The sequence below is a fragment of the Stenotrophomonas sp. 8(2023) genome (genome assembly GCF_030345295.1).
GTDB lineage: Bacteria > Pseudomonadota > Gammaproteobacteria > Xanthomonadales > Xanthomonadaceae > Stenotrophomonas > Stenotrophomonas muris.
The window spans coordinates 2921965-2978489 of sequence record NZ_CP128404.1 but is presented as its reverse complement, the minus strand read 5'-3'; the positions used below and the strand labels follow the sequence as shown (position 1 = coordinate 2978489).

At 66.8% G+C, this 56525-nt stretch carries 51 protein-coding genes (2 of these 51 only partly in view); 31 read left to right on the top strand and 20 right to left on the bottom strand.

Annotated elements, in window-relative coordinates:
- From QP609_RS13970 to QP609_RS13940, 7 genes are all read left to right on the top strand, one after another.
- Positions 1–2246, top strand: partial view of a TonB-dependent receptor gene (locus QP609_RS13970; RefSeq protein ID WP_197621054.1) — the 3' portion only. The gene continues 811 nt to the left of window position 1, outside the view; 2246 of the gene's 3057 nt are visible here — the last part of the coding sequence; its start codon lies off the left edge, out of view; the stop codon is at positions 2244–2246.
- Between the two features lie 244 nt (positions 2247–2490).
- Complete coding sequence (locus QP609_RS13965) at positions 2491–4095, top strand: glucoamylase family protein (RefSeq protein WP_014647750.1); 1605 nt, start codon at positions 2491–2493, stop codon at positions 4093–4095.
- Between the two features lie 4 nt (positions 4096–4099).
- Positions 4100–5440, top strand: coding sequence for a sugar ABC transporter substrate-binding protein (locus QP609_RS13960; RefSeq protein WP_014647749.1), 1341 nt, complete (start codon positions 4100–4102; stop codon positions 5438–5440).
- On the top strand, positions 5437–6318 hold the full coding sequence (locus QP609_RS13955) for a sugar ABC transporter permease (RefSeq protein WP_005410323.1): 882 nt from the start codon (positions 5437–5439) through the stop codon (positions 6316–6318). The genes QP609_RS13960 and QP609_RS13955 overlap by 4 nt, the downstream gene beginning before the upstream one ends.
- Positions 6315–7151, top strand: coding sequence for a carbohydrate ABC transporter permease (locus QP609_RS13950; RefSeq protein ID WP_006456347.1), 837 nt, complete (start codon positions 6315–6317; stop codon positions 7149–7151). The genes QP609_RS13955 and QP609_RS13950 overlap by 4 nt, the downstream gene beginning before the upstream one ends.
- Entirely contained in the window at positions 7148–10315 is a 3168-nt protein-coding gene (locus QP609_RS13945) for a discoidin domain-containing protein (RefSeq protein WP_053496314.1), read from the top strand. The genes QP609_RS13950 and QP609_RS13945 overlap by 4 nt, the downstream gene beginning before the upstream one ends.
- A 2-nt stretch (positions 10316–10317) precedes the next feature.
- Positions 10318–11205 carry an endonuclease/exonuclease/phosphatase family protein gene (locus QP609_RS13940; protein WP_032960121.1) on the top strand — a complete coding sequence of 296 codons (888 nt, stop codon included), beginning with the start codon at positions 10318–10320 and terminating at the stop codon, positions 11203–11205.
- A 169-nt stretch (positions 11206–11374) separates the two neighbouring features.
- On the opposite strand, the gene rne is transcribed toward QP609_RS13940, so the two are convergent.
- Positions 11375–14626, bottom strand: coding sequence for a ribonuclease E (gene rne, locus QP609_RS13935; RefSeq protein ID WP_197621053.1), 3252 nt, complete (start codon positions 14624–14626; stop codon positions 11375–11377).
- A 407-nt stretch (positions 14627–15033) separates the two neighbouring features.
- Here rne and QP609_RS13930 point away from each other — a divergent pair, with 407 nt between their 5' ends.
- Complete coding sequence (locus QP609_RS13930) at positions 15034–16008, top strand: RluA family pseudouridine synthase (RefSeq protein ID WP_049403782.1); 975 nt, start codon at positions 15034–15036, stop codon at positions 16006–16008.
- A gap of 102 nt (positions 16009–16110) precedes the next feature.
- On the opposite strand, the gene zupT is transcribed toward QP609_RS13930, so the two are convergent.
- The 3 genes from zupT to QP609_RS13915 form a co-directional block, all read right to left on the bottom strand.
- Complete coding sequence (gene zupT / locus QP609_RS13925; protein ID WP_014647743.1) at positions 16111–16920, bottom strand: zinc transporter ZupT; 810 nt, start codon at positions 16918–16920, stop codon at positions 16111–16113.
- Between the two features lie 98 nt (positions 16921–17018).
- Positions 17019–17435: an energy transducer TonB gene (locus QP609_RS13920; RefSeq protein WP_014647742.1), complete on the bottom strand. Its 417-nt coding sequence runs from the start codon at positions 17433–17435 to the stop codon at positions 17019–17021.
- Positions 17432–17782, bottom strand: a complete 351-nt coding sequence (locus QP609_RS13915; protein ID WP_197621052.1) for a 4a-hydroxytetrahydrobiopterin dehydratase — start codon at positions 17780–17782, stop codon at positions 17432–17434. Before QP609_RS13915 ends, QP609_RS13920 begins: the two co-directional genes overlap by 4 nt.
- Positions 17783–17872: 90 nt before the next feature.
- Here QP609_RS13915 and QP609_RS13910 point away from each other — a divergent pair, with 90 nt between their 5' ends.
- Positions 17873–18472, top strand: a complete 600-nt coding sequence (locus tag QP609_RS13910) for an NfuA family Fe-S biogenesis protein (protein ID WP_014037813.1) — start codon at positions 17873–17875, stop codon at positions 18470–18472.
- A 10-nt stretch (positions 18473–18482) separates the two neighbouring features.
- The gene (locus tag QP609_RS13905) at positions 18483–20249 is read left to right on the top strand and encodes a hypothetical protein (protein WP_197621051.1); all 1767 of its coding nucleotides are present in this window, start codon (positions 18483–18485) and stop codon (positions 20247–20249) included.
- Between the two features lie 83 nt (positions 20250–20332).
- On the opposite strand, the gene QP609_RS13900 is transcribed toward QP609_RS13905, so the two are convergent.
- A complete protein-coding gene (locus QP609_RS13900; RefSeq protein WP_014647739.1) occupies positions 20333–20746 on the bottom strand; it encodes a barstar family protein in 414 nt (137 codons plus the stop codon).
- Positions 20746–21198, bottom strand: coding sequence for a ribonuclease domain-containing protein (locus QP609_RS13895; protein WP_041863621.1), 453 nt, complete (start codon positions 21196–21198; stop codon positions 20746–20748). Before QP609_RS13895 ends, QP609_RS13900 begins: the two co-directional genes overlap by 1 nt.
- 219 nt (positions 21199–21417) lie before the next feature.
- On the opposite strand from QP609_RS13895, the gene QP609_RS13890 reads away from it, so the two are divergent.
- A complete protein-coding gene (locus QP609_RS13890) occupies positions 21418–22029 on the top strand; it encodes a superoxide dismutase (RefSeq protein ID WP_005410310.1) in 612 nt (203 codons plus the stop codon).
- Positions 22030–22160: 131 nt separating this feature from the next.
- Here the strand turns inward: QP609_RS13890 and QP609_RS13885 are convergent, their stop codons facing one another.
- A complete protein-coding gene (locus QP609_RS13885; RefSeq protein WP_049405898.1) occupies positions 22161–23009 on the bottom strand; it encodes an endonuclease/exonuclease/phosphatase family protein in 849 nt (282 codons plus the stop codon).
- A 162-nt stretch (positions 23010–23171) separates the two neighbouring features.
- Between QP609_RS13885 and QP609_RS13880 the strand changes: the two genes are divergently transcribed.
- On the top strand, positions 23172–24737 hold the full coding sequence (locus QP609_RS13880; RefSeq protein ID WP_134809087.1) for an oligopeptide:H+ symporter: 1566 nt from the start codon (positions 23172–23174) through the stop codon (positions 24735–24737).
- 7 nt (positions 24738–24744) lie between these two features.
- The gene (locus QP609_RS13875) at positions 24745–25371 is read left to right on the top strand and encodes a rhomboid family intramembrane serine protease (protein WP_014647735.1); all 627 of its coding nucleotides are present in this window, start codon (positions 24745–24747) and stop codon (positions 25369–25371) included.
- A gap of 43 nt (positions 25372–25414) precedes the next feature.
- On the opposite strand, the gene QP609_RS13870 is transcribed toward QP609_RS13875, so the two are convergent.
- Positions 25415–25576 carry a hypothetical protein gene (locus tag QP609_RS13870; RefSeq protein ID WP_014037806.1) on the bottom strand — a complete coding sequence of 54 codons (162 nt, stop codon included), beginning with the start codon at positions 25574–25576 and terminating at the stop codon, positions 25415–25417.
- 208 nt (positions 25577–25784) lie between these two features.
- Here QP609_RS13870 and QP609_RS13865 point away from each other — a divergent pair, with 208 nt between their 5' ends.
- The 3 genes from QP609_RS13865 to cfa are packed head-to-tail and all read left to right on the top strand — an operon-like array spanning position 25785 to position 28141.
- Positions 25785–26087: a GNAT family N-acetyltransferase gene (locus tag QP609_RS13865; protein WP_006455911.1), complete on the top strand. Its 303-nt coding sequence runs from the start codon at positions 25785–25787 to the stop codon at positions 26085–26087.
- Between the two features lie 37 nt (positions 26088–26124).
- Positions 26125–27006, top strand: coding sequence for a DUF3298 and DUF4163 domain-containing protein (locus QP609_RS13860; RefSeq protein WP_197621050.1), 882 nt, complete (start codon positions 26125–26127; stop codon positions 27004–27006).
- Positions 27007–27025: 19 nt separating this feature from the next.
- Positions 27026–28141, top strand: a complete 1116-nt coding sequence (cfa, locus tag QP609_RS13855; protein ID WP_126411165.1) for a cyclopropane fatty acyl phospholipid synthase — start codon at positions 27026–27028, stop codon at positions 28139–28141.
- A 151-nt stretch (positions 28142–28292) separates the two neighbouring features.
- Here cfa and QP609_RS13850 read toward each other — a convergent pair whose 3' ends face one another.
- Positions 28293–30461, bottom strand: coding sequence for a M3 family metallopeptidase (locus QP609_RS13850; RefSeq protein WP_014647732.1), 2169 nt, complete (start codon positions 30459–30461; stop codon positions 28293–28295).
- 130 nt (positions 30462–30591) lie between these two features.
- Between QP609_RS13850 and QP609_RS13845 the strand changes: the two genes are divergently transcribed.
- A complete protein-coding gene (locus QP609_RS13845; RefSeq protein WP_014647731.1) occupies positions 30592–31071 on the top strand; it encodes a glutathione peroxidase in 480 nt (159 codons plus the stop codon).
- Between the two features lie 75 nt (positions 31072–31146).
- On the opposite strand, the gene QP609_RS13840 is transcribed toward QP609_RS13845, so the two are convergent.
- The 4 genes from QP609_RS13840 to QP609_RS13825 all read right to left on the bottom strand — a co-directional run bounded on the left by QP609_RS13840 (position 31147) and on the right by QP609_RS13825 (position 35501).
- Positions 31147–31926, bottom strand: coding sequence for a ferredoxin--NADP reductase (locus tag QP609_RS13840; protein WP_014647730.1), 780 nt, complete (start codon positions 31924–31926; stop codon positions 31147–31149).
- Positions 31927–32005: 79 nt separating this feature from the next.
- Positions 32006–33877 carry an ABC transporter ATP-binding protein gene (locus tag QP609_RS13835; protein WP_075076679.1) on the bottom strand — a complete coding sequence of 624 codons (1872 nt, stop codon included), beginning with the start codon at positions 33875–33877 and terminating at the stop codon, positions 32006–32008.
- A gap of 238 nt (positions 33878–34115) precedes the next feature.
- Entirely contained in the window at positions 34116–34568 is a 453-nt protein-coding gene (locus tag QP609_RS13830; protein WP_046431628.1) for a carboxymuconolactone decarboxylase family protein, read from the bottom strand.
- 36 nt (positions 34569–34604) lie between these two features.
- On the bottom strand, positions 34605–35501 hold the full coding sequence (locus QP609_RS13825; RefSeq protein WP_134809082.1) for an RNA polymerase sigma-70 factor: 897 nt from the start codon (positions 35499–35501) through the stop codon (positions 34605–34607).
- 146 nt (positions 35502–35647) lie between these two features.
- On the opposite strand from QP609_RS13825, the gene QP609_RS13820 reads away from it, so the two are divergent.
- The 3 genes from QP609_RS13820 (at position 35648) to QP609_RS13810 (ending at position 38322) form a co-directional block, all read left to right on the top strand.
- Positions 35648–37165: a fumarate hydratase gene (locus QP609_RS13820; protein ID WP_014647726.1), complete on the top strand. Its 1518-nt coding sequence runs from the start codon at positions 35648–35650 to the stop codon at positions 37163–37165.
- A 125-nt stretch (positions 37166–37290) separates the two neighbouring features.
- Positions 37291–37629, top strand: coding sequence for a hypothetical protein (locus tag QP609_RS13815; protein ID WP_046431623.1), 339 nt, complete (start codon positions 37291–37293; stop codon positions 37627–37629).
- A gap of 57 nt (positions 37630–37686) precedes the next feature.
- A complete protein-coding gene (locus tag QP609_RS13810) occupies positions 37687–38322 on the top strand; it encodes a glutathione S-transferase family protein (protein WP_014647724.1) in 636 nt (211 codons plus the stop codon).
- Positions 38323–38393: 71 nt separating this feature from the next.
- Here the strand turns inward: QP609_RS13810 and arsC are convergent, their stop codons facing one another.
- The 3 genes from arsC to QP609_RS13795 all read right to left on the bottom strand — a co-directional run bounded on the left by arsC (position 38394) and on the right by QP609_RS13795 (position 40493).
- On the bottom strand, positions 38394–38735 hold the full coding sequence (gene arsC / locus QP609_RS13805; protein ID WP_049406119.1) for an arsenate reductase (glutaredoxin): 342 nt from the start codon (positions 38733–38735) through the stop codon (positions 38394–38396).
- Entirely contained in the window at positions 38735–39889 is a 1155-nt protein-coding gene (locus QP609_RS13800; protein WP_197621481.1) for a phospholipase A, read from the bottom strand. The genes arsC and QP609_RS13800 overlap by 1 nt, the downstream gene beginning before the upstream one ends.
- A gap of 118 nt (positions 39890–40007) precedes the next feature.
- Positions 40008–40493: a DUF456 domain-containing protein gene (locus QP609_RS13795; RefSeq protein ID WP_014647721.1), complete on the bottom strand. Its 486-nt coding sequence runs from the start codon at positions 40491–40493 to the stop codon at positions 40008–40010.
- A gap of 235 nt (positions 40494–40728) precedes the next feature.
- On the opposite strand from QP609_RS13795, the gene QP609_RS13790 reads away from it, so the two are divergent.
- On the top strand, positions 40729–40938 hold the full coding sequence (locus QP609_RS13790) for a cold-shock protein (RefSeq protein ID WP_014647720.1): 210 nt from the start codon (positions 40729–40731) through the stop codon (positions 40936–40938).
- A 72-nt stretch (positions 40939–41010) separates the two neighbouring features.
- Here the strand turns inward: QP609_RS13790 and QP609_RS13785 are convergent, their stop codons facing one another.
- Together QP609_RS13785 and QP609_RS13780 are read right to left on the bottom strand one after the other, a co-directional pair.
- Positions 41011–41505 (bottom strand): glycine zipper 2TM domain-containing protein, encoded by a 495-nt coding sequence (locus QP609_RS13785; RefSeq protein ID WP_005417545.1) that lies wholly within the window; start codon positions 41503–41505, stop codon positions 41011–41013.
- A 136-nt stretch (positions 41506–41641) separates the two neighbouring features.
- Positions 41642–42076: a cytochrome c gene (locus tag QP609_RS13780; RefSeq protein ID WP_014647719.1), complete on the bottom strand. Its 435-nt coding sequence runs from the start codon at positions 42074–42076 to the stop codon at positions 41642–41644.
- Between the two features lie 79 nt (positions 42077–42155).
- On the opposite strand from QP609_RS13780, the gene QP609_RS13775 reads away from it, so the two are divergent.
- A complete protein-coding gene (locus tag QP609_RS13775; protein WP_197621482.1) occupies positions 42156–42980 on the top strand; it encodes a tRNA threonylcarbamoyladenosine dehydratase in 825 nt (274 codons plus the stop codon).
- A gap of 34 nt (positions 42981–43014) precedes the next feature.
- Here the strand turns inward: QP609_RS13775 and QP609_RS13770 are convergent, their stop codons facing one another.
- Positions 43015–43788 carry a TatD family hydrolase gene (locus tag QP609_RS13770; RefSeq protein WP_046431615.1) on the bottom strand — a complete coding sequence of 258 codons (774 nt, stop codon included), beginning with the start codon at positions 43786–43788 and terminating at the stop codon, positions 43015–43017.
- The gene (locus tag QP609_RS13765) at positions 43785–44000 is read right to left on the bottom strand and encodes a DUF6116 family protein (RefSeq protein WP_180835891.1); all 216 of its coding nucleotides are present in this window, start codon (positions 43998–44000) and stop codon (positions 43785–43787) included. The genes QP609_RS13770 and QP609_RS13765 overlap by 4 nt, the downstream gene beginning before the upstream one ends.
- A gap of 163 nt (positions 44001–44163) precedes the next feature.
- On the opposite strand from QP609_RS13765, the gene QP609_RS13760 reads away from it, so the two are divergent.
- From QP609_RS13760 to QP609_RS13720, 9 genes are all read left to right on the top strand, one after another.
- Positions 44164–45009 (top strand): glycine zipper 2TM domain-containing protein, encoded by an 846-nt coding sequence (locus QP609_RS13760; RefSeq protein WP_046431690.1) that lies wholly within the window; start codon positions 44164–44166, stop codon positions 45007–45009.
- A 126-nt stretch (positions 45010–45135) separates the two neighbouring features.
- Complete coding sequence (locus QP609_RS13755; RefSeq protein ID WP_053495598.1) at positions 45136–45678, top strand: GNAT family N-acetyltransferase; 543 nt, start codon at positions 45136–45138, stop codon at positions 45676–45678.
- Between the two features lie 176 nt (positions 45679–45854).
- Positions 45855–46511, top strand: coding sequence for a glutathione S-transferase family protein (locus QP609_RS13750; RefSeq protein ID WP_111206015.1), 657 nt, complete (start codon positions 45855–45857; stop codon positions 46509–46511).
- 79 nt (positions 46512–46590) lie between these two features.
- A complete protein-coding gene (locus QP609_RS13745; RefSeq protein WP_075076672.1) occupies positions 46591–48870 on the top strand; it encodes a thiamine pyrophosphate-dependent enzyme in 2280 nt (759 codons plus the stop codon).
- Between the two features lie 3 nt (positions 48871–48873).
- The gene (gene asnB / locus QP609_RS13740) at positions 48874–50817 is read left to right on the top strand and encodes an asparagine synthase (glutamine-hydrolyzing) (protein ID WP_197621483.1); all 1944 of its coding nucleotides are present in this window, start codon (positions 48874–48876) and stop codon (positions 50815–50817) included.
- A gap of 66 nt (positions 50818–50883) precedes the next feature.
- Positions 50884–51444, top strand: a complete 561-nt coding sequence (locus QP609_RS13735; RefSeq protein ID WP_014647710.1) for an NAD(P)H-dependent oxidoreductase — start codon at positions 50884–50886, stop codon at positions 51442–51444.
- 298 nt (positions 51445–51742) lie between these two features.
- Positions 51743–53173 (top strand): replicative DNA helicase, encoded by a 1431-nt coding sequence (locus tag QP609_RS13730; protein WP_014647708.1) that lies wholly within the window; start codon positions 51743–51745, stop codon positions 53171–53173.
- Positions 53174–53346: 173 nt separating this feature from the next.
- A complete protein-coding gene (locus tag QP609_RS13725; protein WP_197621484.1) occupies positions 53347–55590 on the top strand; it encodes a TonB-dependent receptor in 2244 nt (747 codons plus the stop codon).
- A protein-coding gene (locus QP609_RS13720; RefSeq protein WP_197621485.1) for an alkaline phosphatase D family protein crosses the window boundary here: on the top strand, positions 55590–56525 show its 5' portion. It continues 657 nt past the right edge of the window; 936 of the gene's 1593 nt are visible here — the first part of the coding sequence; it begins with the start codon at positions 55590–55592; its stop codon lies beyond the right edge, outside the window. Before QP609_RS13725 ends, QP609_RS13720 begins: the two co-directional genes overlap by 1 nt.

The following is a 56525-nucleotide window of genomic DNA, read 5'->3' as shown; positions in this document are numbered from 1 at the left end:
ACATGCGTGCCAAGACCCCGGCAGAGCGCCAGGGTGGCAAGGAAAAGATGGTCTCGGCCGAGAAGGAATACGGCTTCGCCCTGGGCGGCCCGATCATCCAGGACAAGGCGCACTTCTTCGTGACCTACGAAGCCAAGCGCTTCGACCTGCCGGTCACCATCGCGCCGGATGGCGCGGTCACCGGCGCTGCCGGCCTGCTGCCGCCCGCCGGTGCCGCCGGCCTCGGCCCGGCCAGCCAGCCGTTCCAGCAGGATCTGATCTTCGGCAAGATCGACTTCGAGCCGACCGACAACGACCGCATCGAGCTGACCTTCCAGGACCGCGACGAAACCCAGTCGCAGTTCAGCGGCCAGACCTCGCCGGAAGCCGGCCGTGAAGTGGTCAACACCGACCGTCGTTATGCCCTGCGCTGGAACCACAGCGGTGAGCGCTACTACAACGAGTTGATGGTCACCCACGAAGATTCGTTCAACAATCCGACCCCGCTGACGCTGGCCAACGGCATCACCTACACCGCACCGGACGGCCCGGAAGACCGCACCATCGTGAAGATCGGTGGCGCCTCGGCACTGGATTCGCAGGTGAAGGGCCAGAAGGGCTGGTCGATCGAAGACAACCTGACCCTGGATGGCATCCAGTGGGCGGGCGACCACACCATCAAGATGGGCGTGAAGTACAAGCAGATCGACCTGTACGCGTCCGATGCGGCGCAGATCAACCCGACCTTCACCTACTCGCTGGGTGATCCGGACTTCCCCGATTCCATTCCGTACAAGGCGCAGTTCGTCAAGCCGGTGACCGGCGTGACCGGCGTGTCCGGCGAAGTGCGTTCGAAGTCCAAGCAGTACGGCGTGTTCATCCAGGACGACTGGCAGGTCAATGACCACCTGCAGCTGAACATCGGCCTGCGCTGGGACTACGAAAAGACCCCGTCCTACCTGGACTTCGTGACCCCGCAGCAGGTGGTCGACGCCATCTATTCGCAGGATCCGCGCGCTCCGGCCGGCCAGACCTATGCCGATTCGCTGGCACTGGGCGGCCTGGACATCAGCGACTACATCAGCAACGGTCACAACCGCAAGGCATTCAAGGATGCCTGGCAGCCGCGCCTGGGCTTCTCGTATGACATCAATGCCGACGAGCAGCACGTGATCCACGGTGGTGCCGGCCGTTCCTACGACCGTGACCTGTTCGACAACCTGCAGCTGGAAACCACCAAGCTGGCCCTGCCGCAGCCGACCATCTACTTCCGCAACCCGGCCACCGGCGCCTGCATCAACGGCCAGGCCGCCTGCTATGACTGGAACCCGAACCTGCTCAACGGCATCGGCAACCTGCAGGCACTGGTCGGCGCGACCAGCAATGCCGGCCTGGAAGTGGACCTGCTGAACAACAAGCTGAAGGCGCCGTACTCGGATCAGTTCAGCCTGGGCATGAGCAACCAGATCGGCGACTGGCTGACCGACGCCACCATCGCTCGAACCCTGAGCTACGACGGCTTCGCCTTCACCCTGGGCAACCGCTACCCGACCGGCCAGTTCTTCGATGATCCGCGCCTGTGTGGTGGCACCTCCCCGGGCCTGAGCCAGGCCTGGAGCTGCAACGTGCCGGGCTTCGGCAGCCTGATCATCGGCCAGCAGGGCATCAAGACCCGTGCCACCCAGGTCCTGCTGTCGGCACAGAAGCCGTTCACCAAGGAAAGCGGTTGGGGCACCTCGATCGCCTATACCTGGACCACCGCGCGCCACAACCGTGACATCAACGAGAAGTACGCCTTTGATCGCGGTCTGATCGGTGATTACCCGACCATCCGTTCCAACGGCGCGCCGCGCCACCGCCTGGTGGTGACCGGTTCGTACGCGGGCTTCTGGGGCATCACCTTCGGCGGCAAGATCACCCTGGCCACCCCGACCGCCGTCAACGACTGGTACCCGGTGATGCAGGCCAGCGGCTACACGCTGCCGACTCCGCAGGCGGCCGTGCCCAACGCAACCGGCAAGTTCCTGGTGGGCGGCAAGATCTTCGGCTACCGTTCGGTCGACCTGCAGGCGACGAAGACGTTCAAGATGCCGGGCAACACTGAGCTGTACGCCCGCCTGGACATCATCAACGTGTTCAACTTCGACAACTTCTCCACCTACAACTACGTCAAGACCAACGGCAAGCTGCAGGCCAGCTACAACGAGACCGGCGACATCGTCGGTACGCCGCGCCAGGTCAAGGCCGAAGTGGGCTTCCGCTTCTAAGCCCGGGCGTTGATGCATGACCCGATGCCGCCGGCTCGCTGGCGGCATCGGTGAAAACGGCAATGGCCGGCCCCGTGCCGGTCCATTGCCCACGCCGCTGCCGGCCAGGGGGCAGCGGCGTGGGCAATGATCGCGGTGTCAGGCCACGTTTTTCGTGGTTTTTTTAAGCACACACCTTGTAAACGATTTCAGATCATTGGACGGTATGCTTTCCCATCGATCAGACCACCGGAGGAACCGCGCCATGCAGGCACGCCATCTGTTGTCCGCCGCAGCGCTGAGCCTGGCCGTGGCCGCCTGCCAGCCGGCCCAGCAGGAACCTGCCAAACCGCGCCCGCCGGTGATCCTGATCGAGGCCGATGCACCGCCGCGGCCCATGAAGCCTGAGCTGCCGCCGCTGTTCGATGACATCGAGCGCCGCACCTTCCAGTTCTTCTGGGACACCACCAACGAGGTCAACGGGCTGACCCCGGACCGCTACCCGTCGCGGCCGTTCGCCAGCATCGCCTCGGTCGGCTTCGCGCTGACCGCCTATCCGATCGGCATCGAGAACGGCTGGGTCAGCCGCAACCAGGCGATCGACCGCACGCTGACCACGCTGAAGTTCTTCCGCGACGTGCCGATGGGCCCGCAGCGCACCGGCAAGGCCGGTTACAAGGGCTTCTACTACCACTTCCTGGACATGCAGGAAGGCCGTCGCTACGACAGCTGGGTCGAGCTGTCATCGGTGGATACCGCGCTGCTGATGATGGGCGTGCTGTTCGCGCAGTCGTACTACGACGGTGATGATCCGCGCGAGAAGGAAATCCGCCAGATCGCCGATACGTTGTACAAGAAGGTCGACTGGCCGTGGCTGCAGCAGCGTGCACCGCTGATCTCGATGGGCTGGTTCCCGGAGAGCGGTTTCATCGACCACGACTGGATGGGCTACAACGAGGCGATGATGGTGTACATCCTCGCCCTGGGCTCGCCGACGCACCCGGTCAGCCCGGACGCGTGGACGGTGTGGACGCGTACCTACGACAACGACTGGGGCGTCTACCAGGGCCAGGAATACCTGTCCTTCGGCCCGCTGTTCGGCCACCAGTACAGCCACGTCTGGATCGACTTCCGCGACATCCAGGACGCTTACATGCGCGAGCGCGGCAGCACCTATTTCCTCAACAGCCGGTCGGCCGCGCTGGCCCAGCGCGAATATGCCATCGCCAACCCGATGCAGTGGAAGGAGTATGGCGAGAACGTGTGGGGCCTGACCGCCAGCGATGGTCCGCAGAACACCACGCAGGAGTACCGCGGCGAGCAGCGCCAGTTCCGCCACTACTCCTCGCGCGGCGCCGGCCTGCGCGAGAACTTTGATGATGGCACCATCGCCCCGACCGCTGCGATCGCCTCGGTGGTGTTCGCCCCCGAGCAGGTGATCCCGGCCACGCTGGAGATGCACAAGCGCTTTGGCGACTACATCTATTCCAGCTACGGCTTCCTGGATTCGTTCAACCCCAGCTTCAACTACGACATCCCGATCAAGACCGGTCGTCTGGTTCCCGATCGCGGCTGGGTCGCCAGCGACTACATCGCCATCGACCAGGGCCCGATCCTGACCATGATCGCCAACTACCGCGATGACTTCGTCTGGGAAGTGATGAAGAAGAACCCGTACATCCGCAAGGGCCTGGAGCGGGCCGGGTTCAGTGGCGGCTGGCTGGCGCCGGAAGGGTCGTTCCAGCCGCTGGAACTGCAGAAAGACGAAAAGGCCGCGGCAGCACGCGCGGTGGGTATCGCCGAATCACGCGCGGCTGCCGCGCAGGAACAGAAGAACAATGCCAACCGCACCACAGGCCAGGGCAAGTAGCCCGATGCCGAACTGGATCGACCGCCTGCGCCGCTGGGCGCTGCCTGCCCTGGCCGCGTTGGCCGTGGCCGGCTGCGCCCGTACCGAACCGGGCACCACCACCGTGCGCTTCTGGGCGATGGGCCGCGAAGCCGAGGTGGTCAGCGAGCTGATCCACGAATTCGAGGCCGAAAACCCCGGCATCAAGGTGGATGTGCAGAACATCCCGTGGACCGCCGCGCATGAGAAGCTGCTGACCGCGTTCGCCGCCGACGGCCTGCCGGACGTGTGCCAGCTTGGCAACACCTGGGTGCCGGAGTTCGCCGAACTCGACGCGCTGACCCCGCTGCAGCCGTTCGTGCAGCGCTCCACCGTGGTCGACCCGAAGGACTACTTCCAGGGCATCTGGGATACCAACGTGATCCACGGCGGGCTGGTCGGCGTGCCGTGGTACGTCGATACGCGCCTGATCTACTACCGCAAGGACCTGCTGGCCAAGGCCGGCTACGACCACCCGCCGCGTACGTGGCAGGAATGGGAAGAGCAGATGGCGGCGATCAAGCGCATGCAGGGCCCGAGCCGCTACGCGGTGCTGATGCCGATCAACGAGTTCGAGCAGCAGCTGTCGCTGGCCTTGCAGCAGCCCGACCCGCTGCTGCGTGACGACGACACCCGGGGCAATTTCTCCAGCCCGGGGTTCCGCCGCACGCTGGGCTTCTACGCCAACATGTTCGAGCAGGGCTGGGCGCCGAAGATGTCCGAGACGCAGATCTCCAATGTCTGGGACGAATTCTTCCGCGGCTTCAACGTGTTCTACATCTCCGGCCCCTGGAACATCCGCGAGTTCAAGAAGCTGCAGCCGAAGGAACTGGAAGGGCAGTGGGGCACCGCCGCGCTGCCGGGGCCGGACGGTCCGGGCGCGGGCATCGCCGGTGGTACCAGCCTGGTGATCTTCCGCAAGTCGCAGCAGAAGGAGGCGTCCTGGAAGCTGATCGAATTCCTGTCGCGGCCGGAAATCCAGGCACGCTTCCATTCGATCATTGGCGACCTGCCGCCGCGCCGCAGTGCGTGGAACACGCCGTCGCTGGCCAATGACCCGCTGGCGGCCGCGTTCCGCGATCAGCTGGAGCGGGTCAGGCCGACGCCGAAGGTGCTCGAATGGGAGCGCATCGTGCAGGAAATGCGCATCGTCACCGAGAAGGTGGTGCGCGGTGGCCTGCCGCAGGACAAGGCCGTGGAAGAGCTGGACCAGCGCGTGGACAAGGTGCTGGCCAAGCGCCGCTGGATGCATGAACAACAACGCCTGCAGGAGCGCGCGCCGTCGCCGCAATCGAGCAGCGCCGTGGCCGCCGGGAGCGCGCAATGAAACGTACTTCGCTGGCCGGCTGGATCTTCGCCGGCCCCTCGCTGATCGTGCTGGGCGTGTTCTTCGGCCTGCCGGTCGCCTCGGCGCTTGCACTGAGCGTGACCGACTTCGACCTCTATGCACTGGCCGATAGCAGCAACCTGCGCTTCGTCGGCCTGGGCAACTACATCGACCTGCTGCAGACGCCGATGTTCTGGAAGTCGCTGTGGAACACCACCTACTTCGTGCTGATCGGCGTGCCGTTGTCGATCGGCGTGTCGTTGGGCGCGGCGATGCTGCTCAATGCACCGGCCGCGCGCTTCAAGGCCCTGTTCCGCACGGCACTGTTCGCGCCGGTGGTGACCACGCTGGTGGCGGTGGCGGTGATCTGGCGCTACCTGTTCCATACCAGCTATGGCCTGGTGAACTACGGCCTGGGCCATCTGGGCATCAGCCCGATCGACTGGCTGGGTGATCCCAACTGGGCGATGCCGACCATCATGCTGTTCGCGGTGTGGAAGAACTTCGGCTACAACATGGTGATCTTCCTGGCCGGCCTGCAGGCGATCCCGCATGACCTGTACGAAGCGGCGCGCATCGATGGTGCCTCGCGCTGGAAGCAGTTCCTGCACATCACCCTGCCGATGCTCGGCCCGGTGCTGCTGGTGGTCGGGGTGATTACCGTGTCCGGCTACTTCCAGCTGTTCGCCGAACCCTACGTGATGACCCGCGGCGACCCACTGCAGAGCACCGTCAGCGTGCTGTATTTCATGTTCGAGGAAGGCTTCAAGTGGTGGAACCTGGGACGCGCCTCCGCCGTGGCGTTCCTGCTGTTCCTGATCATCCTGGCGGTGACCACCGTGATGCTGCGTTTCGGCCGCAAGAGGCAGTTGGTATGAGTCGTGAAATCGGCCAGTCGCGCTGGTACCCGTGGATGATCAATGGTGCGTTGCTGGTGCTGGCCCTGGTCAGCCTGGCACCGCTGCTGTGGATGGTCTCGGTCTCGTTCATGCCGCAGGGCGAGGCCAGCCATTTCCCGCCGCCGCTGCTGCCTTCGAGCATCACCACGCACAACTACCATGAACTGTTCGCGCGCACCGGCATGGGCGGCAACTTCGCCAACAGCCTGCTGGTGTCGCTGGGCATCACGATCGGCTCGCTGCTGCTCAACACCATGGCCGGTTACGCTTTCGCCAAGCTCAACTTCGTCGGCCGCGAGCGCCTGTTCCAGGTACTGATGGCGGCGCTGGTGATTCCAGCGCAGGTGGCGATGCTGCCACTGTTCCTGCTGATGAAGCAGCTGGGGCTGGTCAACAGCTTCGGCGGCGTGATCGTGCCGGCGCTGGCCAGCGTGTTCGGCATCTTCCTGGTACGCCAGTACGCACGTTCGATCCCGGACGAACTGCTGGAAGCGGCGCGCATCGACGGGGCAGGGGAGCTGCGCATCTTCTTCCAGATCGTGCTGCCGATGCTCAAGCCGGTGCTGGTGACCCTGGCGATCTTCACCTTCATGGGCGCATGGAACGATTTCATGTGGCCGCTGATCGTGTTGACCGACCAGGAGCACTACACTTTGCCGGTGGCGCTGGCCACCCTCTCGCGCGAACACATCATGGACGTGGAAATGATGATGGCTGGCGCGGTGGTCACCGTGGTTCCGGTGCTGGCGCTGTTCCTGGTGCTGCAGCGGTACTACATCCAAGGTCTGTTGCTGGGGAGCGTCAAGGGATGAAGCGAGCGATCGCCGTTGGACTGGGACTGTTGTGGACCTCCCTGGCGATCGCCGCACCACCGGCACTGCCGGCGCCGAAGGTGCTGGACGACTTCGACGATATCGGCGCCTGGAAACTGGTGCTGTCCGACCAGGTCAGTGGTTCGCTGCGGCCGGTCAGCGGCGCCGGCGGCGGCCGTGCCCTGTGCCTGGACTATGATTTCCACAAGGTCTCCGGCTACGTCGGCATCCGCCGCGCGCTGAACATCGACTACCCGGTCAACTACCGTTTCGGCTTCCAGCTGCGTGGTGATTCGCCGGCCAACGACCTGCAGTTCAAGCTGATCGATGCCAGCGGCGACAACGTCTGGTGGGTCAACCGCCCGGGCTACAGCTTCCCCAAGGCGTGGACACCGGTCGAATACCGGCGTCGCCAGATCGACAAGGCGTGGGGGCCGTCGCCCGAGAAGGAGATGGCGCGCAGCGCCGCGGTCGAGTTCACGATCTACAGCAAGGTCGGTGGCCGCGGCACGGTGTGCTTCGACAAGCTGACCCTGCAGGGCCTGCCACCGCAGGATGATTCGGCACTGGTGCCATCGGTCATCGCCGATACCGCCACCGCGCTGCAGGACCGCATGATCGATGGCAAGGGCGATACGTTCTGGATCAGCGGCGGGGTCAAGCAGCAGACCATCAGCCTGGACCTGCACAAGAGCCGCGAGATCGGCGGTGCGGTGATCGACTGGCTGCCGAACCTGGAAGCCAATCGTTACACCGTGCGGACGTCCGAAGATGGCCGGGACTGGCGCACTGTGCGCGAGGTGACCGGCGGTGCGGGTGGCCGCGACTGGCTGGCGCTGCCGGACACCGACGCACGCTACGTGCGTTTCGATCTGCTCGATGGCCCGAACTGGCGCTATGGCATCCGTGACATCACGCTCAAGCCGCTGGCGTTCGCCGCCACGCCGAACGCCTTCCTGTCCTCGGTGGCGGCCGACCTGCCGCGCGGTTCGCTGCCGCGTGCGTATGTGGGCGAACAGCCGTACTGGACCCTGCTCGGCCTCGATGGCGGCCAGGAACAGGCGCTGATCAGCGAGGACGGTGCGCTGGAGCCGGCCAAGGGCAGCTTCAGCATCGAGCCGTTCATCCGCCTCGACGGCAAGCTGCTGGACTGGTCGAAGGTGGCCACTACCCAGTCGCTGCAGGACCACTATCTTCCGATCGCCAACGTCGACTGGGTGCACGAGAAGGCCGGCCTGGCGGTGACCAGCTTCGTGCAGGGCACGCCGGAGCGCGCGCAGTTGATCGGCCGCTATCGGCTGAGCAATCCGGACAAGGTGGCGCACGAGTACACCCTGGCGCTGGCGATCCGCCCCTGGCAGGTCAACCCGCCGACCCAGTTCCTCAACACCGTCGGCGGCTTCAGCCGCATCGATGCGCTGGACGTGGGCGAACAGCTGGTACGCATCAACGGCGAGCCGCGCATCTATCCACTGCAGGTGCCCGATGCCCGTTTCGCCAGCACGTTCGATGGCAAGCTCGATGCGATGCATCTTGCGTCCGGAAAGTATCCGGCCACTACGGCAGTGAAGGACAGTACCGGCATGGCGTCCGGTGCGCTGCTGTATACGATCAAGCTGGAACCCGGGCAGAGCCGCGAAGTGGCAGTGGTGCTGCCGCAGACCGGGAGCTGGGCGCCGCAGGCGCTGGACGTGGCCAAGGCGCAGGCGCAGGTGGCCGAACAGTGGCGGCACGCGCTGGGCGTGGTCTCGCTGCAGGTGCCGGCGGCAGGCCAGGCCCTGGTCGACACCCTGCGCACCGCCGTGGCGCACATGCTGATCTCCCGGGTCGGCCCGCGCCTGCAGCCGGGCACGCGCTCGTACGCGCGCAGCTGGATCCGCGACGGCGCGATGATTTCCGAAGGCCTGCTGCGCATGGGGCGCAGCGATGCCGTGCGTGACTACATCAACTGGTATGCGCCTTACCAGTTCGAGAACGGCAAGGTGCCGTGCTGTGTCGATGCGCGCGGCAGCGACCCGGTACCGGAGAACGACAGCCACGGTGAGCTGATCTACAGCATCGCCGAATATGGGCGCTATACCGGCGACAGCACCTTCGCCGAGCTGATGTGGCCGCACGTGCAGGGCGCCTACAGCTACATGGAGCAGCTGCGTGCCAGCGAGCGTACCGAAGAGAACCGTGCGCGCAATCCGGCGTTCTACGGGATGATGCCGGCCTCGATCAGCCACGAAGGCTATTCGGCCAAGCCGATGCATTCGTACTGGGATAATTTCTGGGCGTTGCGCGGCTACAAGGACGCAGCATCGCTGGCGGCCCAGCTGGGCAAGGTCGAAGCGATGCAGATCGCCGAGTCGCGTGACCAGTTCCGTGATGACCTGCAGGCGTCACTGCTGTCGGCGATGCAGCAGCACAACATCGACTACCTGCCGGGCTCGGCCGAGCTGGGCGATTTCGACGCGACCTCGACCACCATCGCGCTGGCGCCGGGCGGCGAGCAGGGCCGGCTGCCTCAGCAGGCGTTGGAGGCGACCTTCGAGCGCTACTGGAAGGAATTCGTGGCCCGCCGCGATGGCAAGCGCGAGTGGAAGGACTACACGCCGTACGAATGGCGCAACGTGGCCGCCTTCGTTCGCCTGGGCTGGCGCGATCGCGCCTGGCAGGCGACCGAGTTCTTCTTCAAGGACCGTGCGCCGCAGGCCTGGAACCAGTGGGCCGAAGTGGTCTCGCGCACGCCGCGCAAGCCGTTCTTCGTCGGTGACCTGCCGCATGCCTGGGTCGCCTCGGACTTCGTGCGCTCGGCCCTGGACATGTTCGCCTACAGTCGTGACATGGACGATGCACTGGTGTTGGCCGCCGGCATCCCGACGGCCTGGCTGCAGGGCGAGGGCATCGCCGTGCAGGGCCTTCGCACGCCGCAGGGCCAGCTCAATTACCGCCTGCAGCGCAGCGACAAGCAGCTGGTGCTGGAGGTGCAGCCGGGCCTGGTGCCACCGGTCGGTGGCGTGGTGTTGCCGTGGCCGTACGCCGGTGATCCGGGCGAGGCGACCATCAACGGCGAAGCGGCCGAATGGATCAACAAGGAACTGCACGTGCACCAGTTGCCGGCACGGGTCGAGATCGATGTACCGGGCGCGGTGCGCCGCGCCGAGCGCAAGGGGCAGTAACGATGAAGCAACAAGGGGAGGGAGCGCGTGCGACGGTGCGCGCCCTGGGGCTGGCCATTGCATTGGCATTGCCAGGGCTGACGCTGGCGGCGGTGCCGCAGGTCGCATCGCCAGCGGTGGACATCGCCAGCGCGCCAGGCATGAGCATGGTCACCTTCAACCTCCATCATGACCGCGAAGACTGGCCAAGCCGCCGCCGTACCATCCTGGCCGAACTCAAGCGCCTGCAGCCCGATGCCATCGCGCTGCAGGAGGTGATCCAGCGCCGCAACGTGCGCAACCAGGCGCAGTGGCTGGCCAGCCAACTCGGCTACAAGTACGTATTCGTGTCCACCGATCCGGTGGGTGCGCCGAAGCGTTACGGCAATGCGTTGCTGACCCGGCGGCCGATCCTCGCCCAGGGGGACCATCTGCTGCTGCCATTGGACGACTACCGCACGGTGGCCCACCTGCGCATCGACGTCGACGGCACGCCGGTGAACGTCTACGCCACGCATCTCAACGAGCGCAACGACGAGAGTGGTCAGCGCATCCGCCGTACCCAGGTCGAGGACCTGCTGCGCTTCATCACCGCTACCTCGGCCGGCGCGCCGGTGGTGATCGCGGGCGACTTCAATGCGCTGGTGGACGCAGGTGACCTGAGCGAGCTGCGCAGCCATTACGGCGACAGCTATGGCAGCGTGCACGTCAACACCGACCTGGCCGGGGTCAGCACCTTGAACCGGCACTATTACCAGGCACCTTCGCGTATCGACCACATCTTCTTCCAGCAGGACCGGATGGTCGCGCGCGAAGCGAAGCTCCTGTTCGACCAGCCAGATGACAGCGGTCGCTGGGCCTCGGACCACTACGGCGTGTGGACCCGGTTGCAGTTCGCGCCGACGCGCTGATGTCCTGGTAGGTGCCAACCTTGGTTGGCACGGACGTGTCCGCGTTCGCTCGAACAACGGCGCCAACCAAGGTTGGCCTCTACCAGAGCGCTGCACGCGCCCGGCGCACAAGCAGAAACGGCGGGGATCATCGATCCCCGCCGTTCCTTTTCACGCGACCAGATCGCGATCAGTTCGCCGGCGGCGTGCGCTTGGCGGCGTCTTCGTCTTCTTCGTCGGCCTTGGCTTCGGCCGCCTGGGCGGCGGCATCGGTGTGACCATCGGCGGCCGGATCGATCGACGGCGTCACCACCGCATCGGCGACCGGGGCCGCAGCTTCCACCGGTGCGGCTTCAACTGCCACCGGAGCGACGGGCTGTTCGGCGACCGGTGCGGTCTTGACAACCGGCTTGGCTTCAACCGCGGGAGCGGCCTCCACCACCGGGGCGGCCTCAACGGCCAGCGGCTCGGCTTCGACCGCCGGAGCGGCTTCAGCGATTTCTGGCTTCGATTCCACGACCGGCTTCACTTCGACCACCGGAGTGGCTTCAACGGCCGGGGCAGCCTCAACCACGACCGGCTTGGCTTCGACCGCCGGTGCTGCAGCCACCACCGGCTGGGCCGGGGTCGCCGCGTCGATGGCATCGAGCATGCTGGTCTGCACCGGCGAAGATGCCGGTTCGGCCTTGGCCACGGTATTGATCGGGGCCTGTACCTCGGCCACCACCGGTGCAGCGGCATCGACCACGGTGCTGCTCACCACCGCGACCGGCGCGGCGACAACAGCGGCGGCGGCACGGACCGGCTTTCCGGATTCGGCAGCGGTCGGTTCGACTTCGTCATCGAAATCGAATTCCGGTTGCGGACGGGCCGGCTGCGCGGCCGCGACCGGAGTGGTCCCGGCGACGCTGTCGTTGCTCTGCTCGGCGACATCAGCGGCATCGGTGTCATCACTGTCGTCCGCGTCGTCCTGATCATCGCCCAGGCCATCGCTGCCGGCAGCGTTCTCGGCGCCACCACGACGGCGGCGACGGCCACCACGACGGCCACGGCGGCGGCGGGTCGCGCCTTCACCGGCCTGCTCGCCGTTGGCGTCGACAGCAGCCTCTTCACCGGTCACGGCAATCGCCTCGGCCTCGTTGCCGGCGTTGGCAGTGGTGTCGGCCGGTGCAGTGGCTTCCGCCGGAGCGGAGGCGGCCGGCGCAACCGGCGCCACCGGCGCAGTGGCTTCCTGAGCGGTCACCCCATTGGCGGCGACCGCCGTGGCGGCCACGGCGGCAGCCGCGGTCACGGCCTCGGCCGGTGCCTCGGCGGTGCTGCGCTGCGGCTTCTCGGCCGGCTTGTCACCGTCCTGCGGCTGGCGCGGCTGCTTGGGCTGCTTCAGCTTCGGCTGCTGCTGGTTCTGGTTCTGGCCCTGCTGCTCGTTGCGCGGCTTGTTCTGCTGCTGCGGCTGCTGGCCGTCCTTCTGCTGCGGCTCCTTCTGCCTGCCCTGCTGCGGCTGCTGCTGGGCATTGCCGTTGTTGCCGTTGCGGCCGTCTTTGCGCTGCTCACCGCGCTCCTTGCGGTTGCCGCCATCCTTCTGCTGCTGAGCGTTGCCGTTGCCACGGTTGTCGTCGCGGCGATCCTTGCGGTCCTTGTTGCGATCCTTGTTGCGGTCCTTGCGGCCGCCGTCCTGCTGCTGGCGGGCAACAGGAGCCGCCGGTGCCGGCGCCGGCGCCGGTTCGCCACCGAACACGCGCTTGAGCCAACCGATCACGCCGCCGCTCGGGGCCGCTGCAACCGGCGCTGCCACGACCGGGGCCGGTGCCGCTGCGGCCGGCTCCACTTCCTCGCGCACCGGGGCAGGGGAGGTGTGCTTGACCTGGGTCACCGCCGGCGGCGGGATGTTCAGCTGGCCCTTGGTCAGGGCATGCACCGGCAGCTTGCGCGGGGTACCGCGCTGGTAACTGGGCTTGTTGCTCTCTTCACCCAGCTCGTTCTCGCGCAGGCGGGTGACGGTGTAGTGCGGGGTGTGCAGCTGCTCGTCGGCGACGATCACGATCGGCGCCTCGTGGCGCTGCTCGATCTCGCGCAGGGCACTGCGCTTTTCGTTCAGCAGGTAATTGGCGATCTCCACCGGCGCCTGGACCAGCACCTGCCCGGTGTTTTCCTTCATCGCATGCTCTTCGGCAACGCGGATGATCGACAGCGACAGCGACTCGACGCTGCGCATGCGGCCGTGGCCGTCGCAACGCGGGCAGACGATCTGGCTGGATTCACCCAGGCTCGGGCGCAGGCGCTGGCGGCTCATTTCCAGCAGGCCGAAGCGCGAGATGCGGCCAACCTGGACGCGCGCACGGTCGTACTTCAGCGCGTTGGCCAGGCGGTTCTCGACCTCGCGCTGGTGCTTGTTGGAGGCCATGTCGATGAAGTCGATCACCACCAGGCCGCCCAGGTCGCGCAGGCGCAGCTGGCGGGCCACTTCCTCGGCCGCTTCCAGGTTGGTCTGGAACGCGGTGTCCTCGATGTCGCTGCCCTTGGTGGCGCGCGAGGAATTGACGTCGACCGCGGTCAGCGCTTCGGTCTGGTCGACCACGATCGAGCCGCCCGACGGCAGGCGCACGTTGCGCTCGTAGGCGCCCTCGATCTGCGACTCGATCTGGAAGCGGTTGAACAGCGGGATGTCGTCCTTGTAATGCTTGAGCTTGCGCAGGGTCTGCGGCATCACCTGCTGCATGAACTCGCGGGCGTGCTCGTACATCTCCTCGGTGTCTACCAGGATCTCGCCGATGTCGGCGCGCAGGTAGTCACGCAGGGCGCGCACGATCAGGCGCGATTCCTGGTAGATCAGGAACGGAGCCGGCTTGCTCAGTGCGGCTTCGGCGATGGCTCGCCAGACATTGAGCAGGTAGTCCAGGTCCCACTGCAGCTCTTCCGCATCGCGGCCGACGCCGGCGGTACGGATGATCACGCCCATGTCGTCGGGAATGTTCAGCTTGTCCAGGGCGTCCTTCAGCGCGGCCCGGTCTTCGCCCTCGATGCGACGGGAAACGCCGCCGGCGCTGGGCGAGTTCGGCATCAGCACCATGTAGCGGCCGGCCAGCGAGATGAACGTGGTCAGGGCGGCGCCCTTGTTGCCACGCTCTTCCTTGTCGACCTGGACGACGATCTCCTGGCCTTCCTTCAGCAGCTCGCGGATGCCGGCCTTGTTGTGGTCGACACCGGCCTGGAAGTAGTCGCGGGAGATTTCCTTCAGCGGCAGGAAGCCATGGCGGCCACCGCCGTACTCGACGAAGGCGGCTTCCAGCGAGGGCTCGATGCGGAAGATCCGGCCCTTGTAGATGTTGGACTTCTTCTGTTCCTTCGACGGCTGTTCGATGTCGATGTCATACAACGACTGGCCATCCACGATGGCAACACGCAGCTCTTCAGCCTGCGTGGCGTTGATCAGCATTCGCTTCATTGTTGCGTTCCTCGCAAGCGGCTACCGCGCGGAACGCCATGGGGTTTCGCCTCTGGACACGGTTCGCCGCCCATTCGCGCAAGCGCGGGGAGGGCGGCTTGGGTTTCCAGCGCTACGACACCACGGCAGGCCGCGGGAGCGCTTCACTCTTATGGGTTTTGGGGTGTTACAGGCCGCAGGCAGCTGTCAGCCAGGCTGGAGCGCCACGCGGGACATGTTCAGCACGGTTGCGTGTCAGGCATCCGGCGATGGCCGGGAAGGCCGGTGAGCCGCTAACATGGCCGCCCCGCGGGCGGTGGTCGCGCACTGTGCCGGATTCGTCGGAAGCTGGGCTTCTGGCCCTGAGTAACTTCCAACGAAATCAATCCCTTATCTCGCCCCCCGAGTGTAACAGAATAAACAGCCTGATGACCGCCCAAGACCCCACCAAACCCGCTGGCGACAAGCCTTCCGTGCGCATGATCACCGTTCCCGCCGACCGCGCCGGCCAGCGCCTGGACAACTTCCTGCTCGGCCAGCTGAAGGGCGCCCCGCGCAGCTTGGTCTACAAGCTGGTGCGCAGTGGCCAGGTTCGGGTGAACGGTGGCCGCGCCAAGGCCGAACGCAAGCTCGAGGCCGGTGACGAGGTGCGCGTGCCGCCGGTCCGTCTCACTGAGGAAGGAGACAAGGCCGGTCCGCCGGAGGCGTTCATGCGCCGCCTGGAGCAGGCCATCGTCTTCGAGGACGCCCGCCTGCTGGCCCTGAACAAGCCGACCGGCGTGGCCAGCCACGGCGGCAGCGGCATCAGCTTCGGCGCCATCGAGACCCTGCGCGCGCTGCGCCCGGGGCAGACCCTGGAGCTGGTCCACCGGTTGGATCGCGACACCTCGGGCCTGCTGATCGTGGCCAAGAAGCGCTCGGCGCTGAGCGAACTGCAGGCCTTGCTGCGTGAAGACCACGGCGCCGGCATCCGCAAGCGCTACCTGACCCTGCTGGCCGGGCGCATGCCCGACGGCGTGATGACGGTCGACGCACCGCTGCACGTGGGCCTGCGCCAGGGCGGCGAGCGCCATGTGCAGGTCAATGCGATCGGCAAGGAATCGATCAGCCACTTCCGGGTGCTGGAACGCCGCGGTGGCCATTCGTACTGCGAAGTCCGCATCGAGACCGGCCGTACCCACCAGATCCGCGTGCACGCCCAGCATCTGGGGCATCCAGTGGCCGGTGACGACAAATACGGCGATCCAGCGGTCAACAAGCGGCTTCGTGAGCAGATCGGGCTGAAGCGCCTGTTCCTGCATGCGGCCTCGCTGGAGTTCGCGCTGGATGACGGCAAGAGCCCATACGTATTGAACGCGCCGCTGGCGGATGAGCTGGTCGAGGCGCTGGACCGGCTGAAGTAAGGATCTCCTGTAGCGTCGAGTCACGCTCGACTGCGCCTCGGTCGGGCCGCGCGGAAAGCCAGTCGAGCATGGCTGGACTCTACAGGGCGAGCCGGCAACCCCTCACCACTTGAACAGCACCAGGCTGATCGCCAGCGTGCCCATGCCGGCCACCAGTCCGTAAACCGTCTCGTGGCCCTTGGCATAGCGCTTGGCCGCCGGCAGCAGCTCATCCAGCGCCAGGAACACCATCACGCCGGCGATCAGGCCGAACACCCAGCCGAACGTGGCGTGCGACAGCGATCCTGACAGCAGCCAGTAGCCAAGCGCCGCGCCCACGGGCTCGGCCAGGCCGGACAGCAGGCTGGCACTGAACGCGTAGAACTTGTTCTGGGTGGCGAAGTACACCGGCACCGCGATCGCGATGCCCTCGGGAATGTTGTGGATGGCGATGGCGAAGGCCAGTGGCATGCCCACCGATGGGCTTTCCAGCGTGGCAAAGAAGGTCGCCAGCCCTTCCGGGAAATTGTGTGCGGTGATCGCAACCGAGGTCAGCAGCGCGACCCGCTTCAGGTACTCGCGGCTGTTCTCGCGGAACGCAGGGTCCTGTTTGTCCAGGCTGTCATGCGGATTGGGAATGAAGTGGTCGATCAGTACGATCACGATCACGCCCAGCAGGAAGGCCAGGGTGCCGTAGGTGAAGCCGGTGCGCTCGCCATACGCCAGTGCAAACGACGCAATGGACTTGTTGAGGATCTCCGACAGCGACACATAGACCATCGCGCCACCGGCAAAGGCCAGGCCGAACGCCAGCAGGCGCGGGCTGGGGCGGCGCGAGAACAGCACCAGCAGGCTGCCGATCGCGGTGGCCAGGCCTGCGGCAAGCGTGACCGCCAGTGCGATCCAGATGTTTTCAGGGGGAATCTGCAGCATCAACCCACGCGATCCTGGTCAACAGACAGCCGCCCCGGGCAGGGCCGGGGCGGCGAGGGCGAGGCGGGCGTCGGCAGGCCCCGTCGGGGTGTGCGCGATCAGCCGCCGCGGCGCAGGCGTTCTTCGATGGCGAAGCACTGGTCCGGCTTCGGCTGTGGCGGGTTGAAGCTGACAGGAACCTGGATGGTGGCCGGCACCGGTTGGCCGTTACGGGTGGCGGCCTTGAACTGCCAGCCCTGCACGGCGGTCTTGGCCAGTTCGTCCAGCTGCGGGTTGCCGGCCCCGGTCAACAGCGCAACCTCGCTCGGCTTGCCGTCGGTGCCGATGGTCACCTTGAAGGTGCTGGTGCCGCCCACGCCCATGCAGGCCAGTTCCAGCGGGTACTGCGGCGGCGGCGTCTTCACCGCGGCCACTTCGGTCGGCGGCGGTGGTGGCGGTGACGGCGGTTCGGACGCGCCACAGCCGGCCAGGCCGGTCGCAGCGATCAGGGACAGGCTCAGCAAACGTACGTTCATGGCAGTTGCTCCGTCAGGGCCGAAGTCTTGGCCGCGCAGATGAAGTCGTTCTCGCTCAGCCCGCCCACATCGTGGGTGGAGAAGCGCACGACCGCGCGGTCGTAGTGCACGCCCAGGTCCGGGTGGTGGTCCTCGCGGTGGGCGATCCAGGCCAGCGCGTTCACGAAGGCCATGGTGGCGTAGTAATCCTTGAAGCGGAAGGTACGCGACAGGGCCTGGTCACCCTCGCTCAGCTCCCAGCCGGGAACCTGCGGCAGCAGTTCGGCCAGGCGGGCCTCGCCGAGCTTGTGGTCGCTGCCTTTGCGCGGCACGCAACGGGCGTGGGCCAGTGGAATCAGGTCGGCCATGGGAATCTCCACCTCGTGTTGACTGAACAATGCGCCGGACGGTGTATAAACCGAATGAGCGGCTGACGCTTACTTGGCTAGAATAGCCTGATGATCCAGATCTCCGACACTGCCCAGACCCATTTCCGCAAGTTGATCGAACGCGAGGGCGTGCCCGGCATGGGCGTGCGCCTGAGCGCGGTCGACCCCGGTACGCCGCGCGCCGATGCCCGGCTGGAATTCGCCGAACCGACCGACCTGCTCGGTGACGAGTGGGCGGTGGACTGCGATGGTTTCACCCTCTATGTCGACGCCGGCAGCGTTGGCTGGCTCGATGGCGCCGAGATCGACATCGTCGCCGGCACCGCCGGTGCCCAGCAGCTGACCATCAAGGCGCCGCGCATCAAGGGCGAAGCGCCGGGTGATGCGGCCTCGCTGGTCGAACGCGTGCACTGGGTGGTGGAGAACGAAGTCAATCCGCAGCTGGCCTCGCATGGCGGCAAGGTGGCCGTGCAGGAAGTCTCGTCCGACGGCGTGGTGCTGCTGCGCTTCGGTGGTGGCTGCCAGGGCTGCGGCATGGCCGATGTGACGCTCAAGCAGGGCATCGAAAAAACCCTGATGGGCCGCGTGCCGGGCGTGACCGCCGTGCGTGACGCGACCGATCATGACAGCGGCCACGCGCCTTACATTCCGCGCGGCAACGTCGCCTGATCGCTGACGCGTGCCTCTGACCCGGGCCGAGCAACTCATTGATCTGCTGCTGGCGCGCCAGCAGCCCCGCGCCGTCCTCGAGAAGTCCACGCGCCTGCCTTATGGCTGGGCGCTGTGGCTGCGCTCGCTGGGGCCACTGCCGCGGCCGTTCCATGCCCGCGAGGTGATCGCAGTTTTCCTGCCGCGCCCGCTGCCGGGCCCGCCAGGCCAGTCGCCGCGGCTGTCGCCGTGGCAGGCACTGCGCCGATTGTTCTGGCAGGACTGGGACGCCGCGCCGCGCGACCAGCGCTGGATGCGCTGGACCTCGGCACTGGTCAGTGCACTGCTGCACCTGCTGTTCTTCGTGCTGTTGCTGTGGGTGGCGGTGATCCGTACCAGCGCGCCGGACGAAGAGGGCACCGAGGGCGAGCGCGTGCAGGTGGAGTTCGTCGGCCGCGCGTCGCAGGAAGGCGGTGGCGATCAGCCGGGCGCCGAAGCGGCTGCGGCTGCGGCTGCGGCGGCAGGTCGGGTTGCGCCGGGCCAGGAGGCGGGCGCTGCCTCGGCCCCTGCGCCACGTCCGGTGGCTGCCGAAACCACCGCCTCATCCCCGGCATCCGCGCCGACCGCCAGCGTTCCACCACCGCCGGCCGACGCCGAGCCGGCGCCGGTGGCCGCGCCGCCGCCTTCGCCCGTCCAGGCCACCGAAGTCGCGCAGGCCAGCACAGATTTCGTGGTGCCGCCGGTCAGTGTGCCGCGCACCGAAGTCAGCGTCGTGCCGCGTGACAGCACACCCGCCGTGCGCGAGCGCAGCGTGCAGCCGGTGCAGGCGCCGCCGACACCAAGCCCGGTGCGTACCCCGGAACTGGCCGTGCGCACGCCGCAGGTGCGTGACATCCAGGTGCGCGAACGCGAAGTCAGTACGGTCGACGCGCCGGTCGCTCCCCGCCTGCTGCGCAGCGCGGAAGTGCAGGTGCGCGTGCCGCAGCAGGACGTGCAGGTGCGCGAACGTGAAGTGCAGGCCGTGGCCGATCCGCAGGTGCGGATGGCGGCGGTGGCCGGGCGTGAGCCCGCCGTACGCGCGCCCACTGGCCGCGACGTGCAGGTGCGGGAACGTGAAGTGGCCTCGGCACCGGTGGCAGCGCCGGCATCCTCCAGTGGCAGTGCCACGGCGACGCCTGCGACTGCGGCCCAGGGCAGCGCGACGCAGGCGAGCAGCAGCGCGCGTCCGTCAGCATCCAGCAGCACACCCGCAAACGCGGGAGCGCGCCCGGCGCCTGATCCAGGCAACTGGGCGACACCTGCCAAGGGCGATGACTGGGGGTCTTCCAGCCGCAACCGCGACGGCAGCAGCAACGGTACCCGCCAGGCCAGTACCGCCGGCAAGGGCAGCGGCCTGTTCAATGCCGATGGCAGCGTGCGCGTGCCTGGCCAGGAGGGCGATGGCCATGCCGCGCGCGGTGCGCCCGGCGGTGCCAACGACGGCTGGAGCAAGGAGCGCATTGCGCAGTCCGGCACCTGGCTGAAGCGCCCGCCGTACGACTACACGCCGACCTCGTTCGACAAATACTGGGTGCCGCAGGAATCGCTGCTGGCCGAATGGGTGCGCAAGGGCGTCAAGGCGATGGAGATTCCATTGCCGGGCACCAACACAAGGATCTCCTGCGTCATTTCGATCCTGCAGGCCGGTGGCGGCTGTGGCCTGACCAACCCCAACATGCAGGACCAGCCGGCCGTGGCACGACCGCCGCCGGACATCCCGTTCAAGAAGGAACTGCAGGAAGACAACGGGAGCCGCTAGGCAGGGGGCCGCGCCGACGTGCTGGCCGGCCCGCGCTTTGGCCTCTGCCAAGGCGTCAGTGCATGCCGGCCAAGGCAGTGACCTTACGCGCTCTGCGACAGGAACACCCAGAACGGTACGTCGCGGCCGACCCAGTCACGGCTGGTCTCGTCCATCACGTCCAGCAGGGTGTCGAAGTCCTTCTGCGGACCGGCGCGCAGCGCGTCCACGTCGGCCAGGAACAGCGCGTAGCCATTGGCCGGCAGCCATTGCAGGTCGCGCAGGTTGTCCGACAGCGCATCCCAGTTGCCGCCGAAACCGGCCGGGAAATCCAGCTGTGCGGCCAAACGGGCGAGCAGGGTGCGCTTGTCCGCGACGCCCTCCAGATCGATGCGGATCACTTTCAGGCCGGCATCGCGCATCGCCGCGGCCAGTGCGCCGATGTCGTCGCTGTCGATGGCGTAGACGCCGGCGTTGTTGATGTCATGCAGGCCAAGGCCGAAATCATCGTGGCTCATCACTGCGCTCCCTGGGCCGGTACGGTGAAGCTGCGGAATGACGCGTAATGGTCGTCGGTGTAGTACCACGCTTCCGGCGGATCGCCGCCGGTGACGATGCGGCGCGTGCCACGCGTACGCGCGCCAGGGGTGTCGACGGTGTATTCGCGGTAGTAGCCGCGCGCGCGCTGCGGCAGTTGCTGCTCGCGGTTGCCGAAGGTACTGCCGTCCTGGCGGTGCGGGAATGGACCGCCACGCTGGATCAGGGCGATGGTCGCGCGCGCTTCGGCGGGCAGGAACGCGGGAAGTCCGCTGTCCTTGCCGGGCGAGGCGGTGGCCGGCGCGCGCGCGACAGGCGTGCCCTGCAGGTCGGGCGCGAACTGCGGCGCTGGCGGCCTTTGCAGGAAATGGTTGGCGACCAGGCCGAGCAGCAGCAGGGCGATGGCGGTGATCAGCAGCCGGGGGTTGCGCATGGGCAGGGGCGGGCGAGGGTAGTACACGCACTGTAGCGCCTGTGCGCTGCACGGTGCATGAGGAGCGCGCTGCGTCACTGCTGCGTAACAATTGCCGTCGTGCTCACTGGCAGGACGCAATTTCCTTTACATCCCCCTTGGTAATCTGGCGGTCTGTCCCCATCATTCACCGCGCACCGCCCGACATCGTCGGGTGCCCTCGCAATCAGGAGATGCATCATGGCCTACACCCTGCCCAAGCTGTCCTACGCCTACGACGCGCTGGAACCGCATATCGATGCGGCGACGATGGAAATCCATCACACCAAGCATCACCAGACCTACATCAACAACGTCAACGCGGCGCTGGAAGGCACCGAGTACGCTGACCTGCCGGTCGAAGAGCTGGTGAAGAAGCTCAAGTCGCTGCCGGAGAACCTGCAGGGCCCGGTGCGCAACAACGGTGGTGGCCATGCCAACCACTCGCTGTTCTGGACCGTGATGGCCCCCAATGCCGGCGGCAACCCGGTGGGCGACGTGGCCAAGGCCATCGACAAGGACCTGGGCGGTTTCGACAAGTTCAAGGATGCCTTCACCAAGGCCGCGCTGACCCGTTTCGGCAGTGGCTGGGCGTGGCTGAGCGTGACCCCGGACAAGAAGGTCGTGGTCGAGAGCACCGGCAACCAGGACAGCCCGCTGATGGAAGGCAACACCCCCATCCTCGGCCTGGACGTGTGGGAACACGCGTACTACCTGAAGTACCAGAACCGCCGCCCGGAATACATCGGCGCGTTCTTCAACGTCATCGACTGGAACGAAGTCGAGCGCCGTTACCAGGAAGCGATCGCCTGATCGCGTGACGGGATGACATGAGAAGGCCGGGGGAGACCCCGGCCTTTTCTGTTGCAGCAGTCGTTCGATAGTGCCGGCCGCAGGCCGGCAACCGTGCAGTACCGGGGGAGCCGGCCAGCGGTCGGCACTACCTATTCCGCAGTGGCCGTATCGCCCTGCAGGCGCAGGGTCGCCATCACACCCAGACGCAGGCCGGGCAGGTCGCCGTCGGCCGGCAGCAGGATCGGCTGCTGGCGGATGCCGCCGAAATGCTTGACCTGGAACAGCACATCCAGGCCGTGGCCGCTGCTGCCGCCCCCACTGGCCGCCGGCGCCTCGGCACGGCCGCCGGGATTGCGCCGGGCCGGCTGGAACCCCGGCGTGCTGCGCACCAGTTCCACCGTGCTGGCCGAGAAATCGCCGGCAATCAGGCTCGGCATGCCTTCGGCGGTGGCGCCGATCCAGGTCATCAGGTCGCTGGTCTGGTGCTGGCGGGCGCTGGCCTCGTCCGGGTCCGGGCGCAGCCGCGCCACATAGATGTTGACCAGCGCCTCGCCCAGCCTCAGCCGCATCATGCCGGCCGCGCTGAAGGTGCCGGGAGGATGCAGCAGGGTCACGCCGTCCTCGCTGACCGGCAGCCGGGTCAGCATGGCGTTGCCATGCCGCAGCGGCTGGCTGGGCGGATCGGCGGTAACGAAGTCGCAGCTGTAGCGCAGCCGGCTGGCCAGCCAGCAGGCCGGGTTGCGGCCCTGCTGCTGCAGCACCTGCTGCACCGAGATCACGTCCGGCTGCAGCTCGGTCAGCAGCTGTGCGACCTGCTCGCGGCGCTGCTTCCATTGCGCGTCATCGCGGCTGGGCAGCTCCAGCGCGGCGACCGTCAGCTGCCTGGGGTCGCTCTCGCTGGCAACGGCGGCCGGCGCCTGTGGTCGTGCCTGCGCCTGCAACGCCAGCAACAGCGCAAGGCAGCTGAGCAGGAGGCGGGCGTGGGCGAGGGGGCGCATAACGATAAGTTTACGCTTTTGTCGTGCAGGTGCCGTGACTTCCGGCAGGGCCTGCACTGCCTGCCATGGATTGGCACCGTTGTCATGCAGCCCTGCAGCGTGCTTCGCAAGCCCCGGTTCCGGTAACCTTGCGCCTTTCGCTTTGCAGGAATGCCTTACAGGATGAGCCACGACGCAGTCGCCCCCATCGCCGGCCAGGGAAAGATGCCGCGCCAGATTCCGTACATCATCGGCAATGAGGCCTGCGAGCGGTTCAGTTTCTACGGGATGCGCAACATCCTGGTGCAGTTCCTGATCACCTCGCTGCTGCTGCAGGAAATCACTGCCGAAGGCCGTGCCGGTGAAGCCAAGGACATCATGCACAGCTTCATGATCGGCGTGTATTTCTTCCCGCTGCTCGGTGGCTGGCTGGCCGACCGGTTCTTCGGCAAGTACCACACCATCCTCTGGTTCAGCCTGGTCTACTGCGCCGGCCACCTGTGCCTGGCGCTGTTCGAGAACAGCCGCGAGGGCTTCTTCCTCGGCCTGGGCCTGATCGCGCTCGGTGCCGGCGGCATCAAGCCGCTGGTGGCCTCGTTCATGGGCGACCAGTTCGACCAGAGCAACAAGCACCTGGCCAAGATCGTCTTCGACGCCTTCTACTGGATCATCAACTTCGGCTCGCTGTTCGCCTCGCTGCTGATCCCGCTGGTGCTGAAGAACTGGGGCCCGCAGTGGGCGTTCGGCATCCCGGGCATCCTGATGTTCATCGCTACCTTCGTGTTCTGGCTGGGCCGCAGGCGCTACGTGCTGGTGCCGCTGCCGCCGAAGGACCCGCATTCGTTCGCCAACGTGGTGCGTACCGCGCTGACCACGCGCGTGGCTGGCCAGGGCCGTCCGGGCCTGGTGATCGCCGTGCTTGGCCTGGCGCTGGCGGTGGCCTCGTTCGGCCTGGTCGGTTCGCTGGGCATCGTGATCTGCCTGTGCCTGGCGCTGGTGGCCATCCTTGCCGGCATCGGTGGCGGCACCTGGCTGCAGCTGGACCGCGCCCGTGGCCAGCATCCGGCCGAAGCCGTGGAAGGCGTGCGCTCGGTACTGCGCGTGCTGGTGATCTTCGCGCTGACCACGCCGTTCTTCTCGCTGTTCGACCAGAAGGCCTCGACCTGGGTCCTGCAGGGCCAGCAGATGCAGATGCCAAGCTGGTTCACCGCCTCGCAGATGCAGGCGCTGAACCCGCTGCTGGTGATGATCCTGATTCCGTTCAACAACCTGGTGCTGTATCCGGCCCTGCGCCGCTTCGGCTTCGAACCGACCGCGCTGCGCCGCATGACCGCCGGCATCGCCTTCAGTGGCCTGGCCTGGATCGTGGTGGGTGGCATCCAGGTGGTGATGGACGGCGGCAACGCCATGTCGATCTTCTGGCAGATGCTGCCGTACGCGCTGCTGACCTTCGGTGAGGTGCTGGTCTCGGCCACCGGCCTGGAGTTCGCCTACAGCCAGGCACCGCAGGCGATGAAGGGCGTGGTGATGAGCTTCTGGAACCTGACCACCACCATCGGCAACCTGTGGGTGCTGCTGTCCAACGCAGCGGTGCGCAACGACACGGTCACCCACCAGATCGCGGGCACGGGCCTGAGCGAAGCGGCGTTCCTGATGTTCTTCTTCGCCGGCTTCGCCTTCGTCGCGGCGTTGGCCTTCGGTTGGTACGCGAAACGCTATCGTATGGTCGACAACTACCGTACCGCCTGAGCCTGACATGACCCCCGTCAATCTGCTGTTGATCGCCATCACCGCCATCCTGTCGTGGATGGCGTTCAACAACCGCAAGCTGGCCGACCGCCTGATCCTGTGGCCGCCGGCCATCGACCGTCACCGGCAGTACGACCGGCTGGTGACCTATGGCTTCATCCACGCCGACTGGTCGCACCTGATCTTCAACATGATCACCCTGTTCTTCTTCGGGGGATTCATCGAGAGCGTGATGGTGCAGCTGACCGGCAGCTACCTGACCTACCCGGCGTTCTACATCGGCGCGCTGCTGGTCTCGATCCTGCCCAGCTACCTGAAGAACCAGAAGAACCCGAACTACCTCAGCCTCGGGGCGTCCGGGGCGGTATCGGCGGTGCTGTTCGCCTTCATCCTGATCAAGCCGTGGTCGATCATCCTGGTGTTCTTCATCCCGGCACCGGCGATCATCTATGCCGCGTTCTACGTCGGCTACAGCATCTGGATGGACAGGCGCGGTGGCGACCGCATCAACCACAGCGCGCACCTGGCAGGTGCGGCGTTTGGCGTGATCTTCATGCTGGCCATGCAGCCGAGCATCTTCACCCACTTCCTGCGCGAACTCTCCAACCCGACCTTCCGCCTCGGCGGCGGTTGATGCGGGTAGCGGGGCGGATCGGGTCCGATCCGCCCCGGCCGGGTCAGGCTGCGGTCTGCTGGCCGTAGGTATCCAGCAGGCGGGCGAACACTTCCTCGCCGATGCGCTGGAAATCCTGATCCTCGGTCTGCCCTTCCACCGCCAGTTGCAGCAGGCCCTCCAGCAGGGCGCGGTCGGTATCGGAATGGGAATTGCTGGCGTGCATGGGAGCCTCCACGGTGGTGCGCATGGTCAACGGTCGCAAGGGTCGTGCCAGCCTGGCCGTACCCCTCCATAGGCGATAGCGGCCGGCCCGCCTCCAGCTTGAGGGCGAAAACTGACGTGAATGGACTGGACTTGCCCCTGTTCAGGCTTCACGCGATCATGGCGCTCGGCTGCGCACCATCCACGCAGTCGCCGCAGGAGACAGTTCCATGGCTTCGGTCACGCCCCCCGGTCTGGCCTATGAGGTCGAGCACGACCTGGCCAACCACCGCTTCACCGCACGTGTGCGCGGACAGCTGGCGGTGCTCGATTACCAGATCAAGCGCAGGCGCATGGTCATCACCCATACCGAGGTGCCCGAGCCGATCGCCGGCCGTGGCATCGCCGGTGAGCTGACCCGCGTGGCACTGCGTTTCGCGCGCGAGCAGAAATACAAGGTGGTGCCGGCATGTTCCTACGCCGAAGCCTTCCTGCAGCGCCACGAGGAGTACCACGACCTGCTCGTTGGCTGAACGCCAGCGGGTCACGCTTCAGCCATGGCAGGCGATGATGTACAAACATGAACAGGGGATCCCGATGAAGATTGGAAACAACCGGCCATTGCACGGCAGCGTGTTGGCCGGCGTGGTGGGCGTGCTGTTGCTGGCCGGTTGCCAGCGTGAAAGCGAGCCGGCACCGGCGACCGACGCGGCGCCCGCCGCCGAGGCGACGGTCGCGGGCGAAACGCCGGCCACGGAAGCGCCGCTGGATCTGCGCGACGTGATCGAGAACAACGAGCGCGAAGTGGTGGGCATCAGCTACCCGGCCGGTATCGACCGTTATCCGGGCCTGGCCCGCGCGCTGCAGAGCTATGCCACGAGTGCGCGCAGCGACCTGCAGCAGGCGCTGGACGGGCTGGGCAACGACAAGCCGACCATGCCCTACGAGCTGTCGCTGAGCTTCGAGAAGCTGCTTGAAACCCCGCAGCTGGTGGTGGTCAGTGCCGACGGCAGCCGCTACACGGGTGGCGCCCACGGCGAACCGCTGGTGGCGCGCTTCGTGTGGCTGCCGCAGCAGCAGCAGATGCTCAGCGCCGAAAAGCTTGTGGCCGATGCCAAGGGCTGGAAGGCGATCAGCGATTTCGTCGCCGACCAGTTGCGCGAACGCGTGGCCACCCGCCTCAGTGGCGAGGACATGGACCCGGCCCAGCTGCAGGAATCGCTGCGCAACGCATCGCGCATGATCGCCGACGGAACCGGCCCGCAGGCCGACAATTTCAGCCAGTTCCAGCCACTGACCGACGACAAGGGGCAGATCACCGCGCTGCGCTTTGTTTTCCCGCCGTACCAGGTGGGTCCATACTCGGACGGCACCCAGACCGCCGATGTACCGGCAGCGGTGCTGTTGCCGCACGTGGCCAAGGACTACGTGGAGCTGTTCGCACGCGGTTGACCGCAGTCGAGGAGGTGGCGTGGATACAGGGTTGCAGGAGCGGGTCGCCGGCCTGCTCCACGAAGCCGGGGTCCGCATCGGCGGCACCCAGCCACAGGACATCCAGGTGCATGACCCGCGCTTTTTCGCGCGGGTCATGGGCCACGGCTCGCTCGGCCTGGGCGAGAGCTACATGGAGGGGTGGTGGGATGCCAATGTCCTGGATGAATTCCTCGTCCACCTGATGCAGGCGCACCTGGATGAACGGGTGCACGGCTGGCGCGAAGTGGCAGACGCGCTGAAGGCGCGCCTGTTCAACCTGCAGGCGGGGCAGGGCAGTTACGAAGTCGGTCGCCGCCATTACGACCTCGGCAATGATCTCTACCAGGCCATGCTCGGCCAGCGCCTGGTCTACAGCTGTGGCTATTGGCGCAACGCCGATGACCTTGATGCAGCGCAGGAGGCCAAGCTCGACCTGGTCTGCCGCAAGCTGGGCCTGCGCCCGGGCCAGCGCGTGCTGGACATTGGCTGCGGTTGGGGCGAAGCCCTGAAGTTCGCCGCCGAGCGCTACGGTGTCAGCGGCGTCGGCGTGACCATATCGCAGGAGCAGGCCGAGTTCGCGCGGCAGTTGTGCGCTGGCCTGCCGATCGAGATCCGCCTGCAGGATTACCGTGAACTGGACGAACCGTTCGATGCGATCTTCTCGATCGGCATGTTCGAGCACGTCGGTGACAAGAACTACGCCGGTTTCTTCGAAGTGGCCAAGCGCTGCCTGTCGCCACGTGGCCTGCTGCTGTTGCATACCATCGGCACCAACGTCTCACGGCATCGCACCGATCCATGGATTGCACGCTACATCTTCCCCAACTCGATGCTGCCGTCGGCGGTGCAGATCACCAAGGCGTTCGAAGGCCGTTTCGTGCTGGAGGACTGGCACAACTTCGGCACCGACTACGACCTGACCCTGCAGGCATGGCGGCGCAACGTGGAAGCAGCGTGGCCGCGGCTGGATGCGCACTACGACGAGCACTTCCGGCGCATGTGGCGCTTCTACCTGGCCGGGTCGATGGCCACCTTCCGCTGCCGGCACGCGCAGCTGTGGCAGCTGGTGCTGTCGCCGGAAGGCGTGCCGGGTGGGTACGTGGCGCCGCGTTGATGGCGTGGCTGGGGTCGGATCCCTTTCCGTCGGAAAGGGATCCGACCCCGGGGTCAGATCCCTTTTCGCAGAAGAGGGCTCTGACCCCGACCACAACAAAAAACCGCCCGGTCTCCCGGGCGGTTTTCGTTTCAGGCGACAGCGCTGGCGATCAGTTGCCGGCGCCGGTCAGGCCACGCTTTTCCAGCAGCGGTTCGATCTGCGGCTCGTGGCCGGCGAAATCGCGGAACAGCTGCATCGCGTCGACGCTGCCGCCCTTGGACAGCAGGGTGGCGCGGAAGTGGTCGCCGTTCTTGCGGCTCAGGCCGCCGTTGTCCTTGAACCACTTCTGGGTGTTGGCGTCGAGCACTTCCGACCAGATGTAGGCGTAGTAGCCGGCCGAGTAGCCGCCCATGATGTGGCTGAAGTACGGGGTCTTGTAGCGCGGCGGAACCGGCGCGTAGTAGATGCCGTCCTTCTCCAGCGCGGCGCGCTCGAAGGCCATCACGTCCTTGGCCGCCGGCACTTGGTCCGGGCCGATCTGGTGCCAGTTCTGGTCCAGCATCGCCGCCCCCAGGTATTCGGTGGTGGCAAAGCCCTGGTTGAACTTCGATGCGGCAATCACCTTGTCCAGCAGGGCCTGCGGCATCGCCGAACCATTCTGGTAGTGCTTGGCGTAGTTCTTCAGGATGACCGGGTTGTCGGCCCACATCTCGTTGACCTGCGAGGGGAACTCGACGAAGTCGCGCGGCACCGAGGTGCCCGAGAAGTAAGGGTACTTCACGTTGGAGAACATGCCGTGCAGGGCGTGGCCGAACTCGTGGAAGGTGGTGTTCACCTCATCCCAGGTCAGCAGGGTCGGCTGGCCGGCCGGCGGCTTCGGGATGTTCAGGTGATTGGCGACCACCGGCTTGAAGCCGGTCAGCTTGGACTGCGAGACGTAGGAGTTCATCCACGCACCGCCACGCTTGGAGGCGCGTGCATACGGATCGAAGATGAAGATCGCCAGCTGGCTGCCATCGGCGTCGAACACGTCGTAGACGGTGACGTCATCGTGGTAGACCGGCAGGTCGGTGCGCTGCTTGAAGGTCAGGCCGAATTCCTGGCCGGCGGCGTAGAAGACGCCGTTCTCCAGCACGTTCTTCAGTTCGAAGTATGGCTTCAGCTGCGACTCGTCGAAGTTGTACTTGGCCTGGCGCACCTTCTCGCTGTAGAAGGCCCAGTCCCACGGTTCCAGCTGGAAGGTCGGCTTGCGCGCGGCCTTCTGCTCCTTGTCGATCATCGCCTGCAGGTCGGCGGCTTCGCGCTTGGCATTGGCCACCGCGGCCGGAGCCAGCTTGCCCAGCATCGCGTTGACCGCTTCGGGGGTCTTGGCGGTCTGGTTGGTCAGGTTGTAGGCGGCGAAGTTCGGGAAGCCCATCAGCTTGGCCTTGTCGGCACGCAGCTGCATGATGCGCGAGACCAGCGCGGTGTTGTCGAACTCACCGCCGCGGCTGCCGCGGGTGGTCGAGGCTTCGTAGATCTTCTGGCGCAGGGCGCGGTTGGCCAGGTTGGTCAGCGGCGGCTGGCCGGTGGTGTTGAGCAGGGTGATCACGTACTTGCCTTCCAGGCCACGCGCCTTGGCGGCTTCGGCGGCGGCGGCGATCTGCTCCTTGGACAGGCCAGCCAGCTCCTTGACGTCGTCGACAGTGATTGCCGAAGCGTTCACTTCCGACTGCACGTTCTGGCTGAACTTGGTGCCCAGATTGGCCAGTTCGGCATTCATGTCCTTCAGCGTGGCCTTGTCGGCCTCGGACAGCTTGGCGCCGGCGCGCACGTAATTGTCGTAGTACTTCTCGACCAGGCGCACGCCTTCGGCGTCCAGGCCCAGCTGGCTGCGGGTGTCGTACAGCGCCTGGATGCGGGCGAACAGCTTGCCGTTCAGCGCGATCGCATCGCTGTGCGCGGCAAACTTCGCCGAGTAGTCGGCCTGCAGCTTCTTGCGGGTGTCGTTGGTATCGGCGCCGACCAGGCTGAAGAACACGGTGGTCGCACGGTCGAGGATGTCACCGCTCTTTTCCAGCGCGATGATGGTGTTGTCGAAGGTCGGCTTGGCCTTGTTGTTGGCGATCGCCTCCACTTCCTTCAGCTGCTGCGCCATGCCGGCGTCGAAGGCCGGGGCGAAGTCGCTGTCCTTGATCTTGTCGAACTGCGGGAAGTGCAGCGGCAGCGGGCTTTCGGCGAAGAACGGGTTGGCCTGCTGGGCATTGGTGCTGGCAGCCGGGGTGGCGGCGCCGGCCGAGAAGGCGGGCAGGGCAAGGCCGAGGGACATGGCCACGGCAAGGGCAAGTCGAGTGGTCAAGGTAGAAGCTCCGGTAAGGCAAACAAGGTCCCGAGGGTAACCCGGCCGGCGGCGACTGCACTTGTGTCAAAAGGCATGTTGCCGGGGCCGGGCGCGGGTACCATGCATTCACCGCCCACGGCCCGCTGCCATGACCACTGCCTACGATTTCAGCTTCCGTGACCTCGACGGCCAGCCGCAGGCGCTGGCCCGGTACCAGGGCCACCCGTTGCTGCTGGTGAACGTCGCCAGCCGCTGTGGCTTCACCCCGCAGTACACCGGGCTGGAGCAGCTGTGGCAGGACTACCGCGAGCGCGGCCTGGTGGTGATCGGCTTCCCGTGCAACCAGTTTGGCGCGCAGGAGCCCGGTGATGCCGCGCAGATCCGCCAGTTCTGTTCGCTGGACTATCCGGTCAGCTTCCCGCTGTCGGAAAAGATCGAGGTCAACGGCGAGGGGGCCGACCCGCTCTGGAGGTGGCTCGCGCGGGAGAAGCGCGGCGTGCTCGGCAGTGCCCGCATCAAGTGGAATTTCAGCAAGTTCCTGGTCGATCGCCAGGGGCGGGTGGTGTCGCGGCATGCGCCCACCACCCGGCCGGAGCAGCTGCGCGGCGAGATCGAAGCGCTGCTGTGAGGTCGTGCCGGCCGCTGGCCGGCAACCCCGTGGGCCAGGAAGAGCCGGCCAGCGGCCGGCACCACCGTTGCAGCATCATTTCTCGACGAACGCGCGCTCGAACACGTAGTGGCCCGGCTGGCCGATGCGCGGCGAAACCTGGAAACCACGGGCATCGAGCACAGCACGCAGGTCGGCCAGCATCTGCGGGCTGCCGCAGATCATCGCGCGGTCGTTTTCCGGGCTCAGCTCCGGCAGGCCGAGGGTGCGCTGCATCTGGCCGCTTTCCATCAGCGAGGTCAGGCGGCCCTGGTTGGCGAACGGCTCGCGGGTGACGGCCGGGTAGTACAGCAGCTTGTCGCCGATCATCTCGCCCAGGAACTCGTGCTCACGCAGCTCCCTCTCGAAGTAATCGCGGTAGGCCAGATCCTTTTCGTAGCGCACGCCGTGGCAGAGGATCACCTTCTCGAAGCGCTCGTAGGTCTCCGGGTCCTTGATGACCGACAGCCACGGCGCCATGCCGGTACCCGTGCCCAGCAGGTACAGGTTCTTGCCCGGGTGCAGGTCGCTGATCAGCAGGGTGCCGGTGGGCTTCTTGCCGACCAGCACCTTGTCGCCCGGCTTGATGTGCTGCAGGCGCGAGGTCAGCGGGCCGTCCTGCACCTTGATGCTGAAGAACTCCAGATGCTCTTCCCAGTTGGCGCTGGCGATGGAGTACGCACGCAGCAGCGGCCGTGCCTCGGTTTCCAGGCCGATCATCACGAACTGGCCGTTCTCGAAGCGGAAGCCGCTGTCGCGGGTGGTGGTGAAACTGAAGTAGGCGTCGGTCCAGTGACGGACCTCAAGCACCGTTTCGGCGCCAAAAGCGGAGGACATGGGCGTATCTGTCAAAAGTCGTCGGGGGAATTCTATCTCAAATGAGACGGGTTCTCATTGGGCGGAACGAGAGGCGTTCTCAGCGGTAACCCGCCGCCTGCAGCTCGAACAGCTCGGCATAGCGGCCGCCCTGTGCCATCAGCTGGGCGTGGGTGCCACTGGCCTCGATCCGGCCATCGGCCAGCACCAGGATGCGATCGGCCATGCGGACCGAGGAAAAACGGTGGGAAATCAATACGGCGGTGCGATTATCCGCCAGTTCCCTGAACCGCTGGAACACCTCGAACTCACTGCGCGCATCCAGTGCTGCCGTTGGCTCATCCAGGATCATCACCTGCGCATTGCGCATCCATGCGCGGGCAATGGCGATCTTCTGCCACTGGCCACCGGACAGGTCCACGCCCTGCTTGAAACGGCGGCCGATCAGCTGGTCGTAGCCACCGGGCAGCTCCTCGATCACTTCCTCGGCCATGCCGCGGCGCGCGGCGTCGGCGATGCGCGCCCGGTCGTCCATGGCCTCGACCTGGCCGACGCCGATGTTCTCGCCGGCGCTGAGGTTGTAGCGCACGAAGTCCTGGAAGATCACCCCGAGGTTGGCGCGCAGGTCGTCCAGGTCGTAGTCGCGCAGGTCGCGGCCATCGAGCAGGATGCGGCCCTCGTCCGGCTCGTACAGCCGTGCCAGCAGTTTCACCAGCGTGGTCTTGCCCGCGCCGTTCTCGCCGACCAGGGCCAGCACTTCGCCGGCCTGCAGCTGGAAATCGAGGTGGCGCACCGCCCACTGTTCGGCATCGGGATAGCGGAAGCCGACGTTCTCGAACACGAAGCCCTGGCGGATCGGCTGCGGCACGCGTATGGCGCCTTCGCGCGAGTGGATTTCCGGCTCGATCTGGAAGAACGAGAACAGGTCGTCCAGGTACAGCGCCTGGCTGGCCACCTGCGAGAAGCCGATCAGCAGGCCTTCCAGCAGCTGGCGCAGGCGCAGGAAGCTGCCGGCAAGGAAGGTCAGGTCGCCGATCGAGAAATCGCCGCGCACCGTGCGCCAGGCGATGTAGGCGTAGGCGGTGTAATAGCCCAGCGTACCCAGCGCAGCCAGCAGCGTGCCCCAGAACGCCCGGCGCCGTGCCAGGGCACGGTTGGCCTGGAACAGCGCCACCGACAGGCGCCGATAGCGCTCGACCAGGAAGCGGTGCAGGTTGTAGATCTTCACTTCCTTGGCCGTTTCCACGCTGGCACCGAGCTGGCGCAGGTAGTCGAGCTGGCGGCGCTCGGGCGTCCATTGGAAGTTGAGGCTGTAACCGGCCGCGTTGAAGTGCGATTCGCCGATGAAGGCCGGCACCAGTGCCAGCGCAAGCAGCAGGATCAGCCACGGCGCGTAGACCAGCAGGCCGACGGCGAGGCTGGCCACGGTGATCGCGTCCTGCACCTGGCCGAACAGCTGGCTCATCAGGTTCATCCGGCCCATGGTCTGGCGCCTCGCGCGGTCCAGCTTGTCCTGCAGGTCCGGGTCCTCGAAGTCCTCCAGATCCAGCGTCGCCGCGTGTTCCATCAGCCGGATGCTGGTGACGTTGGCGAACAGTTCCGACAGCAGCGCGTCGGCATAGCTGACCAGCCGGCCGAGCAGGTCCGAGGCGATGGCCAGGCCGAATTCCAGCGCCAGCAGGCCCAGCAGCGGATTGAGCATGCCGCTGGACAGCGCCTCGCCCAGCGGCGGGAAACCGGCGTCGTGCTGGCTCAGGTGCAGGGCGCTGTCGATGATCAGCTTGCCGACGTACAGCATCGCCACCGGCAGCAGCGCACGGATCAGGCGCAGCCCCAGGCTGGCCAGGGTGAGCGCGGGGCTGGTCTGCCAGACCATGCGCAGGAACGGCGGCAGGTTGCGCATCGCCTTGAAGCGCTGGCGCAGGCTGGGTTTCTTCGCGGCGGCAGCCCCAACGGGGGGGATGGCAGGCATGCGCGTATTGTGCGCGCGTGATACGTGCAGGGGGAGTCAGTGCAGCTGTGTTGCCGGCACCGGGGTCAGATCCCTTTGCGCGGCAAAGGGCTCTGACCCCAGCGACCACAGCGGGTCAGATCCCTTCGCGAAGCGAAGGGATCTGACCCTCCTGCATCCACGCATTGCGTGGATCTACCGTGTCGACCAAGGTCGACACCTACCGGCATCACCGGTGAACTGTCGAAGGCGGGGTGGGTCAGGCCGGCAGCGGCGGCAGCAACCCCGCACCGAGGCGGTTCCAGGCATTGATCACCGCGATGCCCATGCTCAGGTCACTGATGCCCTTCTCATCGAAGTGCGGTGCCAGGGCATCGAACGCGGCCTGCGACGGCGCGCCGTCGGTCAGCCGGGTCAGCGCCTCGGCCCAGCCCAGTGCCGCGCGCTCGCGTGCATCGAAGAAGCGGCTTTCGTGCCAGGCGGGCAGGGTGTCCAGCTTGCGCGGCTCGATGCCGCCCTTGCGCAGCGCGGTGCCGTGCATGTCCATGCAGTAGCCGCAGCCGTTGAGCTGCGACACGCGCAGGAACACCAGTTCCATCAGGGTCGGATCGATCGAGCTGTCATGCACGGCCTGGCTGGTGGCCAGCAGGCCCTTGAAGGCCTCGGCGGCCAGGCGGGTGTAGGGGACGCGGGGAGAGGCGTGGTCGGACATTTTCGGCTCCACGGCGGCCACGGTGGCCGCCTTTCACTACCAGGACGCCGTACCGTCATCGCGCGTGACAACACCCGGCAGCTTTTCCGGATTCAACACGCTGTACACGTTGGCGATGCAGCCATCGACCACTTCGATGGTGGTGACCGAATGCAGGCGCTCACCCTGGAAGCGCAGGATCGCCGGCTCGCCGTTGACGTAGCCCAGCTGGGCGGGATGCACCGCGCCGCGGCGGGCGATGGCCCAGAACAGGCGGCCGATGCGTTCGGCGCCCAGCAGCGGCCGCACCGCCGCAGTGACCACGCCACCGCCGTCGGAAACCAGTACCGCGTTGGCGTGCAGCAGGGCCTGGATCGCGTCGCTGTCGCCGCGCTGCGAGGCCTCCATGAAGCGCGCCAGCAGCTGCCGGTGCTGGCTGGCATCGGCATTGAAGCGCGGTCGTCCGGCCTGCAGGCGTTGCCGGGCACGGTGCACCAGCTGCCGGCAGTTGGCCTCGCTGTGGCCGATCAGCTCGGCGATCTCACGGTAGTCGTGGTCGAACGCCTCCTTCAGCAGGAAGGCGGCGCGTTCCTCCGGGCCGAGCTGTTCGAGCAGGGTCAGGAAAGCGACCGAGACGTCGTCGGCCAGCGCATGCAGCTGGGCCGGACCGGGCGCCGGGTCCGGCTCCAGGGTGACCGCCAGCGGTTCGGCCAGCCATGGGCCGACGTAGTGGACGCGCTCGCGCTTGGCCGCACGCAGCCGGTCCAGGCCGAGCCGGGTGGTGGTGGTGACCAGCCAGGCCTCGGCATCGCGGACGGCCGCAGGATCGGCGCCGGACCAGCGCAGCCAGGCGTCCTGGACCACGTCTTCGGCGTCGGTGCGGCTGCCGAGCAGGCGGTAGGCCAGCGCCATCAGGCGCGGGCGGTGGGTCTGGAAAGCGGTTTCGGCGTTCATGTGGGCAAGGACGCCGCAGTGGCGCGTGGCGTGACAGAGCGTCGGGGGAATCTTGCCGGCCAGCGGCCGGCACTACCACCCCGGGGCCGGGGGAGGGGGTAAAATGGGTGGATTACCCCCGCCAGCCTCGAGCAAGCGAGCAAGACGTGACATCGATCAAGCAGGAAGACCTCATCCAGTCCATCGCCGACGCGCTGCAGTACATCTCGTACTACCACCCGGTCGACTACATCAAGAACCTTGCCGCCGCCTACGAGCGCGAGGAGTCGCCGGCCGCGAAGGAAGCGATGGCGCAGATCCTGATCAATTCGCGCATGTGCGCCGAGGGCCACCGCCCGATCTGCCAGGACACCGGCATCGTCACCGTGTTCCTGGAAATCGGCATGGACGTGCGTTGGGATGACGCCACCATGGGCGTGGAAGACATGGCCAATGAAGGCGTGCGCCGCGCCTACATGCACCCGGACAACAAGCTGCGCGCCTCGGTGCTGGCCGATCCGGCAGGCAAGCGCATCAACACCAGGGACAACACCCCGGGCGTGGTCAACGTCAAGGTGGTGCCGGGCAACAAAGTCGACGTGATCGTCGCCGCCAAGGGCGGTGGTTCGGAAGCGAAGACCAAGTTCGCCATGCTCAATCCGTCCGACTCGATTGTCGACTGGGTGCTGAAGACCGTGCCGACCATGGGCGCCGGCTGGTGCCCGCCGGGCATGCTGGGCATCGGCATCGGTGGCACCGCCGAGAAGGCGATGCTGCTGGCCAAGGAAGCGCTGATGGAGCCGATCGACATCACCGAGCTGCAGGCCCGTGGTGCGTCCAACCGCATCGAGGAGCTGCGCCTGGAGCTGTACGAGAAGGTCAACGCGCTGGGCATCGGTGCGCAGGGCCTGGGTGGCCTGACCACCGTGCTCGACATCAAGATCAACGACTACCCGACCCACGCGGCCAACCTGCCGGTGGCGATGATCCCGAACTGCGCGGCCACCCGCCATGCGCACTTCACCCTGGATGGCAGCGGCCCGGTGATGCTGGACCCGCCGTCGCTGGAAGACTGGCCGAAGCTGACCTACGACGCATCCAAGGGCACCCGGGTGGACCTGGATACGATTACCCCGGAAGACGTGGCCAGCTGGAAGCCGGGCCAGACCCTGCTGCTCAACGGCAAGCTGCTCACCGGCCGCGACGCCGCGCACAAGCGCATGGTCGACATGCTCAACAAGGGCGAGCAGCTGCCGGTCGATCTGAAGGGCCGCTTCATCTACTACGTCGGCCCGGTCGATCCGGTGCGTGACGAAGTGGTGGGCCCGGCCGGCCCGACCACGGCGACCCGCATGGACAAGTTCACCGAGCAGGTGCTGGCACAGACCGGCCTGCTGGGCATGGTCGGCAAGGCCGAGCGCGGCCCGGCCGCGATCGAGGCGATCAAGAAGCACAAGTCGGCCTACCTGATGGCCGTCGGTGGCTCGGCCTACCTGGTGTCCAAGGCGATCAAGGCGGCCAAGGTGGTCGGTTTCGCTGACCTGGGCATGGAGGCGATCTACGAGTTCACCGTGCAGGACATGCCAGTGACCGTGGCCGTCGACTCCGCCGGCGAATCGGTGCACAAGACCGGCCCGCGCGAGTGGCAGGCCCGCATCGGCAAGATTCCGGTGGTGGTGGAGTAATTCCCGCACGCTTCGGTCCGGACAACGGCGCCCCTGTGGCGCCGTTGCTGTATCTGGAGGCAGGATTAACACGCCTGTAGCCCTGGCTCTGCTACGGTCGGCACACCCTCGCACAGGACGTGTCCATGGCCCTGCATCGCTTCATCGTGGCCGGCGTGCTGCTGGCCCTGGCCGGCTGCAGCACCCCGGCGTCGTACGAAGGCGCGGATTTCCCTGCATCGGCGCAATGCCGCATGCAGTGCCAGGCCGGCTATCGCAGCTGCATGGCGCAGAATGACTCTCTCGGCAGCCGCCAGAGCAATTGCGAGCAGCGGATGGTGCCGGCGCCGGACAAGCGCTGCAAGGACGTGGACAACCCGGACCTGCGCCGTGCCTGCGAACTGAAGACGCATGACTGCACGCTGCGCGCGCCGATGATGTCCTGTGGCGAGCGCCGCGATACCTGCATGAGCAGCTGCGGCTGAGCGACGGCTCCCGCACGGGCGCATAATCGGCCGGCCCACCTGCACAGGATCCGCCGCATGAGCACCACGCTGTATGGTTCGACAAGCACCGCCGCGCTGGTGGTGCACTGGCTGCTGATCGAGCTCGGCATCGAGCACGAGTTGGTGCTGCTGGATTTCGACGCGCGCGAGCACAAGTCGGCGGAGTACCTGGCACTGAATCCGGCCGGCGTGGTGCCGACGCTGCTGATCGATGGCCTGGTACTGACTGAAGCGGCGGCGATCGCCCTGTACCTGGCCGACCGCCATCCGGACGCCGGTTTGTTGCCGGCACTGGGCACGCCGCAGCGCGCCGATGCCTACCGCTGGATGTTCTGGTGTGCCAATACGTTGCAGCCGGCCTATCGCGCCTGGTTCTATCCGCACGAGGTGGCGGGCGAGGCAAACGTGGAGGCCAGTCGCGAGATGGCGCGACAGCGCCTGGAAGCGGCCTGGCAGCATGTGGCCACGCACCTGCTGGCGCATGGGCCCTACCTGCTGGGCGCCACGCCCTGCGTGGTCGACTACATGCTGGTGATGCTGATGCGCTGGTCGCGCAACATGCCCAGGCCCAGTGACACCTGGCCGTCGCTCAAGGCACATGCCACCTCGATGAAGGCGCGCCCGGCGTTCGCCGAGGCCTACCGCCGCGAAGGCATCACCGACTGGCGGTAACCAGAAAAGGGGACGGAGGGGATTAAGTCGTTTGTGCACAAACGACATAATCCCCTCCGTCCCCTTTTCCGTTACAGGATCTCCAGCACCGTTTCCGGCGGGCGGCACAGCCGTGTGCCCTTGGGCGTGCGCACCACGGGGCGGTTGATCAGGCGCGGGTGTTCGGCCATCGCAGCCAGCAGGGTGGCATCGTCGGCATCTTCCAGCCCGAGTGCGGCGAACTGGGTCTCCTTGCTGCGCACCAGGTCGCGCGCGCTCAGGGCCGACTCGGCCAGCACCTGGCGCAGCGTGGCCGCGTCGGGTGGGGTGCCCAGGTACTCGATCACCACCGGGTCGAAGCCCGCATCGCGGATCAGCTTCAGTGCGCCGCGCGAGTTGCTGCAGGCCGGGTTGTGCCAGATCGTCACGTCCATCAGAACCACTCCAGCAGCGACACGCCCACGCCCACATAGGTGGCCTTGTGGTTGTAGTCGATCATGCTCTCGCCATAGCCGTCGAAGATCTGCACATGGCCACGCAGCAGATTGCTGATCGGAAAGCCGTAATCCAGCTGCAGTGCACCGTGGGAGCGGCTGCCGGTGCGCAGCGAATGACGCGCCATCAGCGCGACCTCATGCCCGTTGCGGTTCCAGATCAGGGTCGCGTCACCCCGGCCCATGTAATCCTCGATGTCCGGATTATTGTCTTCGCTGCGGCTTTCCGGGATGCGGTACCACGGGCGCAGCACCAGCGCCCAGTTCTCGCGATCCAGGCCGATGTTGAGCATGACCCGGTTCCAGCTGCGCGAGAGCGGATCGGCCCGTCCGTTGGACTGGTGGTTGAGGCTGATACCGGTCATGCGCCCGCGCCAGCCACCGATCGAGTAGCCGTTGCGGAACACCATCATCACTTCGGGTTCGTAGTTGGTTTCGCGGAACGGGCGCGAATCCTCGCTGTTGTAGGCCTGCCAGCGCGAACTCTGGGTGTAGCCAGCCCAGATGTCGCCGTTGTCGCCGAACAGGTTCTCTGCGATCTTGGTCTTGAAGCTGATCTGGAACTTCAGCTCGGCACTGTCGAGTACCTGCGGGGTCGTCACGCTGTTGGCCGGGTTCGGCGAATGCGGCGTGGTGTTGCGGTCGCTGGTCCAGAACGCCGGCAGCAGGTACACCGGCTTGTAGGCACGCAGCTGGAAGGGCCCCAGCTTGGAGTCCTCGGCCAGCTCCCAGCGGCTGTCCAGCAGCGAACCGCGGCCAGCATTGGCCAGCGCGCTGTCCGGTGCCGCCGGACGGAACAGGTCGCTGACCCGCTCGCGCAGCTTTTCCTCGCCCTGGCTCACGCGCGCGGTCTGTCGTTCCTCGCGGCGCGCCTGCGCAGCCGATTCGGCGGCGGCATCGGCGGCGGCGGTGGCCTCCGGGGTATGCCCGAAGAGGCGGTCATAGCAGGCCAGGCGGGCCGCGTCGGTGGTGATCGCCGCGCAGGCGGCCGGCGAGGTGTCGGCGCTGGGCGCGAACTCCTGCGCAGCCAACGGTGCACTGGCCAGGGCAAGCGCCAGCGGCGCCAGACGGGGAAGCAGCGTGGGGAGGGTCATTGCAGCAGGCCCTTCGATGGATACGGGAATCGCACAGTGTGGCGGCTGCACCGGATCGCGGCCAGCCCCACCGTTTATGCACGGCCACGGCGTGCGCGTGGCGTGAAGGCTAGGTGGCTCAGAAGAACCAGGCGAACGCGAACAGGCCCAGCATCGCGATCACCACCGCCAGTTTCAGTGCCAGGCCGAGCAGGATGCCGAGCCAGGTCGCCAGGCCCACCTTGGTCGAGCGGCCGAGTTCGCGGGTGTGCCAGTACTCGCCGAGCAGGGCGCCGAGCAGCGGTCCGGCAAACAGGCCGATGGGCATGAAGAACAGGCCGACGATGCTGCCGACGAAGGTGCCCCACAGGGCCTTGCGGCTGGCGCCGACGCGCTGCGCGCCAACTACGGTGGCGAGCACGTCCACCAACAGTGAAAGCAGGGTCAGCACGCCCAGCGCGACCAGGGTGGGCCAGCCGACGTGGGCGAAGCCGTCGGCCCAGGCCGCCAGCAGCAGCCCGATGAACACCAGCGGGATGCCCGGGAGGGCCGGCAGGATGATGCCGGCGATGCCGATCAGGACAAAAATGACCGCTAGCAGATATAAGATGAATGAGAGTCCCATGCTGTCCCGTATGGTGGCCGTTTTGGGGTTGACAGTGAAAGATTTTGCCAGTTGCTTTTTCGTTTTGGGCGGGTTAAGTTGCAGTCGCTGAGCTTGGCAAGGTCACCGTGGATCGTGGCCTGATGAAGCAAGATCTTTCCGATCCGCTGCATCGATGCACCTCGCTTCCCCCTTGCTTGTCAGCCGCCCACCGGGCGTTTCCAACAACAAGAGAGAGTCAAAGGGAGTTAGTGAGATGGCTGAGCGCGAGACCGGTACCGTAAAGTGGTTCAATGATGCGAAGGGCTTCGGCTTCATCAGCCGGCAGAATGGCGAGGACGTGTTCGTGCACTTCCGCGCCATCGAGACCCAGGGCTTCAAGAGCCTCAAGGAAGGCCAGACTGTGAGCTTCGAAGTCGTGCAGGGCCAGAAGGGCCTGCAGGCTGACAAGGTGCAGCCGGTGTAATACCCGCCGCCCGTCGGCATGAAAAAGGCCCGCGCAAGCGGGCCTTTTTCTTTGCCGTTGGCCCGGTGCAGGTCAGCGCAGGATGACCTTGCCATTGACGACGCGCACGTAGGTGTTCTCGCGGATGCCGCCGAGATCGCGCTGGTTGACCACGATGGTGCGGCCATCATCCATGCGCACGCTGATGTCATAGGTATCGCTGGTGACGTTCTTCTGGATCTGGTTGCCGGCCAGGGCACCACCGACCGCGCCTGCGGCGGCGGCGATGTTCTTGTTGCCACGGCTGCCACCGGTGTGGTCGGAGATTTCATGGCCGGCCACGGCGCCGACGATGCCGCCGAGGATCGCGCCGGTCGCGCTGGGCGCGGTGCGGCCCGAGGGCACGGTGTTGATGCGGGTGACGATGCCACAGTCAGCGCAACGGCCCTGGTTGTAGCCGCCATTGTTGCCGTAGCCGCCGTTGTTGTAGCCGTTGTTGTAACCACCGCCGCTGTAACCGGGCGAGGTGGCACAGCCAGCCAGCGCGAGGGTAGCGATGGCGCTGGCGGCGATGAGCTGGATCTTCATGGGGCGTCTCCTGGCCGTGAAGGCGGGTGGGTTGGGTGGTACTGCGTCGTGCAGCAGGGTGGACGAATCCTCTCCTTTCGAACGTGAACAACGCGCCAACCGTGTGCGTGCTGCCCGGCTGCAGGATGAATGCGGCTCAGCGGAAATCCTGGTGGCAGGCGCGGCAGTCCGCCTGCAGTGTTTCCACCAGCTGGGCGAGGGCCCTGCAGTCGCCGGGGGGTGAGGCCAGCGCCGTGTTGAGGTTGCCGCGCAGCTGGCTGGCGTGCTGCTGGAACTGCGCACTGTCCTTCAGCCCGGGAAACGCCTGGTCCAGGTCATTGGACAGCAGGCGCAGCACCTGCAGCCGCGGCACGCTGTCAGCCAGGCTGCAGCGGTTCTGCAGCTGGGCCTGCTGCAGCAGCTGTGACTGCCGCTGCATCACCTGCATCAGGCTGCCCGGGAACGGATCGCGACGCGCCTGCAGGGCGCGGCCGACCATTACCGTGGCGATCAGGCCGATCAGCAGGCCCAGGCAGAGCACGAACAGGTAGCGATGGGCGCTGGACAGGCGGCGGGGCGGGCTGGCATTCATGCGGGCACTCCGGGCGTGCAACGGTGGGTTCGACGCCGGCGTACTGCGGGCGCCAGCACCTGCACGTTAAAATAGCCCGATGAACGAACAGGTCAAACAACGCTTCGCCGGCATCGAACGGCTGTACGGCGTGGGTGCACTCGAGCGCCTGCAGGGCAGCCGCGTGGCGGTGGTCGGCATGGGCGGCGTCGGCTCGTGGGTGGTGGAGGCGCTGGCCCGTTCGGCCGTCGGCCACCTGACCCTGATCGATGCCGACGATATCTGCGTGTCCAACACCAACCGGCAGCTGCCGGCGATGGAAGGCAACTACGGCCGCAACAAGGCCGAGGCGATGGCCGAGCGTTGCCGTGCGATCAATCCGGACATCGGGGTCGACGCGGTGCAGGCATTCCTGACCGTGTCCAACATGGCCGAGCTGCTGGACCGGGGGTTCGATCTGGTGATCGATGCCTGCGACAGCTTCCGGGTCAAGGTCGAGACGATCGCATGGTGCCGCCGCCGCAAGCTGCCGTTGCTGACCGTCGGTGCCGCCGGTGGCCGTACCGATCCGACCCTGGTGCGCATCCGCGATGTCTCTCGCACCGAGCACGACGCCATGCTGGCGCTGATCCGCAAGAAGCTGCGCAGCGAATTCAACTTCCCGAAGAACGCCAAGCGCTATTTCGGCGTACCGGCGGTGTATTCGCTGGAGAATGTGAAGTACCCGCAGGCCGATGGCAGCGTCTGCGGCATCCGTCCGAACCTGGGCGCCGATGCGGCGTTGAAGCTGGACTGTGGTGCCGGCCTGGGCGCGGCAAGCCACATCACCGGCGCGTTCGCCTTCGCGGCGGTTGGCAAGGCGCTGGAGATGCTGCTGGAGCCGAAGACGGTGAAGGTGGATGCGGTCGAGGCCAGCGAGGTGTGATGGATCGTGCCGGCCAGCGGCCGGCACCTACCCGTTACATTGCCGGCAGCGCGAACAATCGCCGCGCATTCTCCGTCGTGGCCTGGGCCACGGCTTCCAGCTCCATCCCGCGCAGTGCGGCCACGTGCCGGGCAATGGTCGCCAGCCGCGCTGGCTCGTTGCGCTGGCCGCGGATGCCGGCGTCGGGCTGGTCGGGCGCGTCGGTTTCCAGCAGCAACTGTTCCAGCGGCATCTCGCGCACCAGCCGCTGCAGCCGTTGCGCGCGATCGTAGGTCAGTGGGCCACCGAGGCCGAGCAGGAAGCCCTGCCTGTGCAGTTGCGCGGCCTGTTCCGGGCTGCCGGAAAAGCTGTGCACCACGCCGCGCAGGCCGCCGACGCGGCGGATGGCGGCGATCACCGCATCCACCGCGCGTCGCGCGTGCACGATCACCGGCAACTCGAATTCGCGGGCCAGTTCCAGCTGGCCGATGAAATACGCCTGCTGGGCGTCGGCGTCCAGCCCTTCGACAAAGAAGTCCAGGCCGCATTCGCCGATCGCACAGGGGCGTTCGCGCTCGATCCACTCGCGCAGCAGTGGCAGGTGCCCGGGCTGGTGATCGGCCAGGAACATCGGATGCAGGCCGTAGGCCGGGTACAGCCCCGGCGCCTGCTGGCAGACCTCACGCAGCTTCGGCCAGCTGGCCGCGGTCACCGCCGGTACCACCTGCTGGCGCACCCCCGCGGCCTGCGCACGCTCGATCACCGCAGCGCGGTCACGGTCGAACCCGCTGGCATCCAGATGGCAGTGGCTGTCAACCAGGATGCTCAACGCTGTTCCAGCGGCGGAGGTGTTGCGGCGTTGCGGCTCTTCCAGTTGGCCAGCAGCAGCGTGCCGAAGCCCAGCACCAGCTCATCGACGAACGGGATCGGGTCCGGGATGAACAAGGTCAGCACGAACAGGCCGGCGGTGAGCTTGAACAGGGTGGGGTAGCGCAGCCGGCGGGCCCATTGCAGTACCGGCATCAGCATCGGGTTGGCCATGGCGGGGAGCCTCGTGGGGAATGTGCAAACGCTACCACGGGCCCAGCATTTCCCGATGCTGAATGGGTTATCGGAATGAGCAGGAAATGTGGAGATTCCGTTCAGGCAGCGCATGCTGCAATCTGCCCCGAGAACGTTGCGGATGGTCCGCAAGGAGCAGGTCATGAAAAGCACAACTACAACTGTCCTGGTCGCAGCGGGCGCGCTGCTGGTCGGTGGCATCGCCACCGCCGCCTTCATGAAGAGTGGTGACAAGTCGCCCGATTCCATCAGCGCCGGAACCCCCAATGGTGAATCGCGCCTCGTTGAAGGTAACGCTTCTGACGACGGCGCACGTGGTGACAAGCTGGACCCGTCCGCGCCGCGCGGGCTTGAATATGCCGATGTGCTGAAGGTTGACCCGATCACCGAGAAGCAGAAGGCCTACGCCACCGTGATCGGCACCGATCCAGTGCGCGAGACCTCCACCACCCAGACCCCGCACGAGGTCTGCCAGGACGTGACGGTGCAGGAACGCCTGCCGGAACGTGATGGCAACGTCGGCGGCACCGTGGTCGGCGCTGTGGTCGGTGGCCTGCTCGGCAACCAGGTCGGTGGCGGCAACGGCAAGAAGGCCGCGACCGCCGCCGGTGCCGTGGCCGGCGGCTTCATCGGCAACCAGATCGACAAGCGCCATGTGGGTGGCCGTGTGGTCAACCGCACCGAGCGCCAGTGCCACACCGAGACCGCCACCTCCGAGTCGAGCCGCGTCACCGGCTACAACGTGACCTATCGCAATGAGGACGGCACCACCGGCACCATGCGCATGGCCAGCAAGCCGGGCAACCGCATTGCCATGGGTACCAACGACGTGGTGAAGGGTTACAACGTGACCTACCGCTATGACGGCGCGGAGAAGACCGTGCGCATGGACAACAAGCCGGCCAGCGATCGCCTGCCGGTGGTCGATGGCCAGCTGGTCACGCAGACCGCTGCCGCCGGTGCCACTGCCGCAGCCACGCGCCAGTAATCCCGGCGCAGCATGCAGTACCTGACGGGCCGGCTCATGCCGGCCCGTTTCATTGCGACCGGCGATATTCATCCGCGCAGGGAAGCCATCCTCCATCATGGGTGCCCCCTTCGACATGGAGCCGGCATGAGCATCTTCGACCTGCGCATCGAAACCGAGCGGCTGATCCTGCGCCCGCTGCTTCGCGAGGACTACGAGCCGTACCTGGCGTTCTGCGCCGACGAGGCCACGATGCGTACCCTGGGCGGCGTGCAGCCACCCTCGGTGGCCTGGCGCGGTTTCTGCAGCCTGGCTGGCGCTTGGCAGCTGTTCGGCTTCTCGATGTTCAGCGTGATCGAGAAATCCAGCGGCGACTGGATCGGGCGGATGGGACCGTGGCAGCCGCAGGACTGGCCGGGTACCGAGGTTGGTTGGGGCATCCGTCATGCCAGCTGGGGCCGGGGCTATGCGCCGGAGGCGGCGGTCGCGGCGATCGACTGGGCGTTCGATACGCTGGGCTGGGCTGAGGTGATCCATACCATCGCCGAGGACAACGACAACTCGCGGGCCGTGGCACGCAAGCTGGGAAGCACCCTGCTGCGCATGGGGGAGTTGCCAGCGCCATACAACGACAAGCCCATGCAGATCTGGGGCCAGTCGCGCGAACAGTGGCGGCAACGCGCGCGCTGAGCGTGGCTTGGTAGTGCCGGCCGCTGGTCGGCAATCGCTTGGATCCAGCTGCATCGAGGATGCCGGCCAGCGGCCGGCACTACCGTGTAGTCATGCTGCACCCGCGCTTGGCATTCACTGGCGTGCTTGCCAGACTGCACGCAGCCGGCCGCCGGCCGGATCCGAGGGAGCAGGCAATGGTGGAAGAGCGCGTCCCGTTGACGGTGCACGGCATGTCGGTGTCAGGCAATTGCCACAAGGTCCGCCTGCTGCTGGAGCAGCTCGGCAGCCGCTACCGCTGGGTGGAAGTGGACAGTGCCCACGGCCAGACCCACACCCCCGAGTTCCTCGCGCTCAATCCCAATGCCAAGGTGCCGTTGATCGTCCGCGACGATGGCCGCGTGCTGACCGAGTCCAATGCGATCCTTTTCTGGCTGGCCGAAGGCACGCCCTACCTGCCCACCGATGGCTGGGAGCGCGCGCAGGCACTGAGCTGGATGTTCTTCGAGCAGTACACGCACGAGCCGTGCGTAGCGGTCGCGCGCTTCATCCGCGGCTGGACCCCGCCTGGGTCGCCGCGCCGCGCCGAACTGCCACGCCTGCACGAGCGCGCCGCCACTGCACTGGCGGTGATGGAGCAGCACCTGCGTGATGCGCAATGGTTCACCGGCAGTGGGTACGGCATCGCCGACATCGCGCTGTTCGCCTACACCGACGTCGCAGGCGAGGGTGGAATCAGCCTGCAGCCGTTCCCGGAAGTTCGCGCCTGGTTGCAGCGCGTGCGCGGGCAGCCGCGCTTCCTGCCGATGCCGGCGGTGACCGCCGAGGTGCGCGCCCGCTTCGAGGCGGCATGACTCTCACCAAGGTGATCCCCCACAGGGTAGCGCCTGGCCAACCCCGGGCGGAATGCAACAACGACACGGAGGGTGTTCGATGTTCGCTGTGGTTCCAGATCCGATTCCCGCACGCATGCGCGTGCTCAACCGCGCCGACGTGTGCGACGCCAATTTCCTCGACGCGGTGCGTGGCTGGCGCGGTACCCCGCGCCCGCGCCCGGCGCCGGATGCGCCGATCCTGCCGGGCAGCACGCTTACCGCCGCCGCGTTTGGCGAGCTGTTCGATTCGCAGCTGGCCAGCCGCCAGCTGGACTTGATGGCGCGCGTGCTGCGCGTGCAGAACAAGGTCTTCTACACCATCGGTTCATCCGGCCACGAAGGCAATGCGCTGCTGGCGCGGGCCTGCCGGCATACGGATCCAGCATTCCTGCACTATCGCTCCGGTGCCTTCATGGCCGAGCGCTCACGCCAGGTGCCGGGGATCGACCCGCTGCGCGATGCCGCGCTGTCCTTTGCTGCCAGCGCCGATGACCCGGCCAGCGGGGGGCGGCACAAGGTGTGGGGCAGCAAACCGTTGTGGGTGCTGCCGCAGACCTCGACCATCGCCTCGCATCTGCCGAAAGCGCTGGGCACCGCGCTGGCCCTCGAAAGCGGCAAGCGGCTGGGCCACGAACTGCCGATTCCGGCCGACAGCATCGTACTGTGCTCGTTCGGCGACGCCTCTGCCAACCATGCCACCGCGCAGACCGCGTTCAACACCGCGATGTGGTCGGCCTACCAGAAGCTGCCGGCACCGGTCCTGTTCGTCTGCGAGGACAATGGCCTGGGCATCTCGGTGAAAACGCCTGAAGGCTGGATTGCCGAACGCTTCAGCGGTCAGCCCGGGCTGGACTATTTCTACGCCGATGGCCTCGACCTGGCCACCGGCCATGCGCAGGTGCAGGCGGCGGTGGAGCACTGCCGGCGTACGCGGCGGCCGACCTTCCTGCATCTGCGCACCACGCGCCTGATGGGGCACGCCGGCACCGACTTCGAGGTGGAATGGCGCGCGTTGCCGGAGCTGTGCGCGGCCGAGGCGCAGGATCCGCTGCTGCGCTCGGCACAGATCGCGATGGAATCGGGCTGGATGGATGCGGCCGCCATCGAGGTGGCCTACGAGACGATGCGCGCGCGCTGCATGGCCGCCGCCGCCGATGCCGAAGGACGGCCGAAGCTGCAGTCGCTGCGGGAAGTGATGGAGCCGCTTGCGCCCTATACGCCGGCTGCGGTGCAGGCCGAAGCACGGCGCGAGGTGCCCGCCGGAACGCGTGAAGCGCTGTATGGCGGTGCGGAGGCGTTGCCCGAACGGCAGGCGCCACGCCACCTCGCGATCCAGATCAACCATGCCCTGCAGGAACTGCTGGCGAAGTATCCGCAGAGCCTGCTGTTCGGTGAGGACGTCGCACAGAAGGGCGGTGTCTACACCGTCACCAAGGATCTGCTGCGCCGCTTCGGCCCACGCCGGGTGTTCAACACCCTGCTGGACGAGACCATGATCCTGGGCATGGCTCAGGGCCTGGCCAACCTGGGCATGCTGCCGATTCCGGAGATCCAGTACCTGGCCTATCTGCACAACGCCATCGACCAGGTGCGCGGCGAAGCGTGTTCGCTGCAGTTCTTCTCCAACGACCAGTACCGCAACCCGATGCTGGTGCGGGTGGCCGGGCTGGGGTACCAGAAGGGCTTCGGTGGCCACTTCCACAACGACAACTCGATCACCGCGTTGCGCGACATCCCGGGGCTGGTGGTGGGCTGCCCGTCGCGCGGCGACGATGCGGTGATGATGCTGCGCACGCTGGCCGCACTGGCGCGGGTGGATGGGCGCGTGGCGGTGTTCCTGGAGCCGATCGCGTTGTACATGAGCAAGGACCTGCACGAAGCCGGCGATGGCCAGTGGCTGTTCGACTTCCCCGCACAGGGCCAGTCGCTGGTGCCGGGGGAGGGCCGGGTCTATGCGCCGGAGGCCGGCGACCTGGTGATCTATACCTATGGCAACGGCGTGCCGATGGCATTGCGCGCATCGCGGGCGATCGAGCAGCAGCTGGGCTGGCAGGTGCGGGTGGTCGACCTGCGCTGGCTGGTACCGCTGGACGCCGGCTTCATCACTGCCCAGGCCGCCAGCGCACGGCGGGTGCTGGTGCTGGATGAAGGCCGCCACAGCGGCGGGGTGGGCGAGGGCGTGGTCACCGCGCTGGTCGAGGCCGGGTTCGGCCATCTGCCGTTGCGCCGGGTCTGTGGTGCCGACACCTACACGCCACTGGCGGGGGCAGCAATGTTCGGGCTTCCAAGCGACAATGCGGTGATTGGCGCCGCCCTCGACCTGGCGCAGGAACCCTGATGCATGTGTGGATTGGCGGGAATGTTGTTGCCGGCGCCGCTGGCGTCGGCCGAGGCGCTGCAGGCGCAGGCCCTGTCCATGGGCCAGGCGCTGCACCACCGCGGGCCCGATGATGGCGGCAGCTGGGTCGATGCCGAGGCGGGCATCGCGCTGGCGCATCGCCGCCTGAGCATCCTCGACCTGTCCCCGCTGGGCCACCAGCCGATGGCCTCGGCCGACGGCCGCTACGTGATGGCCTACAACGGCGAGGTCTACAACTTCGCCGCCCTGCGCGAGGAACTGGAGCCGCTGGGGCATGCCTTCCGCGGCCATTCCGACACCGAAGTACTGCTGGCGGCGATCCTGCAATGGGGCGTGGAAGACACCCTGCAGCGCTGCAACGGCATGTTCGCCATCGCGCTGTGGGACCGCCAGGAGCGTTGCCTGTGGCTGGCCCGCGACCGCGTCGGCAAGAAGCCGCTGTACTACGGCTGGGCCGGCGACACGCTGGTGTTCGGTTCGGAACTGAAGGCGCTCTGGCAGCACCCGGCGTTCGACAACGACATCGACCGCGATGCGCTTACCTTGCTGCTGCGGCTGGATTACATCCCGGCGCCGCACAGCATCCACCAGCGCTGCTACAAGCTGATGCCGGGCCGGGTGTTGCGCCTGGACGCGGCGGCCGTCGCTGCCGGCGCATCCGCGCATCGTCCGGAACAGGCACAGCGGCCGTACTGGGATGCGCGCGCGCGCATGCAGGCGGCGCTGGCCGCACCCTTCCAGGGCCGCATCGAGGACGCCGAGGAACAGCTGGACACGCTGCTGCGCGACGCGGTGGCGCTACGCATGGTGGCCGACGTGCCGGTCGGCGTATTCCTGTCCGGTGGCACCGATTCCTCACTGGTGGCGTCGCTGATGCAGGCCCAGAGCGGGCAGCCGGTGCACAGCTTCAGCATCGGCTTCACCGATTCGGGACATGACGAGGCGCCGCTGGCCCGGGAGCTGGCGGCCCACCTGGGCTGTGACCATACCGAGTTGTACGTCAGCGGCGCCGACGCGCTGGCGGTGGTGCCGCAGTTGCCGGCGATGTTCGATGAGCCTTTTGCCGACGCGTCGCAGGTGCCGACCGCGCTGGTCGCCCGGCTGGCGCGGCAGGGCGTGACCGTGGCGCTGTCTGGTGACGGTGGCGATGAGCTGTTCTTCGGCTATACCCGGTATGTACGCGCGCTGCGCAACTGGCAGATGCTCGGCCGCGTGCCGGGGCCGCTGCGGCGCTGGATGGGCGCGCGTGCGCAGCAGCAGGGCGAAGCCTCGCGCACCGGCGGCCTGGCCGCGCTGCTGGCCGAGACCGGTGCGCGTGGCATCGGCGACGTCTACCGCAACCGCATCTCGCGCTGGCGCGACCCGGCCGCGGCGGTGACCGGCGCGCGGGCCGCCGGCAGCTTCTACGACCTGGCCGATCCGCTGCACGGCGCGGGTACGCCGGCCGACGCGATGATGCTGGCCGATTTCGTGACCTACCTGCCGGACGATCTGTTGTGCAAGGTCGACCGCACCTCGATGGCGGTCAGCCTGGAGGCGCGCGCACCGCTGCTGGACTGGCGGGTGGCCGAGTTCGCCTGGTCGCTGCCGCTGGGCTTCAAGCGCAGCGAGACCACCAGCAAGGTGCTGCTCAAGCGCGTGCTGGGCCGTTACGTGCCGCATTCGATGGTGCACCGTCCCAAGCGCGGTTTCGGCGCGCCGGTCAGTGACTGGCTGAAAGGCGACCTGCGGCCCTGGGCCGAGGACCTGCTGCAGCCGGCGCGGCTGGAGCGTGAGGGCGTGCTGTCGGCGGCGGCGGTGCAGCCGCTGTGGCAGCAGTTCCTGGGAGGGCAGCGCAAGTGGCATACCCATCTGTGGAACGTGCTGATGTTCCAGGCCTGGCAGGCGCATTGGCGGCAGGTGCGCGCAGCCATTGTGGGCGGCTGATCTTCACCGGCCTGCACGGGCCCGGCGACTAGGCTGGGCCTCCCGCACCATGAGGAGTATGTCCCGATGTCCGTCCCCACCATCGCCGTGTTCGTCGGCAGCCTGCGCAAGGACTCGTGCAACCGCAAGCTGGCCCATGCGCTGGAGAAGATCGCCGGTGATCGCGCACGCTTCCAGTACGTGCAGATCGGCGACCTGCCGTTGTATGACCAGGACTTCGACGCGCAGTACCCGGCGCAGGGTACCCGGCTGAAGGACCAGGTGCGCGCCGCCGACGCGGTGCTGTTCGTCACCCCCGAATACAACCGGTCGGTACCGGGCGTGCTCAAGAACGCCATCGATATCGGCTCGCGTCCCTACGGTGACAGTGCGTTTGCCGGCAAGCCGGCGGCGGTGATCGGCGCCTCCATCGGCCAGATCGGTACCGCCGTGGCCCAGCAGCACCTGCGCAACACCTTGGCCTTCCTGGATATGCATGTGCTTGGGCAGCCCGAGGCGTTCATCCACTTCAAGGAGGGCCTGATCGATGCCGACGGCACGATCCACAACGAGGGCACGCAGAAGTTCCTGCAGGGCTACGTGGACCGGTTCCTGGCGCTGATCGCGGTGCACGTCAAGGGCGATTGACGCCTGCGGGGTCGGAGTTCCCTGCGTCGCAGAGGGATCCGACCCCAACCACGCCCCGGGGTCGGATCCTGACGCGCAGCGACGGGCTCCGACCCGTGGCGCCTGATCTGCGATAATGCTCCGCTCGGGTGCCGCAATGGCGCCTGTCGCAGGCAGTGCGACGCCCCCACGCCAGTCTGGCCAGGCGCCGGCGGATATCCCCCGTTTCTCCACGGCTTATCCACAGGCTTGTCCATGGTCGCCGGGGTCGGCGCATGCCTACACTCGTCTGGCCCACTTTTGCAGGAAACACCGCAGCATGTCCGCTCGTCCCGGCTTCCGTTCCAACCGCAGAGAGCGCGGTGATGGCTTCGATCGCGATCGCGACGAGTCGCGCATCGACCAGTTGCGGGTACCGCCGCATTCGGTGGAAGCCGAGCAGGCGGTGCTGGGGGGGCTGATGCTGGCGCCCGAAGCGTATGACCGGGTCAATGACCAGCTGACCGAAGGCGACTTCTACCGTCGCGACCACCAGATGATCTATCGGGCGATCCGCGAGCTCTCCGAGCGCGAGCGTCCGTTCGATGCGGTGACCCTGGGCGAGTGGTTCGAGTCGCAGGGCAAGATGGAACTGGTGGGCGACGGCGCCTACCTGATCGAACTGGCCAGTACCACGCCGTCGGCTGCCAACATCGTGGCCTACGCCGAGATCGTGCGTGACAAGGCAGTGTTGCGCCAGCTGATCCAGGTGGGCACCGACATCGTCAACGACGGTTTCCAGCCCGAAGGCCGCGACAGCAGCGAGCTGCTGGCCTCGGCGGAAAAGAGCGTGTTCGCCATTGCCGAACAGGGCGCACGTGGTCGCACCGATTTCGTGGCCATGCCCGGTGCGCTGAAGGATGCATTCGAGGAGCTGCGCAACCGCTTCGAGAACGGCGGCAACATCACCGGCCTGCCGACCGGGTACACCGATTTCGATGCGATGACCGCCGGCCTGCAGCCGACCGATCTGATCATCCTCGCGGCGCGCCCGGCCATGGGCAAGACCACCTTCGCGCTGAACATCGCCGAGTACGCGGCGATCAAGTCGAAGAAGGGCGTGGCGGTGTTCTCGATGGAAATGTCGGCATCGCAGCTGGCGATGCGCCTGATTTCCTCCAATGGCCGCATCAACGCGCAGCGCCTGCGTACCGGCCAGCTGGAAGACGAGGACTGGAGCCGCGTCACCAGCGCGATCAAGATGCTGAAGGAAACCAAGATCTTCATCGACGATACGCCGGGCGTGTCGCCGGAAGTGCTGCGCTCCAAGTGCCGCCGCCTCAAGCGCGAGCATGACCTCGGCCTGATCGTGATCGACTACCTGCAGCTGATGAGCGTGCCCGGCAACAGCGAAAACCGCGCGACCGAAATCTCGGAGATCTCGCGTTCGTTGAAGGGCCTGGCCAAGGAATTGAATGTGCCGGTGATCGCGCTGTCACAGCTCAACCGCTCGCTGGAAACGCGTACCGACAAGCGCCCGGTGATGGCCGACCTTCGCGAGTCGGGCGCAATCGAGCAGGACGCGGACATGATCGTGTTCATCTACCGCGACGACTACTACAACAAGGAAAACTCGCCGGACAAGGGCCTGGCCGAGATCATCATCGGCAAGCACCGTGGTGGCCCGACCGGCTCGTGCAAGCTGAAGTTCTTCGGCGAGTACACCCGCTTCGACAACCTGGCCCACGATTCGGTCGGCTCGTTCGAATAACGGCCATGCCGGCCGCTGGCCGGCAATCGCTTTCCGGACAGTAAACCATTCGGAACGCAAGGATTCCGCATGTGGCGTGTAAATGACATGTAACGCGCCGCTTCTACGATTCCGCCGCTGCTGCTCTTCGACGCCGCCCTTCGGCGTCCAGCGTGCCCAAGGAATCCGCCTCCATGTCGTCCCACGCTCCGCTTCGCCGCAATCTGCTGGCCCTGCTGGTCTGTGCTTCGCTGCCGTCGCTCGCTGCCGCTGAAACCGCCCCCGCCCCCGACGCACCGTCGGCGACCACCCTCGATTCGATCTCGGTGATCGGCCGCGGTGAAGCCCGCCAGGTGCAGCGCGTGACCGCCGAGGACATGAAGATCCTGCCGCCCGGTGCGAACCCACTGAAGCTGCTGGCCAGCAAGCCGGGCGTTCACTTCGAGTCGGCCGATGCCACCGGCGCCTACGAATGGTCCACCACCATCAGCCTGCGTGGCTTCAACCAGAGCCGCCTGGGCTACACGCTCGATGGCATCCCGCTGGGCAACATGGCCTATGGCAACAGCAACGGCCTGCACATCAGCCGTGCCGTGATCAGCGAGAACCTGGGCGGAGCCGAAGTGTCCACCGGCATCGGCGCGCTGGGTACGCCGTCCACCAGCAACCTCGGTGGCGTGTTCCAGTTCTATTCGATCGATCCGTCCACCGAGTACGGCGTGGTGCTGGCGCAGGGCTTCGGCAGCGACAGCGCGCGGCGCAGCTATGCGCGCCTGGAGACCGGTGAGCACCAGGGCTTTGCGGCCTATCTGTCCGGCGTGTACTCCGAAGGCGACAAGTGGAAGGGCAAGGGCTCGCAGGAGCTGAAACAGTTCAACGGCAAGGCCACCTACAATTTCGGAACGGACAGCAGGATCACCGCGCTGTTCAACGCCTCGCGCCGCGTCGAGGCGGACTACCAGGACCTGTCGCTGGAGATGATCGATCGCCTTGGCTGGGACTGGGACAACTACGCGCCGGACTGGGATCGTGCCGTCGCCGCCGCGCGCGGCAGGTTCACGGGCGGCGTCAACAGCCCCTGGGATGCGTACTACTCCGGCCACGGCCTGCGCAACGATGACCTGTCCAGCATCGCCGGCGATTTCGGCCTGAACGAGTCGATGCGGCTGAAGGTCAACGTCTACAACCACAGCAACCGTGGCCAGGGCCACTGGTTCAGCCCGTCCAATCCGTCCAACCCGGGCACCGGTCGCGAGATTCCGATCTCGATCCGCACCACCGAGTACGCGATCGACCGTACCGGCGTGACCTCGGCGTTCACCTGGAACGTCGGCGGCCACGACCTGGAAGCCGGCCTCTGGTACGAGGACAACGGCCACAGCGTGCAGCGCAACTTCTACTACATCGACGGCCCGGTCACCGACGACTTCTTCCTGCGCAACCCGGACCAGCGCGTGTGGCACCAGCGCTACACCACCATTACCCGCCAGTTCTACGTGCAGGACCGCTTCCGCCTGTTCGATGACCGCCTGACCATCGACGTCGGCGCCAAGTCACCGCACACCCGCACCCGCGTGCGCACGCCGCTGGGCAGCTATGCCAGCAACAGCAGCCTGACCTCGAAGAAGGGCCTGCTGCCTCAGGCGGGATTCAACTTCAAGCTCAACGAAGGCAACGAGATCTTCGGTTCGTTCGCCAGGAACATCGCCGCCTACGCGTTGGGTGTGGGCAGCCCGTTCAACGTGCCGCAGGCGGCGTTCGATGCCAGCGCGCAGGACCTGAAGCCGGAACAGTCACGCACCCTGGAACTGGGCTGGCGCGGCTACGGGAAGGGCTATGAAGCCTCGGTTGCGGTGTACGACGTCAAGTTCGACAACCGCGTGCTGGCGATCGCCCAGTGCGTGGGCATCCTCGGCTGCCCGGCGCTGTTCTCCAACGTCGGTTCGGTGACCAGCCGCGGCGCCGAGGCGACACTGCAGCTGAAGCCGATGCAGGACCTGGCCTGGTCCAACGCGCTGTCCTGGAATGACAGCACCTACGACAACGACTACGTGAACAATGGCGTGGTGCCGACCCGCGGCAAGAAGACCGTCGACACCCCCGAATGGATGTTCGCCAGCACCCTGGCCTGGGCCCCGGGCCCGTGGGACATGCGCCTGTCGGCCAACCACGTCGGCAAGCGCTACGTGACCTATACCAACGACGAGTCGGTGCCGAGCTACTGGCTGGTCAATGCCTCCGTGGCCTATGACTTCGGCGCGCTGGGCCCGGCGCAGAACCTGACCGTGGCGCTGAACCTGACCAACCTGACGGACAAGCGCTACCTGTCCTCGATCAACACCAACGGCACCTACGCCGCCGACCCGACCCGCAGCCTGGCGACCATGCAGGTCGGCGCGCCGCGCCAGGTGATGGCCACCGCCACCGTGCGCTTCTGATGCGCGGGCCTGTGGATCCGGAACGCCGTCGTCGCCTGCTGCGCATGGCGTGGCAGGGCACGGGGGCGGCGATCGCGCTGGCGGCGATGCCGGGGCTGGCCACGGCTGGCCCACGGCCGCGGCTGGGGCGTGATCCGTTCACCCTTGGTGTCGCCGCCGGTGATCCGGATCCACAGGGGGCCGTGTTGTGGACGCGGCTGGCGCCGGACCCGCTCAACGGCGGCGGCATGCCGTCGCGGGCGGTGCCGGTGCGCTGGTTCGTGGCCGAAGACGCCGGCATGCGCCGGCTGGTACAGCGGGGTACTGCAGCCGCGGTGCCGGAGCTGGCCCATTCGGTGCACGTGGAGGTCAATGGCCTGCGCCCGGGCCGCGACTACTACTACCGCTTCGCCTGCGATGGCGATGAGGAAAGCGCGGTCGGCCACTTCCGCACCGCGTCGCTACCGGACACGCAGCTGCAGCAGCTGCGGCTGGCCCTGTGCACCTGCCAGGCCTGGAACAGTGGCTACTATCCGGTGCTGCGCGATATCGCACGGAGCGATGTCGACCTCGTGCTGCATGCCGGCGACTACCTGTATGAATACAGCCCGCTGCAGAACGTGCGTGGCACCATGCTGGACGCGGCGCGTTTCAGTGGCGAGACGGTGAGCCTGGAGCGCTACCGTGACCAGTACGCGCTGTACAAGCTCGACCCGGATCTGCAGGCGGCCCATGCCGCACACGCCTTCGCGGTGATCTGGGACGATCACGAGGTGCAGAACGACTACTCGGGCATCCATCCGGAGAAGCCCGGCGTGTCGATCGAGGACTTCATCGTTCGCCGCGCGGTGGCCTACCGTGCGTTCTACGAACACCTGCCGATGCGCAGCACGCCTGCGGGCAATGGCGGCCTGCGCGTGCACCGGCGCCTGCGTTACGGCGATCTGGCACAGCTG

What these genes read in the sequence shown, in the direction of transcription:
- QP609_RS13965 (WP_014647750.1), top strand. Translation starts at nt 2,491, where the DNA reads ATGCAGGCACGCCATCTGTTGTCCGCCGCAGCGCTGAGCCTGGCCGTG.
- QP609_RS13960 (WP_014647749.1), top strand. Translation starts at nt 4,100, where the DNA reads ATGCCGAACTGGATCGACCGCCTGCGCCGCTGGGCGCTGCCTGCCCTG.
- QP609_RS13955 (WP_005410323.1), top strand. Translation starts at nt 5,437, where the DNA reads ATGAAACGTACTTCGCTGGCCGGCTGGATCTTCGCCGGCCCCTCGCTG.
- QP609_RS13950 (WP_006456347.1), top strand. Translation starts at nt 6,315, where the DNA reads ATGAGTCGTGAAATCGGCCAGTCGCGCTGGTACCCGTGGATGATCAAT.
- QP609_RS13945 (WP_053496314.1), top strand. Translation starts at nt 7,148, where the DNA reads ATGAAGCGAGCGATCGCCGTTGGACTGGGACTGTTGTGGACCTCCCTG.
- QP609_RS13940 (WP_032960121.1), top strand. Translation starts at nt 10,318, where the DNA reads ATGAAGCAACAAGGGGAGGGAGCGCGTGCGACGGTGCGCGCCCTGGGG.
- rne (WP_197621053.1), bottom strand. Translation starts at nt 14,626, where the DNA reads ATGAAGCGAATGCTGATCAACGCCACGCAGGCTGAAGAGCTGCGTGTT.
- QP609_RS13930 (WP_049403782.1), top strand. Translation starts at nt 15,034, where the DNA reads ATGACCGCCCAAGACCCCACCAAACCCGCTGGCGACAAGCCTTCCGTG.
- zupT (WP_014647743.1), bottom strand. Translation starts at nt 16,920, where the DNA reads ATGCTGCAGATTCCCCCTGAAAACATCTGGATCGCACTGGCGGTCACG.
- QP609_RS13920 (WP_014647742.1), bottom strand. Translation starts at nt 17,435, where the DNA reads ATGAACGTACGTTTGCTGAGCCTGTCCCTGATCGCTGCGACCGGCCTG.
- QP609_RS13915 (WP_197621052.1), bottom strand. Translation starts at nt 17,782, where the DNA reads ATGGCCGACCTGATTCCACTGGCCCACGCCCGTTGCGTGCCGCGCAAA.
- QP609_RS13910 (WP_014037813.1), top strand. Translation starts at nt 17,873, where the DNA reads ATGATCCAGATCTCCGACACTGCCCAGACCCATTTCCGCAAGTTGATC.
- QP609_RS13900 (WP_014647739.1), bottom strand. Translation starts at nt 20,746, where the DNA reads ATGAGCCACGATGATTTCGGCCTTGGCCTGCATGACATCAACAACGCC.
- QP609_RS13895 (WP_041863621.1), bottom strand. Translation starts at nt 21,198, where the DNA reads ATGCGCAACCCCCGGCTGCTGATCACCGCCATCGCCCTGCTGCTGCTC.
- QP609_RS13890 (WP_005410310.1), top strand. Translation starts at nt 21,418, where the DNA reads ATGGCCTACACCCTGCCCAAGCTGTCCTACGCCTACGACGCGCTGGAA.
- QP609_RS13885 (WP_049405898.1), bottom strand. Translation starts at nt 23,009, where the DNA reads ATGCGCCCCCTCGCCCACGCCCGCCTCCTGCTCAGCTGCCTTGCGCTG.
- QP609_RS13880 (WP_134809087.1), top strand. Translation starts at nt 23,172, where the DNA reads ATGAGCCACGACGCAGTCGCCCCCATCGCCGGCCAGGGAAAGATGCCG.
- QP609_RS13875 (WP_014647735.1), top strand. Translation starts at nt 24,745, where the DNA reads ATGACCCCCGTCAATCTGCTGTTGATCGCCATCACCGCCATCCTGTCG.
- QP609_RS13870 (WP_014037806.1), bottom strand. Translation starts at nt 25,576, where the DNA reads ATGCACGCCAGCAATTCCCATTCCGATACCGACCGCGCCCTGCTGGAG.
- QP609_RS13865 (WP_006455911.1), top strand. Translation starts at nt 25,785, where the DNA reads ATGGCTTCGGTCACGCCCCCCGGTCTGGCCTATGAGGTCGAGCACGAC.
- QP609_RS13860 (WP_197621050.1), top strand. Translation starts at nt 26,125, where the DNA reads ATGTACAAACATGAACAGGGGATCCCGATGAAGATTGGAAACAACCGG.
- QP609_RS13845 (WP_014647731.1), top strand. Translation starts at nt 30,592, where the DNA reads ATGACCACTGCCTACGATTTCAGCTTCCGTGACCTCGACGGCCAGCCG.
- QP609_RS13840 (WP_014647730.1), bottom strand. Translation starts at nt 31,926, where the DNA reads ATGTCCTCCGCTTTTGGCGCCGAAACGGTGCTTGAGGTCCGTCACTGG.
- QP609_RS13835 (WP_075076679.1), bottom strand. Translation starts at nt 33,877, where the DNA reads ATGCCTGCCATCCCCCCCGTTGGGGCTGCCGCCGCGAAGAAACCCAGC.
- QP609_RS13830 (WP_046431628.1), bottom strand. Translation starts at nt 34,568, where the DNA reads ATGTCCGACCACGCCTCTCCCCGCGTCCCCTACACCCGCCTGGCCGCC.
- QP609_RS13825 (WP_134809082.1), bottom strand. Translation starts at nt 35,501, where the DNA reads ATGAACGCCGAAACCGCTTTCCAGACCCACCGCCCGCGCCTGATGGCG.
- QP609_RS13815 (WP_046431623.1), top strand. Translation starts at nt 37,291, where the DNA reads ATGGCCCTGCATCGCTTCATCGTGGCCGGCGTGCTGCTGGCCCTGGCC.
- QP609_RS13810 (WP_014647724.1), top strand. Translation starts at nt 37,687, where the DNA reads ATGAGCACCACGCTGTATGGTTCGACAAGCACCGCCGCGCTGGTGGTG.
- arsC (WP_049406119.1), bottom strand. Translation starts at nt 38,735, where the DNA reads ATGGACGTGACGATCTGGCACAACCCGGCCTGCAGCAACTCGCGCGGC.
- QP609_RS13800 (WP_197621481.1), bottom strand. Translation starts at nt 39,889, where the DNA reads ATGACCCTCCCCACGCTGCTTCCCCGTCTGGCGCCGCTGGCGCTTGCC.
- QP609_RS13795 (WP_014647721.1), bottom strand. Translation starts at nt 40,493, where the DNA reads ATGGGACTCTCATTCATCTTATATCTGCTAGCGGTCATTTTTGTCCTG.
- QP609_RS13790 (WP_014647720.1), top strand. Translation starts at nt 40,729, where the DNA reads ATGGCTGAGCGCGAGACCGGTACCGTAAAGTGGTTCAATGATGCGAAG.
- QP609_RS13785 (WP_005417545.1), bottom strand. Translation starts at nt 41,505, where the DNA reads ATGAAGATCCAGCTCATCGCCGCCAGCGCCATCGCTACCCTCGCGCTG.
- QP609_RS13780 (WP_014647719.1), bottom strand. Translation starts at nt 42,076, where the DNA reads ATGAATGCCAGCCCGCCCCGCCGCCTGTCCAGCGCCCATCGCTACCTG.
- QP609_RS13775 (WP_197621482.1), top strand. Translation starts at nt 42,156, where the DNA reads ATGAACGAACAGGTCAAACAACGCTTCGCCGGCATCGAACGGCTGTAC.
- QP609_RS13765 (WP_180835891.1), bottom strand. Translation starts at nt 44,000, where the DNA reads ATGGCCAACCCGATGCTGATGCCGGTACTGCAATGGGCCCGCCGGCTG.
- QP609_RS13760 (WP_046431690.1), top strand. Translation starts at nt 44,164, where the DNA reads ATGAAAAGCACAACTACAACTGTCCTGGTCGCAGCGGGCGCGCTGCTG.
- QP609_RS13755 (WP_053495598.1), top strand. Translation starts at nt 45,136, where the DNA reads ATGAGCATCTTCGACCTGCGCATCGAAACCGAGCGGCTGATCCTGCGC.
- QP609_RS13750 (WP_111206015.1), top strand. Translation starts at nt 45,855, where the DNA reads ATGGTGGAAGAGCGCGTCCCGTTGACGGTGCACGGCATGTCGGTGTCA.
- QP609_RS13745 (WP_075076672.1), top strand. Translation starts at nt 46,591, where the DNA reads ATGTTCGCTGTGGTTCCAGATCCGATTCCCGCACGCATGCGCGTGCTC.
- asnB (WP_197621483.1), top strand. Translation starts at nt 48,874, where the DNA reads ATGTGTGGATTGGCGGGAATGTTGTTGCCGGCGCCGCTGGCGTCGGCC.
- QP609_RS13735 (WP_014647710.1), top strand. Translation starts at nt 50,884, where the DNA reads ATGTCCGTCCCCACCATCGCCGTGTTCGTCGGCAGCCTGCGCAAGGAC.
- QP609_RS13730 (WP_014647708.1), top strand. Translation starts at nt 51,743, where the DNA reads ATGTCCGCTCGTCCCGGCTTCCGTTCCAACCGCAGAGAGCGCGGTGAT.
- QP609_RS13725 (WP_197621484.1), top strand. Translation starts at nt 53,347, where the DNA reads ATGTCGTCCCACGCTCCGCTTCGCCGCAATCTGCTGGCCCTGCTGGTC.